We start from the raw sequence: 56,404 nt of genomic DNA on the forward strand, positions 1-56,404 counted from the left end.
GAGGAGACCACGTTCAGGGCGGTGAAGCCGTCGACGGGGCTGTAGTCGGCGTACCTTCGCGGCATGCCCGAGATGCCCAGCCAGTGCTGCACCAGGAACGTGGTGTGGAAGCCGATGAACAGCGGCCAGAAGTGCCAGCGGCCCAGCCGGAAGTCGAGCATGCGGCCGGTCCACTTGGGCCACCAGAAGTAGAAGCCGCCGAACATGGCGAACACGACCGTGCCGAACAGCACGTAGTGGAAGTGGGCCACCACGAAGTAGGAGTCGTGGGCCTGGAAGTCGAGCGGCGGGCTGGCCAGGATGACGCCCGTGATCCCGCCGAACAGGAACGTCACCAGGAAGCCGACCGCGAACAACATCGGCGGCTCGAACGACAGGTGGCCGCGCCACATCGTGCCGATCCAGTTGAAGAACTTCACCCCGGTCGGCACCGCGATCAGGAACGACATGAACGAGAAGAACGGCAGCAGCACCCGCCCGGTGGCGAACATGTGGTGCGCCCAGACGGTGACCGACAGACCGGTGATCGAGATGGTCGCGCCGACCAGGCCGACGTAGCCGAACAGCGGTTTGCGGCTGAAGACCGGGATGATCTCGGTGACGATGCCGAAGAACGGCAGCGCCACGATGTAGACCTCGGGGTGGCCGAAGAACCAGAACAGGTGCTGCCACAACATCGGGCCGCCGACCTCGGGGTCGTAGACGTGCGCGCCCAGCCGCCGGTCGGCCTCCAGCACCAGCAGCGCCGCCGCCAGCACCGGGAACGCGATCAGCACGAGCACGCTGGTCAGCAGGATGTTCCAGGTGAAGATCGGCATCCGGAACATGGTCATGCCGGGCGCCCGCATGGTGATGATCGTGGTGATGAAGTTGACCGCGCCCAGGATCGTGCCGAGCCCCGAGAGCACCAGGCCCATGATCCACAGGTCGCCGCCCATCTCCGGGCTGAACGGCCCGGTCGACAGCGGCGTGTAGCCCGTCCAGCCGAACGACGGGGCGCCCTCGGCGTTGAAGAGGCTCGCGGTCACCCCCAGGCCGCCGAACAGGAACAACCAGAAGCTGACCGCGTTCAGCCGGGGGAAGGCCACGTCGGGGGCGCCGATCTGCAGCGGCATGACGACGTTGGCGAACCCGGCGAACAGCGGGGTGGCGAACAGCAGCAGCATCAGCGTGCCGTGCAGCGTGAACAACCGGTTGTACTGCTCGTTGGAGACGATCTGGAGGCCCGGATGGGCCAGCTCCGCGCGGATGAGCAGCGCCATGATCCCGGCGACCAGGAAGAAGAAGAACGCGGAGATCAGGTACATGTAACCGATCACCTTGTGGTCGGTCGTGGTCAGCCACGACACGATGACCGTGCCCTTGCCCCGTTTGACGGGAGCGAGCGGAGAAGTGATCGGCTCTTGGACGGCCATGGGCAGCGCACCTGTCTGTCATGCGGGACGGCCCGCTCCGGACGATGAACGGCACTCTGATTCGGCCGACGAGAAAATACCCGGCGGCCCGTCGCGCATAACTTGTCCACGTTTTTGCCGCCTCCCAGATTTAGCGTTGACGGAAGAATTCTCCGCGCGCGGGACATGACCCCCGGGAACTCGGGTAAGCCGAGATGAATCGCCGATTCGAGTAATCGAGGAGCGTGGATGCTCGCCTTTTATGATCACGAGGAGTCGGAATTCTACGGGCTCTGCGTTGAGGAGCTCCTCACCCGCCGACCTGCGATAAGACACGTTCACGAATTCGGCGCCGGCTCCGGGCAGGCCATGGTGAGCACCATTCAGCGCATCGATTTCCAGGGCCGGATGCGTGGTTTCGAACTCGACGAGACGTCCGCCGCGTCCGCCCGCGAGCTGATCCACCAGACCGGCCTGACCGGGCGTTATGAGGTTCGGCACGGCGATTTCTTCACCGGCCTCCACCCGTGGGAGAAACGGCGCTGCGTGGTCGCCAATCCGCCTTATCTCCCCCATCCGGAGGAGCGGCCGGCCTTTCCGCACCTGTCGGGCGGGCACTCGGGCGCGGCCATCAGCAAACGCCTCCTGTCGGCCGGCTTCGACACGGTGCTCATGATGATCTCGTCGTACGCCGACCCCTTTTCCGTGCTGGAGCACGCCCGCGACTGCGGGTACACGCTGACGAGCTGGATGGTGCTGCCGCTGCGCATGGGCGAGTTCTCCCGCCGGCCCCACGTCCGGAGCCGGATCGACGCCATGTCGCGGGCCGGTACCGCCTTCGTGGACGGGGAGAGGTACCTGCTGGCCGGCGGGGTCTGGGACCGGACCGGCGGCGTCTCCGGCGACCAGTCGGCCGTGTTGTCGCGGGTGATGTCCCGGTTCGGGGTGGCCGACCGGCAGCCCGTCAGCTGACGGCCGGGAAGCGGGCGAGGAGCTCCAGCCCGCCGCCGGGGTTGGGGCGGGCCTCCATCCGGGCGCCGTGGGCGCGGGCGATGGCGGCGGCGATCGACAGGCCCAGGCCGGCGCCCTGCGTACGGGTCGTGCCGATGCGCCGGAACGGGGCGAACAGGTCGCCGAACCGCTCGGGCGGCACGTGGGGGCCGGTGTTGGCGACCCGCAGCACGCCGTCGCCGGTCAGGGTGACCCGCGCGGTCCCCCGGGGCACGTTGTGGCGCACGGCGTTGCCCGCGAGGTTGGTCACCAGGCGGTGCAGCAGCGTCCGGTCGCCGAGGACGGTGCACGGCTCGGCCGTCACGGTCACGGTGACGTCGCCGTGGTCGAGCTCGGCCACCGCGAGCCGGACCACCTCCGAGAGCTCCACCTCCTCCGGCGCCTCGATCCCGTGCTCGGCCTGGGCGAGCGTCAGCAGGGCGTCGATGAGGCGCTCGCTGCGCCGGTTGGCGGCCAGCAGCTTGTCCTTGACGGGGCCGACGTCGTCGGGCAGGCCGATCTCGATCGCGGCGCGCTGGACGGCCAGCGGCGTGCGCAGCTCATGGGAGGCGGTGGCGATGAAGCGGCGCTGCCCCTCGACCGAGCGCTCCAGCCGGGCCAGCATCTCGTCGAAGGTGTCGGCCAGCTCGCGCAGTTCGTCCCGCGGGCCGGTCAGCGAGATGCGCTCGTGCAGGTTCGACAACGACAGGCGGCGGGCCGTCGCGGTGATGCGGTGGACCGGCCGCAGCATGCGCCCGGCGAAGAACCAGCCGACGGCGAGCGAGACCAGGGTCATCGCGACGATGGCCACGCCGGTCACCTCCCACTGGTAGGTGACGACCTCCTCCAGGAGGCGCGGTCCCGGCGGCGGCGGTTCGGCGAGCGGCCGGCCCGGGACGGGGGCATCGGGCGCCGGGGGGCGCGTGCCGACGTGGAGCCGGTGGTGCAGCGACAGGTTGACGCTCGCCAGCAGCACGACGGCCGTCAGCAGGACGAGTCCCGTGTAGGTGAGCGCGAGCCGGGTCCGGATCGTCCTCACAACGTGTACCCCGCTCCGGGCACGGTCCGGATGCACGGCGGGTCGCCGAGTTTGCCCCGCAACCGGCTGACCACGACCCGCACGACCGTGGTGAACGGGTCGGCGTGCTCGTCCCAGGCCAGCTCCAGCAGGCGTTCGGCGCTGACGACGGCGCCCTCGGCGCGGAGCAGCGCCTCCAGGACGGCGAACTCCTTCAGCGACAGGTGCAGGTGCCGCCCGTCCCTGGCGGCCTGCACGCGCCGGGTGTCGAGCACGATCCCGTGGCGGGTCAGCACCGGCGGCACCGGTTCGCGGCTGCGCCGCCCGAGAGCGCGCACCCGGGCCACCAGTTCGGCGTAGTCGAAGGGTTTGCACAGGTAGTCGTCGGCGCCCAGGCCGAGGCCCGCCACCCGCTCGGGGACCGAGGCCGCCGCCGTCAGCATCAGAATGCGGGTGCGGCCGCCGCGTGCGGCCAGGTCGCGGCAGATCTCGTCGCCGTGCACGTCGGGCAGGTCGCGGTCGAGCACGACCACGTCGTAGTCGTGCACCCCGAGGCGTTCGGCCGCGGCGGCGCCGTCGTAGACGACGTCGACGGCCATCGCGTGCCGGCGCAGGCCCTCGCCGACGAGGTCGGCCAGGTCGCGCTCGTCCTCCACCACCAAGACTCGCATGCCCCGTTCCTACCGGGCGCGGGGTTACAGCGGCGTTAGCGTCCCCGTTCACGGCCGTGCAACGCCGGGCCCGCGACATTCGGCCGTATGACCAAGCCTCTGGCCGCGGCGGCCCTCGCCGCCCTCCTGACCGTGCCCCTGGCCGCCGCCGCACCGGCGGCGGCGGCCGCCCCTCCGGCGTGCGCCCGCATGACGGGACCGCCGCCCGCCTCCCCTCCCCCGACGTCGGTCGACACGCTCGGGCAGGCGTTCTTCTGCGTGTTCGACCACTACTACGGCGGCCCCGGGCTGCGCACCCAGGACCTGCTGAAGGACGCGTTCGCGGCGTACACGCGGAACCTGCAGAAGCGCGGGGCCGACGTCGCGGGACTGCGGCTGCCCGCGCTGACCGGGGACCGGGAGGCCGACTGGGCCGCCGCGGCCCGCATGCTCGGCACGGGCGACCCGGTGGCGCTGCGCGCCGCCATCGGGGGCATGGTCGAGGGGCTGCGCGACAACCACGCCCGGCACCACGTGCCCGAACCGCCGCGCGAGGGCGGCCCGGTGGGGACCGGCATCGTGGGCGCGTCGGGGATCAGCGGGCCCGGCGTCGATCCGGCGGCCCGGCCGCCGTTCTTCATCACCGACGTCGTCGAGGACAGCCCGGCCGGCAAGGCGGGCGTCCGGCCCGGCGACATCGTGCAGGCGATCGACGGGGTGCCCGTGTGGGTGGGCGAGACGCTGAACCCGCTGCTGGTGGAGCAGGTGCAGCAGCCGTCGTTCACGATCACCCTGAAGCGGCCGACGACCGGCCGGGTGCGCACGGTGAAACTCACCGAGGGTCCGCTGACGCCTCCCGCACGCACCCTGCGGGTCAAGGACGTCTCCGGGGTCCGGTACGTGCGCCTCCCCGGCTTCTACGAAGGCGCCGCCGACGAGGTGATCGCGGCGCTGCGCGGCGGGCCGAAGAAGGTCGTCCTGGACCTGCGCGGCAACGGCGGCGGCTCCCCCAGGGAGGTCGTCAGGCTGCTCGGCGCGTTCGCCCACGGCAAGGTCACCAGCCACTTCTGCGGGTACGACGGCTCCTGCACGCCCAACCGGACCGACGACAGCGTGCCCCTGCTCGGCGCCCGGCTCGTCGTCCTCACCGATCGGCGGTGCGCGTCGGCGTGCGAGGACTTCAGCGCGGCCGTCCAGGGCAACGGGATCGCCAGCACCGTGGGCACCCGCACGGCGGGCGCCGTCTCGGGGCCGGCCTCCCCGTGGCTGCTCGGCGACGGCAGCATCGTGGCGCTGCCGTCCGTACTCCATCTCGGCCCCGGGAAGGAGATCGTCGACACGGTCGGCGTCCCGGCCGACCACCACGCCCCCATGACCGCGCTGGACCTGGCGACCGGCCGCGACCCCGCTCTGCGCAAGGCGCTGTCCCTTTTGAACGGCTGAGGTTCCTCAGACGGGGAGCGGGCCGCCGTGGCCCGGGATGCCCCGGTCGGGCGGGATCGTGTCGGGGGCGGCGTCGTCGGGGGTGACGCCCTGGGCGCGGGTCAGGTCGGCCAGGCGCCGGTAGTAGGCCGCGACCGCGCCGAGCGCCTCGCCGACCGCGTTCAGCAGCGTGGCCCCCGCCCGCTCGACGACGTCGGCCTCGTGGGTCTCGAACGCCCGCAGTCCCTCCAGGACCGCGGCCTTCAGGTCACGGAGCAGGCGGACGTCGTGGTGGGCGTAGGCCCGGCACAACGTGGCGACGCGGGTGAAGTCGAGCTCCCTGACGGCCGACACGGTGGTCCGGACCAGCGTGGTCTCCGGCCGGGCCGTCAGGGCCGCCAGATCGGCGTCGTAGGAGCGGAGGTCCAGGTGGGGGTCGCAGAAGCCGGCGGTGAGCTGCCACAGGGTGCGCAGGTCGTCGCCGAGCACCCCGTCGAGGTAGCTGACCAGGAAGCGGCGGTGGGCCTCGACGACGAACTGCGCCTTGAACGGCGTCAGCTCGGCCGGGTCCTCGCCCGCGGTGGCCGCCATGGTGGTGAAGGCGTAGTCGGCGGTCAGCGCGTTCTCCATGCCGACCAGCAGGTAGACGAACCGGACCCAGGTCCGGAACAGCTCCTCCAGCGGCAGCGCCCGCAGCCCCTCCTCGGTGAGCACCACGCCCCACTTCGCGCCGAACTCCAGCCGCCGCAGGTGCCCGATCTGGTACATCGCGAGCTGCGCGTCGATCTCGGCGTGCGCGTGGTGCAGGATCTTCCGGTACGCCGCCGTCGCGTCGAGCCCCACGTGGTTGCGGACGATGTGCGGCCCGCCGATGTGCAGGTGCAGGAACTCGCCGACGTCGAAGACCGCCCCGCCGATCGCCATCCAGTAACCGGCCTCGGCGGTGGTGTGCCGGGCCAGCTCCGACACGTCGAAGCGGGGGCCCTGCTGCGCGTGTCCCAGGTAGGTGGTGAAGACGTCCTGGCTCAGCCGCCCGTCGGCGGTCAGCCGCCGGAGGAACTCCCGGCCGTCGCCGGGCACGATCTCCGCGAGCGCGTCGAGCACGGCGACGGCGAACCGCGCGCTGCCGCACACGTAGACGTGCGCGCCGCGTTCGAGCAGCGCCCACAGGTCGTCGGCCTCGGCCCGGATCACGTCGTCGACCCGGCGGCGCCGCCCTGCCCCGACGACGTGGCGCGCGCCGTCGAAGGCGACCCCGGCGTCGGCGCGGGAGAACGCGACCGACAGACGCAGGCGTCCCTCGGCCGCCGCGGTCTCCAGGTCGGGGTGGTGGACGAACTCCTCCGGCGACCGGATCCCCAGGTAGAGCCGGTTCTCCCCCGGCCCGGTGCGGGCGGCGGCGAACCCGAGGAACGGCGCGACGCCGGAACCGGCGGCGAACATCACGACGGGCCGGCCGGGGTCGGCGGGCAGCCGGAACCTGGGTGTCGGCACGATCCGCAACGACAGGTGGCGGCGGCCCTCCTGGGCCGCGCGGCGCAGGAAGTGGGAGGCCGTGCCGCGCCGTTCGCGGGCGTAGGACCACGGGGTGCGGGCGGAGGTGTAGCCGAGCCCGGCGACCACGAGCCGCAACGTGGTGGCCGCCTCGCCGGGCGGCGGGGCGGAGGCGATCGAGTAGAGGCGGAACGGCTCGGGCGGGATCACCCGGCAGAAGGCGTCCTTCTCCCGGAGGTCGGCCTTCCACAGGCGGGTGACGTCGTAGCCGCCCGCGTAGAGCAGGTTGAGGACGTCCCAGAGCTCCCACTGGTCTTCCATGCGGGCGTCGACGACGCGCTGCCAGGCCCCCACGGCGGTCAGCCGGATCAGCCGTTTGGCCACCTCGCGGCCGATGGGCCGCAGGCGGGCGAAGCGCAGCAGGGTGCGCAGCGGGAGCACGTCGACCTCGCCGAACCCGGCCCGGCCCGCCACCGCCGTCCGCCACTCGGGGGTGAGCGGCACCAGTTCGTCGCCGGTCGCCTGAAGCGCGGCGACGGTGCGGCGCACCAGGTCGTCGTCGTTCTCGGCCAGCACGCCGACCCGGTCGCCCGGCAGGTGGTGCACGCCCTGCCCGGTGACGTCGATGTCGAGGTAGCACGTCCACGACCCCGACTCGCCGGTGACCACGCGGCCCCGGCGGGCGGTCCCGAACACCACGGGCGCGCCCACCGGCGGGCGGCGCTCCTCCCGGACGGTGGCCAGCTCGCCGTCGACCTTGTCCCAGGTCCGGTCCTTGAACAGGCCGGTGAAGCGGGCCCCGGTCGTCACCTGACGGCCGACCTTGAAGGCGACCTCCAGGAAGCCGTAGGCCTTGATTCGGTGCAGCCCCATCCAGCCGCGGTCGCCCACGTAGGCGTCCAGCACGGCGTTGTAGACGCCGCGCAGGGTGCTGTCGCGGGTGTCCTCGACGTACTGGCGCACCGACACCTCGCGGAGCGCGGCCACCAGCTCCCGCCAGTGGCGGGGGAAGAAACCGGCCAGGTAGGTGCTCTGCTGCCCGACCATGGAGCCGTACTCGCGGCGTTCGAGGAACGCGTCGATCGCGTGGACCTGCGGCTGGGCGGTGCCGCTCGGGCTGGGCGCGCCGTCGAAGATGGGCACGCCTGCCGTGCCGACCGTCTTGGCCCAGAGCACCTGGTCGAGCGGGCTGCGGCCCCGGGGGTTGGGGTCGATCTGCGGATAGACGACCTGGGTGACGTACCGGAGCCGGTCGAGGATCACCAGGAGGGAACGCTCCAAGGCGGCCGGGTCGTCGGCGACGACGGCCTCCTGCGCCTCGACCATGGCGCCCAGCACGGGCGTGAGCCCCATCGCGAACTCGGTGGTGACCAGGTAGAAGACCCGTTCGGCCGCGTTGTCCCAGGTCGGCACGAGCAGGTCCAGGTTGTCGAGCACGCGCGGCCCGGCCGGGTCGCGCAGCCGCCAGTTGTAGAAGAACAGGTCGATGTACGACACGGCGGGCGTCTTCTTGCCCAGCCGCCGCGACACCGTCGTCCACGGCAGCAGCAGCGAGTCGGGCAGCGCCCTCGGCGGGTCGACGGCCATGTACTGGTAGGCGTGCGCGAACACCCCGAGCATCGTCGAGGCGCGCAGCAGGTAACGGTCGGGCAGCGCCTCGGGCCGGGCGTCGAGCACCGGCATCGCGTCGAAGGCCCGCCGCAGCGAGAGCCGGCGGAACAGCTCGGGCAACCGGCTGGTCATCTCGTCCCAGGCCCGGTGGGACTCGGGGAAGGCGAGCAGGGGCGGCTCGGCGGGGAGGAACCCGTGGGCGAAGGACAGGAACCCGTCGAGTTCGTGCCCGGCCCGCCGGTTGAACGCCTCGGCCGCCTCCACCACGCGGCGGGCGGCGACCCGGGGCGGCCCGACCGGGCGCACCATGGTGAGCTGATTGGCGTCGAGGGTGGTCGTGCGGTCGGGGTCGACGAACGCCCAGGTCAGCTCGTAGCGGCCGATGCGGACGCGGTCGCCCGCGGCGAGCAGGCGCCGGGTGATCCTGACGTCGTTGACGAAGGTGCCGTTGGAGCTGCCGAGGTCGGTGAGGGCCAGCTGGCCGTCGTCCCATTCGAGCCGCGCGTGCCGCCGCGAGACGGCGCCGTCGTCGAGCACCACGGCCGCCGCGCCGGCGTCGCGGCCGAGGGTGACCGGCAGGGTGCACACCCGCTGGCTGGTGGCCCGGGTGTGCCGGTCGGTGAGGGTCAGGCGCAGCTCAGGAATGGTAGATCACCGCACGGCACAGGTCGGCGCGGGAGAGCGTGCCCACGAGATTCCCTCCGTCGACGACGGGCAGCCTGCGGATGCCGCGCTCGATCATCACGACGGCGGCCCTGGCCAGTTCGTCGGCCGGGCTCACGGTGGCCGTGTCACGCACGACGAGCGGGTCGATGACCCGGTCGGCGAGCGCGCGGCCCTTCTCCAGGAAGATCCGGAACGCGTCGGCGAGGGTGCCGCCGCCGGCGGTCACGTCGTCGAAGCCGGGCAGCATGGCCCGCACCAGATCCTCTTCGGACAGTGAACCGGCGAACCGGCCGTCATGGTCGATGACCATGAGCTGGCCGACCTCCGAGACGCTCACCACCTCGGCCGCCCGTCTGATGGTCGAGCCGAGCCTGATGTGCGCCGGGAACGCCGTCATGACGTCGCTGACCAGCATGCCGGGCCACCTTCCGATCAGTCTCCCGGAGTGTAAAACGGGGATTTTCGGGTGTACAGGTGGGGATTCGTCCTGACTTTTCAGGTCAGACGAAGTGCACTCAAGGTGTGGCCGGTGGCCGTTTTGAAGAGGTGCTCGGCGCGCTCGTAGGACAACCGGCGGCGGCCGGTGTGCGGGCACAGGTCGCCCTCGGCGGGGGCGCGGGCGGGCGCGGGCCGGCGGCCGGAGAGGAACAGCGGGCCGTGGGTGCGGTCGCCGATGAGGTCCGGGAGCAGCGCGGCGGTCCGGGAGCGCCAGGTGATCCCGGTACGGGACCTGCGGTCGTCCAGGTCGAGGTCCTCGACGTTCAGGGCCAGCACCCGGGTCACCGGGGCGGCCGACTCGTGCAGCAGCCACCACAGGGCCCGCTCCCGGAGCGCGGCGTCCGTGTCGCGCCAGACCGGGGCGGGCCGGGCCTCCGGTGAGGGCTCGGGCCGTCGCACCAGGTCCGCGGCCAGGTCGGGCCGCCCGGCCCACGCGCAGAAGGAGCGCAGCGCCGCCAGGTGCCGGTTCCACGTCCGGGCCGCCGTGCCGCCCCAGGCCGCGGCCGCCACCCGGGCCGTCTCGGCGGGGGTCAGCTCCGCCACCGGGGTGTGCTCGCCGAGGGCCGCGCGAAGCCGCCCGAGTGTCTGCCCGTAGGAGCGGGCCGTCGCGCCCGGCCGTCCGGCGAGGAACGCGGCCACGGCCGGGCCGAGCAGCGCTCCGGTCGGCTCGGCCGCCGGGATCGCGGCGGCGCGCCGTTCCAGGAAGGCGCGTTCGGCGGCGTTGTCGGCCAGCGCCGCCGCCCGCAGGAACTCCCGCCGGGCCGCCTCAGTGCGGCCCAGGCGCAGCAGCAGGTCGGCGCGCACGGCCGGAAGCAGGTGGTAGTCGCGCAGCGCCGGGTCGGCGGTCAGGTCCTCGGTCAGGTCGAGACCCGCCCGGGGGCCCCGGGCCATGCCGACGGCCACCGCCCGGTTGAGCCGCACGACGGGTGTCGGGGTCAGCCGGACGAGCAGTTCGTAGAGGGAGACGATCTGGTCCCAGTCGGTCTCCTCGGCCGACGGCGCCTGGGCGTGGCAGACCGCGATGGCGGCCTGGAGCAGGTAGGGGCCGGGAGGCCCGCCGAGTTCGCGGGCCCGCAACATCGCGGCGAACCCCCGGCGGACGCGCAGCCGGTCCCAGCGGCCCCGGTTCTGCTCGTGCAGCGGGATCGGCTCGCCCGAGGGGCCGGTGCGGGCGTCCGCCCGGGAGGTCTGGATCTCCATGAGGGCGAGCAGGCCCAGGACCTCCGACTGGGGAGCCGCCTCGGCCAGCATCCCGCCGAGACGCAGCGCCTCCAGGGTGAGGCCCGGGCGCATCAGGTCGTCGCCGGAGGCCGCCGCGTACCCCTCGTTGAAGATCAGGTAGACGACCTCCAGCACCGAGGCGAGCCGCTCCGCCGCCTCCGCCGGGCCGGGCAGGTCGAAGCCCACCCGGTGCTCGGCCAGCGTGCGCTTGGCGTCGGCGATCCGCCGGGCGATCACCTGCTCGCCGGTGAGGAAGGCGCGGGCGATCTCCGCGTTCGTCAGCCCGCCGAGCAGCTTCAGGGTGAGCGCGACCCGCGCCGGGGGCGGCAGCACCGGGTGGCACGACAGGAACATCAGCCGCAGCGTGTCGTCCCGGTCGTCCTCCCCGGTGGTGTCGCCCTGGCGCAGGTCGTGGGCCAGCCGGCCGTGGGTGAGGTCGTGCCGCCGCTCGGCCCGGATGTGGTCGATCGCCCGGCGCCTGGCCACGGACATCAGCCAGGCGCCGGGGGTGCCGGGCATTCCCTCGGCGGGCCACTGCTCCATCGCGGCGACCAGGGCGTCCTGGGCGAACTCCTCGGCCAGGCCGACGTCGCCGACCAGCCGGGTCAGCGCGGCGATGATCTTCGCCGACTCCAGCCTCCAGACGGCGTCGATCACTGGACTCTGCGGATCTCGCTGACCCCGTCACCGACGATCCGGCGGAAGCGGCGGGCCAGTTCGAGCACCTCGTCCCGCGACCGCACCTCCACGAGGGCGAAGCCGACGGCGACCTCCTTGGCCTCGGTGAACGGCCCGTCGGTCACGGTGAACTCCTCCCCCGAGGAGGTCATCCGCAGCCCGCCGGGCTCCAGGCCGCCGGTCGCCAGCAGCACGCCCTTGGCGCTCATCTCCTCGATGAAGGCGCCCATCTCGGCGAACAGCTTCTCGTCGGGGGCGGGGGTGTTCTCGTCGGCCAGGCTCAGCAGCAGGTAACGCATCTCGGTCTCCGTTCGTCGTCCGGTGTCTGTGCCTGTACGTCGATTCACGGATGTGACAGGGAACGGACGGCATTCCCTGTCATATCGCACCGTCGACGTCCGGGGTGACTCGACTCCCCCGAACAGAAGAGGCTCCGATGACCACGTCCACCACCCGCGCTCTGCTCCTCTGCGCCGCCGTCGCCGGACCACTCTGGTCGGCGGTGTCGCTGGCCCAGGCCGCCACGCGCGAGGGCTTCGACCTGACCCGCCACCCGCTCAGCCTGCTGAGCACCGGCTCGCTCGGCTGGCTGCAGATCGCCAACTTCGTCGTCGGCGGGATCCTGTTGCTCCTCGGGGCCGCCGGACTGCGCCGGGCGCTCGACGGCGGCTGGGCGCCCCGGCTGGTCGCGGTCGCCGGGGCCGGGATGATCGCCGCAGGGGTCCTCGTCATGGATCCCGCGGACGGTTTTCCCGCCGGGACCCCGGCCGGGCCGGGGGCCCTCGGACCCGCCGGGATCGGCCACCTGGCCGCCGGGTCGATCACCTTCTTGTCACTGATCGCCGCCTGCCACGTGCTGGGCCGCCGGTTCTCCCGCGAAGGCGCGCGCGGCCGGGCCGTCGCTTCGCGGGTCGCCGGGACGGCCCTGCTCCTGGGGAACCTGTGGGCGATGGGCGGGGGGACGGGGGGATCGCTGACGCTGGCGGTCGGCGCGATCACGGCGATGCTCTGGATCGCGTGGGTCGCCGCCGAGACGGCCCTCAAAGGTCGGAGGTAGCGGTTCTCAGTACCTCCACAGATGGGCGGCGATCACCTCGTCCACCGGCCTGCCCTGGGCCCAGGCGTGGTCGGCGGCGCGCACGACGGTGAAGGCGCCGAAGAGCTCCTCGCCCAGGACCGCGCGGGCCAGGCCGCCGTTCAGCGCCGCGTGCTGCTCCTCGAACGTCGCGGGCAGGCGGTGGATGCCCGCCGCCGCGCGCCGCTCGTCGGTCCACGGGCCCGGGTCCTCCTGGACGGGCGGCGGGGGCACGAGGCCGTCGGCGATGCCGGCCAGGCCCGCGGCGATGACGACGGCCAGCGACAGGTAGGGGTTGGCGGAGGCGTCGGAGGGTTTGAGCTCCACGTTGGCGTGGGCCGCCCCCAGCAGGTCGGTCGACGGCACGAACCGCAGCGCGGCCTCGCGGTTCTCCACGCCCCAGAAGGCGTAGGCGCTGGAGAAGAAACCGGGCCGCAGGCGGAGCAGGGAGGCGACGCTGGGGGCGGTGATCGCCGCGATGGACGGCAGGTCGCGCAGCAGCCCGGCCAGGTAGGCGGCCCCGTCGGCGGTCAGGCCGTGTGGGCCGTCGCCGCCCGACAGGAGGTTGACGCCGTCGCGGGTGACGGAGGTGTGCAGGTGCCAGCCGTTGCCGACGCGCGCGCCGTCGGTCAGCGGCGCGAAGCAGGCCCGCAGGCCGTGCGCGCGGGCGGCGGCGTGCACGGTCTGGCGGGTGAGCAGCTGGAGGTCGGCGGCGGTGACCGGGTCGGCGGGGGCGATGTTCAGCTCGAACTGCGCGGGGCCGTATTCGGCGTGCAACTGGCCGATCTCGACGCCGTTGGCGCGCAGGTCGCCCATCACCTGGGCGGCGAACCCGTCGACCTCCAGCATCAGGCGCGGGCTGTAGGAGGGGCCGGCGACCGCCAGGGGGCCGTCCTCCCGGCTGAGGCGGAACTCCAGCTCGTAGCCCGCCCGGAACTCCAGCCCGGCCCGCGCGGCCGCCTCGACCTGCCGTTCCAGCACCCCGCGCTGGTCGTAGGGCCAGCAGGACCCGTCGGCGTTCATCTGGCGGCCGGGCGCCCAGGCGAAGCCGGGCTGCCCGGCCAGCCGGACGATCCGCTCGGCGACCGGGACGAGCCGCACGTCTCCCGACGGCGTGCTCAGCCCCGGAGGCCCGTAGGTGATCCCGTCGTGCGTGTCGAAGACCGCGAACAGCGGGCTGACGCCGACGCCGCGCTCGGCCGCGAGCGGGACCTGCTCGATCGGGATGGTCCGGGAACGCGGGATGCCGTTGTTGTCGGCCCAGGCCACGATGAGGCCCACGACCCCGTCCTCCGCCAGCCGCTCCGCCGTTTGCCGCACCCTGGGTTCCTCTCCGGGAACCGGAGTGCGAAGTCCCCGGGCGCGGCGAAGAAACGGTGAAGAGACCGCACGTGTCAGACGGCCTCGGCCCTGAGGGTCTCGGCCACCGACCGGCGGGCCGAGGCCCGCGCGGGCAGCGCCGCGAGGGCGGCGGTGGCCAGCAGCAGCGCGGGCGGGATCAGCCACAATGCCGGGGCAGGCGGTTGCGGCGGGTTCTGGTGGCCGAAGAACCACTGCGTGAACAGGCCCAACGGGATGCCGGCGAGCGCACCGGGCAGGGTCGGCAGCAGCTGGGCGGTGGCCAGGCCCGCGGTGACCTGTCCCGGCGTCGCGCCGAGGGTGCGGGCGACGGCCATGGTGACCCGTGACTCCGTCGCGGTCGTCCAGGTCAGGGTGAGGGTGTTCACCACCGCCAGGGTGACCATCGCCGTGATGACGCCCAGCAGGAGCAGGCGGGACCGGTCGTCCATCAGGTCGGCCATGGTGACGCCGCCCAGGTCCCAGCCCCGGTCGGGCTGGGCGTCCACCATCAGCAGGACGGTCAGGCCGACCGCCGTGGTCGCCGTGCCGCCCGCGTGCAGCAGGACGCGGCCGGGACGGCGGGCGACGAGACGCAGCCCGAGCAGCAGCGGCACCGGCAGCAGCCCGGCGAGCCGGCTGAGCAGGACCAGGTGGTCGGGGCGGCGGACGGCCGGTGAGAGCGTGGCGACGGCCTCGGTGCGCAGAGCCCTGACGGCCGGGGCGAGGGCGGTCAGGACCGCCACACCCACGGCGACGACGGTCGTCATCGCGACGACCGGGCCGCTCGGCCCGGCGTCGGTGGTGAGCAGGCTGCCGCTGGGGTTGACGACGAGCGGGGCGACCAGCCGCGTGACCGTCAGGCCCGCCGCGTCGGCCACCAGCGCCAGGGCGAGGTGTTCGGTCAGCAGGACGACGGCGACGAGGCCCGGGGTCGCGCCGACGACCTTGAGCAGCCCGGCCCGGCGGATCTGGCCGGCGGCGCGCCCGGCGGCCAGGGTGGTCAGCCCGGCGACGGCCATGAAGCTGAGCAGCCAGCCGCCGACGATCAAAATCGGCTGGCCGTCGCGGAGGTAGACCGCGTCCTGGAAGGCGATGACCGGCCAGGTGAAGGCGTTCAGCCGGACCGCGGGGTCGTGGGCCTCGTGGTAGACGGCCCGGAAGGCCGCGGTCGCGGCCGGGTCGCGCAGCCGCAGGTAGACGAGGGAGGCCGCCGGGACGTCGGCCCCGGCCAGCGCCCGCGTGTCGCGCTCGTGCAGCCAGACCAGGCCCGACCGGTCGCTGGGCCCGCCGTCGGGGCCGCCCATCGTCGCCCACGGATAGACCATGCGCGCGGCCGTCACGGCGATGCCGACCACCGGGAACGACCGGCCGCCGACTCTGACGCGGTCGCCGACGCGCAGGCGCAGCGCCCCGGCGAAGCCCCGCTCGACCACCACGCCGCCGGGGCGGACCCACTCCCCCGACGTCACCAGCGGCCGGTCGATCGGGCCGGGCTTCGCGTCGGCCCCGAGGACCGCCGCGCGCACCTCGCCGCCGGACGTGGTGATCGGTGTGAAGAAGGTCCGGTACGTCCGGCTGCGGGCCGCCACCCCCGGCACGTTCTCCAGCGACCTCAGCGCGGCGTCGGCCGCCCGGCTCGTGCCGGGGGCCACCACGACCACGTCGGGCCCGGCCGTCGCGGCGCGGGTCTGGAGGTAGAGCCGCTCGGTCGCCCCGGGCAGCGACATGCCCAGGCTCAGCACGGCGGTCGCGACGAGCGTCGACACCACCAGCAGCACGGCCGGGCCGGGATGCCGGCGCAGGTCGCCCAGCACGAGGCGGAACACGAGAAGGACACGGCCCACGGCGGTCAGTCCCCCATCGCGAACAGGCCGTCGAACCGCCCGGTGTGCCCGGTGTGCCCGGCCAGCCAGGTGTCCTCGACGAAGGCCCCGTCGCGCATCGAGATCAGCCGGTCGGCGGTGGCCGCGACCCGGCCGTCGTGGGTGACCAGGACGAGGGTCTGGCCCATGGCCCGCAGCTCGGCGAACAACCGCAGCACCTCGTTGGTGGCGGCGGTGTCGAGGTTGCCGGTGGGCTCGTCGGCCAGCACCACCAGGGGCTCGTTGGCCAGGGCGCGGGCCACGGCCACCCGCTGCCGCTCTCCCCCCGACAACTTCCACGGCAGGTGGCGGGCCCGATGGTCCAGCCCGACCTGGTCGAGCAGGTACTGGGCCCGCCGCCTGGCGGCTCTCGGCGAGCCGCCGGCCAGCAGCACCGGCAGTTCGACGTTCTCGGCCGCCGTCAGCTCCTCCACCAGGTGGAAGGACTGGAAGACGAACCCCACCGACCGGCGGCGCAGCCGGGCCAGGGCCCGCTCGCCCACGGTGTCGATGCGCTCCCCGGCCAGCCACACCTGCCCGCCGGTGGGCCGTTCGAGGCCGCCCATCAGATGCAGCAGCGTCGATTTTCCACAACCACTGGGTCCCATCACCGCGAGCATCTGCCCGGCCGGCACGTCGAGGTCGACCCCGTCGACGGCACGGACCAGGCTCTCTTTCCGGCCGTGCCGTTTGACCAGATCACGGACCTGCAGCACGTTCATGCGTCCCCGGATTCCTGCCCGGCCCTCGACCAGACCCGTTCGCAGGCCTCCAGCCAGCGCAGGTCGGCCTGCAGCCGCAACGCGATGCCTTCGAGCAGCAGGCCGCCGGTGGAGCCCTCGGGCTCGGCCAGCACCGCCCGCTGCGCCTCGGCCAGGCGGCGCAGCAGTTCGCGGCGCTGCGTGTCGACGAGCTCGACCGGGTCGGCCAGCCGGGACGCGCTCGCCGCGGCCAGCTTGAGGTGGAACTCGACCAGGTCGGGCTTGGGCCGGTTCACCTCGCCCAGCCACGCGGTCACCCGCTCGTGCCCGGCCTCGGTGAGGGCGTAGACCTTGCGGTCGGGGCGGGCGGGCGACTCCTCGGACCGTTCGTGGACGACCAGGCCCGCCTTCTCCAGGCGGGCCAGCGTCACGTAGACCTGGCCCGCGTTCATCGACCCGCCCAGCGGGCCGAGGGCACGCCGCAGCCGCAGGCCGAGGTCGTAGCCGTGCGACGGCTCCTTGGCGAGCATCGCCAGTATCGCGTCCTGCATACACCACCCCTAACGGCTAGGTAATGAATAGCGGTTAGGTAATGGGCGCGTCAAACTCAGGTGTCGGTGCCGGTCTCCTCGTGGGGGGCGCCGACGGGCTTGGACTCGGGCGACTCGCGCTGGCGCAGGTAGATCGACAGGGCGACCATCGAGAGCACCGCCAGGAACTCCGACTGCCAGTTCTGCAGCGTGCGGTCCCAGAAGTCGGGCGAGGCCACGTATTCGGGCCAGGTCACCGGATCCTGGAGCTGGGAGAGTTGTTCGCGGTTGTAGGCGGCGGTGCCGGCGACCGACTGGGCGTACCAGGACAACACGAAGGTCACGCCCATCACGAGGCCGAGCGAGTTGGCGAACAACATGTTCCGCAGGCCCCCGACGCGGGCCCATCGCGGGCTGCCCGGCCGCACCTCGTCACCCTTCCCACCGGACCTCGACTCCGGGGAGCCGCGCTGGACCAGCCAGACGGTGATCACGATGAACAGCAGGAACTGGAGGTACTCCGACTGCCAGTTCTCCGCGACGTCCACCACGAAGTCGGCCGAGGTGACGTAGGCGCCCCAGGAGACGGGGTAGCCGCCGGAGCCGAGCTGGTCGTCGTTGTAGGCGCCGAGGCCCGCGAACGACTGCCCGGCCAGCGCGAGCACGAAGACGACCAGGAAGAACAGGCTCAGCCCGTTGCGGCGGATCATCGGCGCAGGAACCCGATGAGCAGGAAGTAGGCCAGGCCGACCACGATGATCGCGACGGTCACGGTGAACATGGTGCGCATCAGCCGGACACCTCGCAGTCATAAGGCCGGTCGCCCTGGGGGCGGCAGCCCGCTCCGCGCACCCGCCAGCCGTCCGGTCCGCGGTGCAGGAAGACGGTGTCCTCAGGGAGCCGCAGCTGGGCCTCCGACCCCCACACGGCGACCTCCTCGGCCGGGCCGCCGCGCAGTCCGGCGTCCAGGATGCTGGTGGCACACGGCTCGGGCAGGCTCCTGGCCGCGGCGTCGGTGAGCAGCGCGCACGCCGCCGCCCCCTGCCCGGCGGCCACGGCGGCGAAGAAGCGCCCCGCGGCCTCCTCGACGGCCGGCCCGCCCCCGGCGGCGCAGGCGCTGACCGGCAGCGCGAGTCCCATCACGTATTTCAGCACGTAGACGAGGATTCCCCTGCTGGGAAGCGCCTAGTCCGTTAGGCGGGCACGATGGCGGGCACGGTGGCAGGGTGCCAGAACTCCGCCCCAGCGACCCCAACGAACCCGGCATCACCCGCCGCCGCCGCGGGCGTTCCTTCTCCTACGCCTACGCCGACGGCCGCCCCGTGAAGGACCTGCGCACCCTGCGCCGGATCCGGGCGCTGGTGCTGCCCCCCGCCTGGCGGGACGTGTGGATCTGCCGCGACCCCGACGGCCACATCCAGGCCGTGGGCACCGACGCGGCCGGCCGCCGCCAGTACCGCTACCACGACGCCTGGCGGGAGGAGCAGGACCGGGCCAAGTTCGAGCGGGTCGGCAAGCTCGCCGAACGCCTGCCCGCCTTCCGCAAGAAGGTCCAGGCCGACCTCGACGGGAAGGGCCTGACCCGCGAGCGGGTGCTGGCCGCCGCCGCCCGGATGCTGGACATCGGCCTGTTCCGGGTCGGCGGGGAGGCCTACGAGTCCTTCGGCCTGGCCACCCTGCGCCTGGAGCACGTGACGTGCTCGCGCGGCCGGGTCTCCTGCGCCTACCCGGCCAAGGGCGGCCTGCTCCGCGAGGTCGAGATCACCGACCCCGACGTCTGCAAGGTGGTCACCGCCCTGCGCAAGGGGCGCGAGGAGGGCGAACTGCTCGGCTACGAGAGCGACGGCCGGTGGGTCGACGTCAAGAGCGACGACATCAACGACTACCTGCGCGACCGCTTCGAGACCGATGTCAGCGCCAAGGACTTCCGCACCTGGCACGCCACCGTGTACGCCGCCGTCGGCCTGGCCGTCTCCAAACGGGTGCGCAGCCGCACCGGCCGCCGCCGGGCCGTCACCCGGGTCATGAAGGAGGTGGCCGGATACCTGGGCAACACCCCGGCCGTGGCCCGCGCCTCCTACGTCGACCCCCGGGTGATCACGGCGTACGAACACGGCAAGACCATCGACCGCGCGCTCACCGACCTGGGCGAGGGCGACGGCCCGGCCACCCACGGCGCGGCCGAGCGTGCGGTGATCGCGCTGCTCAAGCGCACGAGGGGGTGAGTGCGGTGAACGACGAAGGGCTGGTGTTGCTGGCCGCGTGGGGACAGTTCACGGTGTTACTCGGCCTGCTGGCCTACTTCCTGCTGCGGACGCGGCCATGAGACGGGTTGTGCTGGTCCTGCTGCTGGTGGTGGCCGGGTGCGCCTCCCCGGCCTGGGACGACGCCGACTACGGCAGGAAGGCCGGCGCGACGGCCGAGGCCGCCGCCTCCTCCGTGGCGCTGGTCCGGCTCGCGGTCGAGAACGAGGCGAAACTGACCCGCCCCTACCTCCAGACCCTGCTCACCGAGACCGTCACCGCGCTCGACAGCGTCGACTCCCAGTTCGGCGCGGTCCAGCCGCCGTCGCGGCAGGCGGTGGAGGTCCGGGCCGAGATCACCGAGCTGACCTCGGAGGCGGCCGAGCAGGTGCAGGTGCTGCTGAACGAGGTGCGGCTGCGGGAGATCCGGGACCCGGAGAAGGCCGTGGCCGACCTGGCCGAACTGGGTGACCGGTTGCGGGCCTTCGCCGAGGAGCAGCCGTCGTGAAGCGGTTCTTCGCCGTCACGCTCGGCATCCTGACCGCGATCGGCGGGTTCGTCGACATCGGCGACCTGGTCGCCAACGCGCTGGTCGGCTCCCGGTTCGGCCTGTCGCTGGCCTGGGTGGTCGTGGTCGGCGTCGTCGGCATCTGCCTGTTCGCCGAGATGGCCGGGCGGGTGGCGGCGGTGTCCGGCCGGCCGGTCTTCGACCTCGTCCGCGAACGCCTCGGCCCCCGCGCGGGGCTGCTCAACCTGGCCGCGTCGTTCGGGATCAACCTGCTCACCCTGGCCGCCGAGATCGGCGGCGCGGCCCTCGCCCTGGAGCTGGCCACCGGGATCGACTACCTGCTGTGGGTGCCCGCCGTGGGCCTGGTGGCCTGGCTGGTGATGTGGCGGGTCAAGTTCGAGACGATGGAGCGCGTCTTCGGCCTGGCCGGGCTCGCCCTGGTGGTCTTCCTGGTGGCCTTCTTCGCCCTGGGCCCCGATTACGGAGAACTGGGGCGCCAGCTCGTCCACAACCCGTCCGACGACGGCGCGGCCACCTACTGGTTCTACGCCGTCGCCCTGCTGGGGGCGGCCATGACGCCGTACGAGGTGTTCTTCTTCTCCTCCGGCGGCGTGGAGGAGCGCTGGACCCGGCGGGACCTGGGGGTCATGCGCGCCAACGTGTTCGTCGGCTTCCCCCTGGGCGGCCTGTTGTCGATCGCCATCGCGGCGTGCGCGGCCACCGTCTTCCTGCCTCAGATGATCGAGGTCGACACGCTCGGCCAGATGGTGCTGCCCGCCGGGCTCGCCTTCGGCCAGATCGGCCTGGCCCTGGTCATCTTCGGCGTCTTCGCCGCGACCTTCGGCGCGACCCTGGAGACCGCGTTGTCGTCGGGTTACTCGATCAGCCAGTACTTCGGCTGGCAGTGGGGCAAGTACGTGCGGCCCCGGGAGGCGGCCCGGTTCCACGCGACGCTGCTGGTGTCGACGATCGTCGCGGTGGCGCTGATCCTCACGACGATCGACCCGATCAAGGTCACGGAGTATTCGCTGGTCCTCTCGGCGGCGGCGCTGCCGCTGACCTACCTGCCGGTCCTGATGATCGCCAACGACCCCGACTACATGGGCGACCGGGTCAACGGCCGCCTGTCCAACACCCTGGGGACCTTTTACATGATCCTGCTCCTGGTGGTCGCCGTGGCGGCCATACCGCTGATGCTCGCCACCAAGGCGGGACAGTGACCGGCCGCGTCCTGCACGCCCACCTCCACCTGCTCGACCGCCAGGTGGTCAGGGCCGACGGACGGCTGCTCTGCAAGGTCGACGACCTGGAGATCGAGTGGGGGGAGGTCCCGTACGTCACCGCGATCCTGGCCGGGCCCCTCGCGCTCGGCCCGCGTGTCGGCGGCGTGATCGGCCGCCTGATGACCGGCGTCACCCGCCTGTTCCGGCCGGAGGAGGATCCGGCCCCGCCGCGGGTCCCGATGAGCCTGGTCGGCGAGATCGGCAGCGCGGTCACGGTGGGCGGCGACGTGCCGGAGGCCTCCCTGGAACGCTGGGTGCGCGAGCATCTCGTCGACCCTCTTCCCGGCAGCGGCGGCAGGGACCCGGGGCTGCGCGGCCCCCGCCCGGTCAGGCGGTCCGAGGTCCCCGCCCGCGACCGGCTGAGCTCGCTGGTCGGGCGCAGGGTCGTCGACCGCGACGGCGCGGACGTCGGGCAGGTGGCCGACGTCCGGCTCACCCAGGACGGCCCCCTCCTCGGCGAGACGACCCAGGCGCTGCGCCTGAGCGGCCTCGTCGTGGTGCCCCGGCACACCGGCCAGCTCTTCGGCTACGAACGCGGGCCGGGGGGCAACAGCCCGGCCCTGGTCAGGGCGGTGATCCGCCGCCTCCACCGGGGCAGCCGGTTCGTCGGGTGGGAGCAGATCGGCGACCCGGGCGACCCGATCAGGCTCATCGAGCCGCGCGCGGCCCTGCTGCCGCTGCACGAGCTCTTCACGCGGGATGACGCGAGCGCATCCGCATGAGGACGGCCGCCGCGCCGGCGGCGGCGCCCAGGGCCGCGACCAGGGCGTGGTGCCGGCTGGCCCACGCCTGCGGGCTGGCCGCGAGCGACCGCTCGTCGAAGGCGCCGTGCGCGCCGTAGTCGTGGCCGTGCGGCCCGTCGGCCGGGGCCCAGAGGTTGGCCGGCTGGCGGCGGGACCTCGGCTGGTCGGTCTGCTGCGCGTCGTATCCCGTCCTGACCAGATAGCGGTCGAGCAGCCCGGGGGCGACCGCGTTGGCCATCAGGGTCGCCACGGTGCTGGCCCCGACCCAGTACTCGCGGCGTTCCGGGTGGTCGGCGGCGTGCAGCACGGCCCGCGCGGCGACCTCGGGCTGGTAGATCGGCGGCACCGGCTGGGCCTGGCGGGGCAGCCGCGACAACACCCACGAGAACTGGGGCGTGTTGACCGCGGGGAGCTGGACCATGGTCACGTGGACGCCGCTGCGCTCGTGCAGCAGCTCGCAGCGCAGCGCCTCGTTGAAGCCCTGGATGGCGTGCTTGGCGCCGCAGTAGGCGCTCTGCAGCGGGATGCCCCGGTAGGCCAGCGCAGAGCCGACCTGGACGACGGTCCCCCGGTCGCGGGGCCGCATCCGGTTCAGCGCGGCCATGGTGCCGTGCACGTAGCCGAGGTAGGTGACCTCGGTGACGCGGCGGAACTCCTCCGGCCGGATCTCGGCGAACGGAGCGAAGACGGAGGTGAACGCGACGTTGACCCACACGTCGATGGGCCCCAGCTCCGCCTTGGCCCGGCTCGCGGCGGCGTCCACCTGCGCGAAGTCCGACACGTCGACCGGGATCTCCAGCGGGGTGCCGCCGTTGCGCCGCACCTCGCCGGCGGCGGCCCCGAGGCCCTTGACGCCCCGGGCGAGCAGGGCCACCTTCGCGTGACGCGCGCCGAACGCCTGGGCGACCGCGCGGCCGACGCCGCCGCTCGCGCCGGTGACGACCACGACCTGTTCCGCTTTCATCGTCCCTCCTCGTGCAGCCCGACGGCGAGCAGCTGGGCGAGGTGCACGCCTTCCCTGCCGCCGCTGTCGAGCTGGTGGATCTGGGTCCGGCAGCTGAACCCGTCGGCGAGCACGGCCGTCTCCCGCCCGGCCGCCCGCAGCCGGGGCAGCAGCACCCGTTCGGCGCAGGCCTCGCTGACCTCCAGGTGACCGCGCTCGAAGCCGAAGTTCCCGGCCAGCCCGCAGCAGCCGGAGTCGAGGTGCTCCGCCCGCACCCCGGCGGCCCGCAGCAGCTCCTCGTCGGCGTCGAAGCCCATGACGGCGTGCTGGTGGCAGTGGACCTGGGCCAGCGCCTCGACGTCGAGGCGCGGCGGCCGGTAGCCGGGGCTGTGCCGGGTGAGCAGTTCGGCGAGCGTGACCGTCTGGTTCCGCAGCCGCCGCACGTCCAGGTCGGCCGGGAACAGCTCCTCGGCGTCGCCGCGGAACACGGCCGTGCAGCTCGGTTCCAGCCCCACGACCAGGCCGCCCTCGCGCAGGTGGCCGGCCAGCAGCCGCACGGTCCGGCCGAGCACCCGCCGGGCGGTGTCGACCTGGCCGGTGGAGATCCAGGTCAGCCCGCAGCACACCGGTCCGGGCGGCAGGACGACCCGCCAGCCGGCGTCCTCGATCACCTCCACGGCGGCCCGCCCCACCTGGGGGTGGAACCCGTTGGTGAAGGTGTCCGGCCACAGCAGGACCTTCCCCCGGGCGCCGTCGCCGCGCGGGCCCCGCCGCCGGAACCAGTGCTGGAGGGTCTCCGGGGCGAAGGCGGGGAGCTCCCGGTCGGCGATGCCCGCGACCGTCCTGGCAAGTCCCGGCAGGCGGTTCACCAGGGGCCCGAGCCGGAGCGCGGCGACGACGGCGGCGGCGACGGGCAACCAGCCCAGCGCCAGGTCCGACCGGGGCCGCCGCCACTGGCGGCCCTCGTAGTGGTGGGACAGGAACTCCGCCTTGTACGTCGCCATGTCCACGTTCGCCGGGCAGTCGGTCCTGCACCCCTTGCAGGCCAGGCAGAGGTCGAGGGCGTCCTTGACCTCCTCCGAGCGCCAGCCCCGGCGGAGGGTCTCGTCGCCGTGCCCGCCGAGCATCTCGAACAGCAACCGGGCGCGGCCCCGGGTGGAGTGTTCCTCCTCCCCCGTGACCTGGTAGGACGGGCACATCACCTGACCGCCCTCGGTGGCGTGCTGACGGCAGCGGCCGACGCCGACGCAGCGGTTGACCGCCTGCGCGAACGAGCCGCCGTCGTGCGGAAAGCCGAACCGCAGGTCCCGCGGCTCGGCCGGGGCCCAGTCCGGGCCGAGCCGCAGATGGTCGTCGAGCGGGGCGGGCGCGACCACCTTGCCGGGGTTCATGTGGTCGCCGGGGTCGAAGATCGCCTTGAGCCGCCCGAACGCGGCGACGATCTCGGGGCCGAACATCCGGGGCAGCAGCTCGCCCCGGCTCTGGCCGTCGCCGTGCTCGCCGGAGAACGACCCGCCCAGGGCCGCCACGAGGTCGGCGGCCCGTTCCATGAACCGGCGGTAGGCGGCCACGCCGTCGGCGGTGTAGAGGTCGAAGGGGATGCGGGTGTGCACGCAGCCCTGCCCGAAGTGGCCGTAGAGGGCCGGGCCAGTGTCGCTCTCGTAGCCGAACTCCCGGTAGAGGTCGCGCAGGCGGCGCAGGTACTCGCCGAGCCGTTCGGGGGCCACGGCGGAGTCCTCCCAGCCCTCGAAGGTGTCGGGCCGGCCGGCGACGTGCGCGGTCGCGCCCAGGCCGGCCTCCCTGACGTGCCACAGCTCGTCCTCGTGGACGGGGTCGCCGAGGAACCGGACGTCGGCGCGGTGCCCGTCGTGGAGCAGCCCCTCGGCCCGGGACCGCGCCTCCTCGGCCGTCTCGCCGCCGAACTGGACCATGAGGAAGGCCTTGCCCTGCGGGAGTTCGCCCAGCGCGTCGGGGTTGAGGTGCTTGAGCTGCTCGTCGCGGATCAGCTTGGCGTCGACGCCCTCCAGCGCGATCGGCTCGTGCGGCAGGATCGCGGGCACCGCGTCGGCGGCCGCCGCGATGTCGGGGTAGCCGAGCACGACCAGGGCGCGTTCGGGCAGCACGGGCACCAGTTCGAGTTCCGCGCGCAACACGGTGACCAGGGTCGACTCGCTGCCGACGAGCAGCCCGGCGACGTCGAAGCCGTGTTCGGGCAGCAGCGAGTCGAGGTTGTAGCCGGAGACCCGGCGCGGGATGTCGGGGTAGCGCCGCCGGATCTCGTCGGCGTACGCGTCGCGCAGGGCCCGCAGCTGCCGGTAGATCGCGGCTCGGGGGTCGCCCCGGCGTTCGATGGCGGCGTACTCCTCGTCGGTGGTCTCGCCGCACCAGAAGCGGGTGCCGTCGTAGAGGAGCACCTCAAGGCGGGCGACGTTGTCGACGACCTTGCCGGTGCGCTGCGCGGTCGCGCCGCAGGAGTTGTTGCCGATCATGCCGCCGAGGGTGCAGTTCATGTGGGTGGCGGGTTCCGGGCCGTACCGGAGGCCGTGGCGTTCGAGCCGCCGGTTCAGCACGTCGAGGACGATGCCGGGCTGGACGACGCAGGTCCGGCCGTCGACGTCGACCGACTCCAGCGTGGTGCAGTACTTCGACCAGTCGACGACCACAGCGGTGTTGGCGCACTGCCCGGCCAGGCTCGTGCCGCCGCCCCGCGACAGGACCGGGGCCCCGAAGTCGCGGGCCACGGCGACCGCCTCGGCCCCGGCGTCGGGGGTGCGGGGCACCACCACACCGAGGGGCACCTGGCGGAAGTTGGAGGCGTCGGTGGAGTAGGCGGCGCGGCTGCCGGGGTCGAACCTGATCTCGCCGTCGACCCGGTCGCGCAGGGCCGCCGCCAGGGCGGCCGGGGCCTCGGTGACCGTCATGTGTGTCCTCCCGTCAGAGTGCGACCGCGTAGCGCCGGGCGGCGTCCTCCTTGAGCGAGAGGCCGTGGCCGAAGACCGACGCCGACGGGGTCACGACGCCGTCCGCGGGCCGCAGGCCCCCGTCGAAGAGCAGGCCCTCGACGCGGTCGTGGTCGGCGAACCATTCGAGGTGCCGGACCGGCCGAGCAGGCGGCACAGCGGCAGCCCCACCGACCGCGCCGCCGCGTCCCACAGGGCGATGTCGACCGCCGAGATCGCGCACGACACCAGTCCGGGCCGGCCCGTCACCGCTCTGGCCAGCACGCCCTCGACCAGCGGCACGCAGGCCGCGTCGGCGTACGTCCACCCGAGCCCCGTCACGTCGGCGGCCCGCACGTGCACCACGACGACGGTGGTGGCGTCCCAGCCGAGGGTGCCGTCGGTCTCCGGTTCCGGCGTGGGCACCCGGTAGGCGCGGGCCGCCACGTGGTCGACCGGCGCCATCAGTCGTTCTTCCGGCCGTGCAGGAACTCCTGCGCCTTGGTCTTCACCCCTTGGGCGATCAGGTGGAACGCGCTCGGGTCACCCTGCAGCACGGCCTCGGTCACCGACTTGACCTCGTCGAAGGTCGCGTGCGGCGGGATGGGCGGCACCTCCGGGTCGCAGTGCACGTCGAGCACCGCCGGCACACCCGCCGCGAACGCCCGGTCCCAGGCCGTGCCCAGGACGTCGGGCTCGGTCACGGTGATGCCCTCCAGGCCGAGGGAGCGGGCGAACCCGGCGTAGTCGACGTCGGGGAGGCTCTGCGAGGCCTCGAACTTCGGCGCGCCGCCCATGGCCCGCAGCTCCCAGGTCACCTGGTTGAGGTCGTTGTTGTGGAAGACGCAGACGACCAGGCGCGGGTCGCGCCACAGGTGGTGGTAGCGGGCGATGGTGATCAGCTCGGCCAGGCCGTTCATCTGCATGGCCCCGTCGCCCACCAGGGCGACCACGGGCCGGCCGGGATGGGCGAACTTGGCGCCGATGGCGTAGGGGACGCCGGGGCCCATCGTGGCCAGGGTGCCCGAGAGCGAGCCCCGCATGCCCTCGCGCATGCGCAGGTTGCGGGCGTACCAGTTGGTGGACGAGCCGGAGTCGGCCGTCACGATCGTGTCGCCCGGAATGCGCCGGGACAACTCCGAGACGATCAGCATCGGGTTGACCGGCTTGGCCGTCACCTCGGCCTCGCGCTCCATGACGTCCCACCAGTGGGCCACGTTCCGCTCGATGGTCTCCCGCCACTCGCTGCCGACCTTGGGCCGGATCATCGGGAGCAGCGCGGTGAGCGTGGCGGCGGCGTCGCCGACCAGGTTGACCTCGGTGGGGTAGCGCATCCCGATGAAGCGGCCGTCGATGTCGATCTGCACCGCTCTGGCCTGCCCGAACTCCGGCAAGAACTGGGTGTAGGGGAAGTTGGAGCCCACGATCAGCAGGGTGTCGCAGTCGCGCATCATCTCGTAGCTGGGCCGGGTGCCGAGCAGCCCGATCGACCCCGTCACGTAGGGCAGGTCGTCGGGCAGCACGTCCTTGCCCAGCAGCGCCTTGGCGACTCCCGCGCCGGTGAGGTCGGCGAACCGCCGCACCTCCTCGGCCGCGCCCCGGGCGCCCTGCCCGACCAGGACGGCCGGCCGCTCCCCCGCGTTGATCACCTCGGCGGCCCTTGCGATGTCGGACTCGGTGGCGACCGACCGCGCCCACAACGTGCCGGGCGGGCTGGAGGGCACCATCTTGAAGGCGTGCTCCGGCGGGGCGTACTCCTCCTCCTGGAGGTCCGACGGGATGATCACCGCCGTCGGCGCGCGGGACGCCTGGGCGGTCCTGATCGCGCGGTCGAGCGCGTTCGGGAGCTGCTCGGCCACGTTGACCTCGACCAGGTACTCCGAGGCGACGTCCTTGAACAGCGCCTGGAGGTCGACCTCCTGCTGGTAGCTGCCGCCCATCGCGCTGCGGGCGGTCTGGCCCACGATCGCCACGACCGGCACGTGGTCGAGCTTGGCGTCGTAGAGGCCGTTCAGCAGGTGGATCGCCCCGGGTCCGGAGGTGGCCATGCACACCCCGAACCGCCCGCTGAACTTGGCGTATCCCACGGCCGCGAAGGCGGCCATCTCCTCGTGCCGGCTCTGCACGAACCGGGGCATGTCATCCGCCCTCCCCAGGGCCGCGAGGATCCCGTTGATCCCGTCCCCCGGATAGGCGAAGACCTGCTGCACGCCCCATTCCTGCAGGCGTCGTACCACGTAGTCACCGACGGTCTGCGTCATGAGCCCGGCCGTACCCATCCGCTTTATCGGCACACGCACCTTTTGTCGGATTTGGGTTAGACGAGCACGTGGCCCCCGTCCACGGTCAGCACGGTCCCCGAGGCGAACGGCTCGGTCATCAGAAACACGTACGCCCGCGCGATGTCCTCGACCTCGCCGACCCGGCCGACCGGGATCACGGCCCCGGCCTCGGCGTACATGCGCTCGCGGGCCTCCTCGCCCATCCCCGCCCACAGGGGCGAGCGCACGAACCCGGGGGCCACGGCGTTGACCCTGATCGGGGCCAGTTCGACGGCCAGCGCCCTGGTCAGCGACTCGATCGCCCCGCAGATGCTGGCCGCGACCGACCATCCGGGCCCCGGCCGGTCCTTTGCGGTGCCGGTCGTGAGCGTGATCGACCCGTCCTTGCGCAGGTGCGGCAGGGCGGCCCGGACCGCGCCCAGCGCCCCGAAGTAGCGGACGGTGAAGAAGCGGCGGGCCGCGTCGAGGTCCAGGCCGTCGACCGGCATCAGCGCCAGCGGCTCTCCGGCGGTGTAGACGAGGTGGTCGACCGGGCCCGCCTCGGCGAGGACCGCGCCCACCGCCGCCGGGTCGGTGAGGTCGGCGACCCGTCCCTCTGCGCCTTCGGGCAACTGCGCGAGCGCCCGGTCGACGCTGGCCCGGCGGCTGGAGGCGACCGTCACCGCGGCCCCCTGCCGCGCCGCCGCCTCGGCCGTGGCCAGCCCGATTCCCGAGGTGCCACCCAGCACGACGACCCGCTGTCCCTGAAGATCCATGGTTCCTTCTCCCGTACGAGGACGATGCCGACCCCTCCACGATGCCCCCGCCGGGAGGCCGCCGTCCAAGACCTCGTTCGCCGCCTGTAATACCCTGAGGGCATCACGACCTGGAGGAGGCGCTGGTGGACGTCGACCTGCGGAAGCTGCGCTACTTCGTCGCGGTGGCCGGGCGGCTCCACTTCGGCCGCGCCGCCGAGGACCTGCACATCGCCCAGCCGGTGTTGTCGCGCCAGATCCGGGCGCTGGAAGACGAGCTGGGGGCCCAGCTCTTCGTCCGGACGAAACGGGCGACCGAGCTGACCCCGGCGGGCGAACAGCTCCTCGCCGACGCCCGCCCGCTGCTGGCCTCGGCCGAGGGCCTGCGCCGCCGCGTCGCCCGCGCGGCCCGGGGCGGCGACGTGTTCACGGTCGGCTTCATGCCCGGCCTGATCGTCACCCCGGCGGTCCGGGCGTTCGGCGAGCGCCACCCCGGGCTGACCGTGGAGGTGGTCCGCACCACCTGGGACGACCAGACCGCCACCATCCACGACGGCCGGGTCGACGTCGGCTACGTGCGCCTGCCGATCGACCGGCGCGGCCTGCGCGTCACCCCGCTGTGGAGCGAGCCGCGCGTCGCCGTGCTGCCCGCCGACCACCCCTTCGCGGGCAAGGACGCCGTCGGCATCGCCGACCTGGCCGGCGAGCGCCTCCTGCAGAACCCCGACGCCGTCCCCGAGTGGCGCGACGTCGCCACCCGGCGCGACCCCGAGGTCAGGTTCCGCGCGGTGGAGGAGAAGCTGGAGCACGTCGCCGGCGGTCACGGCGTGGTCATCCTGCCGCTGTCGGTGGCGGTCTTCTACACGCGCCCCGACGTCGTGTACGCCCACGTGACCGACATCCCGCCGAACCAGGTGTGCCTGGCCTGGAGCGCCGCCCGCCGCAATCCCCTGATCGCCGGCTTCGCGGCCGTGGCCCGGGAAATGTCGGTGGCCGCCGATAGTTTCTGATCAACCCCCCGAACACGGAAGGTTGGTCATGTACCGACAGGGTGACATCCTGATCATGCCGGTCCCCGAGGCGTCGGTGCCTCCCGGTCTCGTCGCCGAACCGCGTGACCACAAGGGCCGCATCGTGCTGGCCCTGGGCGAGGCCACCGGCCACGCCCACGCGCTCCACGGCCCCGGAACGCTCTACCCGGGCTTCCTCCACCTGCCCGAGGGCGGCCGGCTGGTCCACGAGGAGCACGCCACGATCCCGTTGCCGAAGGGCTGGTTCCGGATCGTCCGCCAGCGTGAATACGTGCCGGGTTCGTTCCGGGTGGTGGCCGACTGATGCGCGTCGAGACCACGATGACCTGGGCCGACGTCGCCTTCTCCACCGGCGGGGGCGACCGCGCCGAGGCCGAGGCGGGTGTCCGCGAGGCCTACGCCGCCGCCGGGCTGGCCGCCCCCCGCGCGATCCTCTGGGCCGGGTCGCCGGTCGTCGCCTCGGCGGCGGCCGCCATCCACCACGGCGGCGAGGCCGCCGTCGACGCGCTGAACAAGGCCGGCCTGGGGTCGCTCATCCTGTCGGCGGCGCCGTTGCTGGCCCGCCCCCTCGGCCGTTCCGTCCGCGAGGAGGTGCGCACCCAGCCCTGGGAGCGGGCCCGCGCCGACGTGCTGCGCGAGACCGGCGGGGCCGGCTGGGCGCGGGTGTGGGAGTCGACCGGCGGGCTGCTCTGGCCGAGGGTGAACACCGTCGTCCAGGAGATTCGCCGGGGCCTGTCGGTGCTCGGCGGCGAGGAGGCCGGCGACCTGCTGCGCCAGGCCGCGCTCGACGCGGTGCTCGGCCAGCACGACGCCGCCTGGTTGTCGGCCTTCGCCGACGCCCCCGGCCTGGCCGGGCTGACCAGGGTCGCCCGCAACGCGGGCTGGTGGTTCCCCTACGCCGACGTGGCGATCGTCTGCGAGCGCCCCGCCGAGCTCCACCTCGACGAGGCGGGCCGCCTCCACCGCTCCGACGGCCCCGCCCTGGTCTTCCCCGACGGCTTCGCGCTGGAGGCCTGGCACGGCATGCCGGTGCCCGAGGGCTTCGTGGCGTCGATGGCCGACCTGAACCCCGAGCGCATCCGCAACGAGGAGAACGCCGAGCTGCGCCGGGTCATGCTCGAACACTTCGGCTTCGACCGCTACCTGTCGGAGTCGGGCGCGACCCCCCTCCACCGCGACGAGACGGGCATCCTGTGGCGCATCAGCCTGCCCGACGACGAAGACGTGGTGACGGTCGAGGTGGTCAACTCCACCGCCGAACCCGACGGAACCTTCCGCACCTACTTCCTGCGGGTGCCGCCGTGGGTGCAGCGCGCCCGCCAGGGCGTGGCATGGACGTTCGGGGTGAAGGAGGAGGACTACCGTCCCGAGAGGGAGACCTGACCCCCGAACTCTCCGGGCAGCGCCAGGGTGAAGGCGGCCCCCTGGCCGGGCGCCGTGCGGAGGTCGAGACGGCCTCCATGGGCCTCCGCCAGCGAGCGGGCGATGGCCAGGCCGAGCCCCGCGCCGCCGGGCCCCGACCGGCTGCGTGAGGCGTCGGCGCGGGAGAAGCGGTCGAACACGCGGGCGGCCTCCTCCGGGCCGAGCCCCGGCCCGTGGTCCTCGATCACCAGCACCGCCTCGCCGTCTCGGGTGCCGACCCCGATGCGCACGGGCGTGCCGTCGGGGGTGTGCTCGACCACGTTCCCGACCAGGTTCGTCACGACCTGGCGCAGCCGGGCCTCGTCGCCGACCACGGGCGCCGAGGCGGGCGGCCCGCCGTCGGGGCCGGTCAGCTCGACCGGCCGCCCGGGGGCCAGGGCGCGCAGGTCGAGGCGGGCGTCGGCGGCCAGGGTGCGCAGGTCCATCGGGGCCAGGTCGAGCGGCAGGGCGTCGCCGCCCTCGTCGAGGCGGGCCAGCAGCAGCAGGTCCTCGATCAGCCGGGCCAGCCGTCCGGCCTCGCTCTCGATCCGGGCCATCGCGGGGGCGACCTCGGGCAGCCCGCCCATGCGGTAGAGCTCGGAGAACCCCTTGATGCCGACGAGCGGGGTGCGCAGCTCGTGCCCGACGTCGGCGACGAAGCGGCGCAACCGGGCCTCCGACTCGGTGCGCGCCGCGAAGGCGTGCTCGATCTGGCCGAGCATGCCGTTGAGCGCGGCCGACAACCGGCCGACCTCGGTGTCGGGGGCCGCGTCGGGCACCCTGCGGCCGAGTTCCCCCGCCGCGATGGCGGCGGCGGTCTCCTCGATGTCCCGCAGAGGCCGCAGCCCGGCCCTGACGGCGAACCATCCGGCCAGCGTGAGCAGGGCGAGCAGGGCGATCCCGGTGACGACGTAGATCACCCGCAACCGGCCGACCGTGGCCTGCACGGCGTCGAGCGAGGCCGCCACGACGACGGAGCTCCCGGCTCCTTCGCGGGGCACCACGAGCACCCGCCAGTCCGCCCCACCGGCGGAATCCCGCGCCTCGAAGGGCTGGAGTTCCGAACCTGTCCGCCGCGGACCCGCGCCAGGCTCGGGGGCGATCCGCTCGGGGGCGATCCGCTCGGGTGTGGTCGGCTCAGGTGCGATCGGCTCGGGCGCGGTCGGTGCGAGGTTGGCGGGGCCGGGGGCATCGCTCGGGTGGGCGGGCAGTTCCGGGCCGCCGGGGCCCGGTGGGAGGCGGACCTCTGAGACGGGGTCGCCGTCCAGGGGCAGCTCCGCGATGTACAGGCGGTTGATCAGGTCGAGGTTGGTGCTCAGGGTGTTTCCCGCCACGCGGTCGGCGGGGGCCTGGGAGGCGAAGCCGGGCGGGATGGCGGCGATGATGCCGCCGAACACGCGGAGCTGGGTGTCGACCCGCTCGACCAGGCCCGATCGCAGCAGGCCGACCACGATCGAGCCGCTCAGCAGCAGGCCCGCCGCCAGCAGGGCGCAGGTGATCAGGAGGAGGCGGCCGCGCAGGGAGGTCATCGGGGTTCGCGCAGGACGTAGCCGACGCCGTGGACGGTGTGGATGAGCCGGGGGCCGCTCGCCTCCAGTTTGCGGCGCAGGTAGCTGACGTAGGTGTCGACGATGCTGGTGTCGCCGGCGAAGTCGTACTGCCAGACGTCCTCGATGATCGAGGTCTTCGACACCACCCGGCCGGCGTGGTCGGCCAGGTAGCTGAGCAGCCGGAACTCGGTGGGCGACAGGCGTATCGTCACCCCGGCCCGGCGCACCTGGCAGCCCTCGACGTCGACCTCCAGGTCGCCGACGACCACGGCGTGGGCGTGCGGCACGCCGGTGCGGCGCAGGATCGCGCGGATGCGGGCGAGCAGTTCGGGCAGGTCGAACGGCTTGGTGACGTAGTCGTCGCCGCCGAGGGTGAGGCCGGTGACCTTGTCGGCCGGGGAGTCGCGGGCGGTCAGGAACAACACCGGCACCGGCGGCCGGGCCAGGTCGCGCAGCCTGCGCACGACCTGGAAGCCGTCGAGGTCGGGCAGCATCACGTCGAGCAGGATCAGGTCGGGACGGGCCAGACGCACCGCCTCGACGGCCTCGGCGCCGGTGGCGGCGGAGGTCACCTCGAACCCGGCGAAGCGCAGGGTCGCCGACAGCAGTTCCCGCACCGTCGGCTCGTCGTCGACGACCAGCAGCCGCTCCATCAGGCCCCTTCCGTCCTCCACATCATGCGTCCCGCCGCCGGAGCACCACGTAGGCGGCGGCCAGCAGGATCGCGGCCCAGGTGCAGGTCACGGCGAGGCCGGCCGCCGGTCCCGGCAGGTCGGGGTCGCCGTCGAGGCTGAGCAGCCGCAGCCCGGCCGTGATCGGCCAGTAGCTCAGGATCAGCCGGGCCAGCCATTCAGGGTAGAGCGAGGCCATCGCCGGGACGAACACCCCCATCACGATCGTGACGACCAGCGCCCCGGCGGTGCTGCGCAGCAGGCAGCCGACGGCCAGGCCGATCAGCCCGAGCAGGGCCAGCAGCAGCCCGGGCCCGGCCAGCACCCGGAGCATGCCCGGCTCGGCCAGCGGGTTGACGGGCACACCCCGCGAGGTCAGCACGGCCCGGTTGACGAAGACCACGATCAGCCCGGTCACCGCCCCGGCGGCCAGCGTCAGCCCGCCGCAGACCACGGCCTTGGCCGCCAGCACCCGGCCCCGGCGGGGCGTCGTGGTCAGGGTCAGCGCCATCGTGCGGGTGAGGTACTCGACGGTGAAGGCCCGCAGGCCGAAGTAGCCGACGGCGATCTGGACGAAGATCAGCGGCCGGAAGTCGGGCGCGGGCCGGTAGGCGGCCCGCTCGGCGGCGGTCATCCTGGCGTGCTCGGTGGCGGCGGCGTGGCCGAACAGCACCGCGAACAGGGCGCCGAGCACGACGATCGCGGCGAGGGTGAACCAGGTCGACCGGGTCGTCCACGTCTTGGCCCATTCGGAGCGGATGGCGTCGATCATCGGGTCAGCTCCATGAACGCCTCTTCCAGGGACGCGCGGCGGGGGGTGAGCTCGTACAGGACCACTCCCTCGGCGGCGGCGAGCTCACCGACCCGCCGCGTGCCCAGCCCCCGCACGACCAGTTCGTCTCCGGCCGGGTCGACGTCGGAGGCGCCGTGGGTGACCAGGACCCGGGCGAGCCGGCGGGCCTCCGGGGTGCGCACCAGCACCCCGTCGGGCCGGGCCAGCGCCTCGACGGTGGTGTCGGCGACCAGCCGCCCCCGCGCCACCACGATCAGCCGGTCGGCGGTCACCGCCGTCTCGCCCATCAGGTGGCTGGAGACCAGGACGGTCCGCCCTTCGGCCGCCAGCTTCCGGATCAGGGTGCGGATCCATACGATGCCCTCGGGGTCGAGCCCGTTGACCGGTTCGTCGAGGATCAGCACGCCGGGGTCGCCCAGCAGCGCGGCGGCCAGCCCGAGCCGCTGCTTCATGCCGAGCGAGAACCCGCCCGCGTGCCGGTGCGCCACCGCCGTCAGCCCGACCAGGTCGAGCACCTCGTCGACCCGCCGCCGCCCCAGCCGGTTGCTCAGCGCGAGACAGCGCAGGTGATCACGGGCGGAGCGGCGGGGGTGCACCGCCCCCGCGTCCAGCAGCGCCCCGACCGCCCGCATCGGCTCGGGCAGGTCGGCGAGCCGGGCCCCGAGGACGCGGGCGCGGCCCGCGTGGGGGGCGTCCAGCCCGAGGATCATCCGCATCGTGGTCGTCTTGCCGGCCCCGTTGGGGCCCAGGAACCCGGTCACCGCGCCGGGTTTCACGTCGAACGTCAGGTCGTCGACGGCGACGACGTCGCCGTAGCGTTTGCTCAGTCCGGTCACTTCGATCACGCGGCCGAGCGTGCGCTCCCGGGCTCAGGGCTTCCTGGACGGTTCTGTGAGAGTCCTGTGAGGGATACGTTCGAGGACGCCCCCGGCGAAGACGTCGTACAGGCCGGTCGGTTCGAGGTGGACGTAGCCGATGTGGCAGTCGCACTCCAGCTTCGGGCAGGCCCGCCGGCCCAGCCGGGCGCGGAACGTGCCGTCATAGAGATTTCCCAGGACTGTCGGGATGAAGTGGCAGCGCCGGACGGTCCCGTCTCCGTCCACGGAGATCACCGTGTCGCCGGTCCGGCACGCCTGGCCCGCGCTGAGGTGCGGGAAGCGGCTGTAGTGGAACAGCGGGTCGATCTCCTGCCAGCGGGCCGCCTCCTCGTCGGTGTAGGTCCGGCCCTCCTCGGCGTTGATCCACAGGTACGTCTCAGCCGGGAGGTCGCGGCGCAGGCGGCGGGCGTCCTCCAGATGGGCGGGGTCGCCGACCACGCCGACGCTGTGGCGGACCGGCAGGCCCGTGACCTTGGCCAGGAAGCGGTCATAGGTCACCTGGGTGGGGTGGTAGGTGACCCACAGGGCGAGCTTGTCCGGGTTCGCCCGGTCGAGCCAGGCGGTGCGGGAGCTGAGGTTGGTCTGGATGGCGACGCGGCGGACGTTGGCCCGGTGGCTGAGCTCGACCATCGCCTCCCGATACCACGACCGGACCAGCCCCTCCCCCCACGGCGTGAACAGGACGCTCACCTCGTGGTCCTGCGCGGCGGTCCACTCGGTGAAGCGGCGCAGCGCGGCCCGGTCGGCGCGGAGCTGCTCGGGGGTGTCGCGGCGTTTGGCGAACGGGCAGTAGGCGCAGTCGTAGTCGCAACTCGCCAGCGGGCCCCGGTAGAGGATCGTCAGATGGGTCATCGGGCGTCGTTGCCCGCCATGAGGGCGCGGACGTCGGCGGAGAAGAGGGCGGGCCCGACGGCGTCGGAGTGGGCCAGGCCCTCGCCGGTCAGCCGCAGCACGTCGCCGTCGTGCACCAGCCACTTCTCGGGCACCGCCGTGACGTCGGGGTCGCCGCCGAACCGGTCGCGGTAGAGCCGCAGGTCCAGGCCGTCCTTCTGGAGCAGGCTCTGGATCGTGTGCCGCCGCCGCCGTTCGTCGTCGGTCAGGGTGAAGCCGATCAGGGCCTCGGTGAAGTCGTCGCGGCGCACGTAGTCGTCGATGATCGACCGGACGTGGCGGGCGCCGACCGCGTACTCGTGGGAGTAGTGCAGGGTGCTCGTGTACGACCGCGCCCCGCACCCCACACTCGCCATGCCGTCGGTCTGGCAGCAGTAGTCGGTCGAGGTCCGCGTGCCGGGCAGCCGGAACATGCGCATCGACACCTGCTCGTAGCCGCGGGCGAGCAGCAGGTCGCGGCCCTCGCGGTAGAGCTCCATGCGCTGGTCGTCCCAGTCGCGGCCGATCTTCCCGAGGCCGGTGAGGGGGCGTACGTACAGCGGGTAGAGGTAGAGCTCCTCGGGGGCCCAGCGCAGCGCGGTCTCCAGGGAGTGCCGCCACGTCGCGGCGGTCTGGCCGTCGATGCCGTAGATGAGGTCGACGTTGAGGATCGGGAAGCCCGTCGCCCGGATCGTGTCGAGGGCGCGGTCGACCTCGGCGCGCTTCTGCGGGCGCACCGCCGCGCGCGCCTCCTCGTCGACGAAGCTCTGCACCCCGATGGAGATCCGCGTCGTGCCGCGCTCCTTCAGCACCGCCAGCCGGTCGGCGGTCGCGGTCGCCGGGGAGGTCTCGACCGACAGCGGGATCTCGCCGTAGGGGGTGATCTTGCCGGTGACGTCGAACAACCGGGTCAGCTCGGCGGGGCTCAGGTAGGTCGGGGTGCCGCCGCCGATCGCCGCCGTGGTGAAGGCCGGGTCGACCGCGTCGGCCAGCGCCAGCGTCTCGCGCTCCAGCGCGTCGAGGTAGGCGGCCACCAGGTCTTCGGGGGCGCCCGTCCGGGTGAACAGGTTGCAGAAGCCGCAGCGCATCTCGCAGAACGGGATGTGGGCGTAGAACGACCCGGCCCGCTCGCCCCGCCACACGTCGGCCAGCGCCGGGCGCGGGTCGAGCGGGCGGTAGGCGGTCTTGTGGGGGTACGCGTAGACGTAACTCTCATACGGACTGATCATCGGAGCTCCGGTCGAGGACGAATTCGGCGTAGGGGACGGTCCAGACGACCTCGTGCGCGAGCCGGTGGCCCACGTGGCCGTCTTCGCCGTAGGCGGTGCCGTGGTCGGAGCAGACGATCACGAAACAGGGCCGGCGGCGGGTCATCAGGGCGAACAGCCGGGCGACGTGCCGGTCGACGTACTCCAGCGCCGCCGCGTGCGACTCGATCGAGTCGTCGGCCGCGCCGGGCAGGTAGAACCGGTTGGGCTGGTGCAGCGCCGAGACGTTCAGGAACAGGAAGACCGGTTCCGGCACGCCGTCGAGCACCTCCTCGGCCCGGTCGAGTTGCCGTTCGAAGGAGTCGGGGGCGGTCACCCCGAATTCGGGCGCCCAGTGGCTCTCCTGGAACAGGTCCGGCAGCACGGAGCCCAGGGGGCTCAGCCGGTTGAAGAACCCCACCCCGCCGACGCAGACGGTCCGGTAACCGGCCTTGGCCAGCCCGGCGGGCAGGTCGGGCGCGTCGAAGACCCACGTCTGCGGCGAGGTGGTGGCGCTGCCGGGGAAGGTCGCCGCGAACGGCCGGGTGTGCGGCCCCGGGGTGACGGGGGTCGGCAGGAACCCGGCGAACATCGCGGCGTGCGAGGCGAACGTGAAGCTGCCGGGGCTGTGCCGTCTCTCCCAGGTCAGGAAGCGGGCGAAGCCCGGCGTGCGCCCCTCGGCCATGAGGCGTGCGGCGACGTCGTACCGGAGCGTGTCGAGGGTGAGGAGCAGGATGTCGTGGCTGCCCACGATCGTGTTCATGTCGCGCACGATCGCCACCCCGCCGCGATCGCCCGCGCCTGGCACTCGTAGGTCGTCAGGCCGCTCCCGTCGAGCGCGCCCAGGCCGGGCAGCAGGTCGCCGAAGGCGTTCACCTCGGCGACCGCCATCGACCGCCAGTCGGCGCCGATCATCAGGTCGACGCCGGTCGTCAGGCTGCCGGGGAAGCAGGCGGCGGTGCGGGCGCAGACGTCCATCGCCTCGTCCCACCGGTCGCCGCCCAGCCGGGCCCGGATCTCCCCCAGGTCGCCGCGCCGCCCGCCGAGGTGCAGGTTGGTCATCGGCACCCGGCTCACCCGCGCCACCGCGTGGGTCGGCCGCCCGGCGACCGTCACCACCCGCAGGTCGAACCGGCCCTCCGCGACCGACGCCTTCGGGAACCAGCGTTCGACGTGGAGCCCGTCGGGGGCCAGGGTGTCGACGATGCGGGCGACGGTCGATTCGTCGGTGTACGTCCGGACCGCCAGCGAGTTCCGCAGGTCCTCGGTGGCCGAGGTGACCGCGCGCAGGCGGGCGCCGGAGGTCTCGAAGGCGATCACCCCCGACGCCGAACTGCCGTGGGCGGGCTTGACGAACACCCTCGGCCACGCCCGCGCGCGCATCTGTTCCCGCAGCTCACCGTAGGAGTTCACGGTGACCCCGCCGGGCACCGGGAGACCGGCCGAGTCGAGCAGGGCGTGGCAGCGGCGTTTGTCGAACATGGTGGCGATCTCGTCCACGTCCGCCAGCAACTCGCCGCCCGCCCCGGCCACCCGCCTCACCCCTTCCATGAACCGGGTGTACCAGGTAGCCCCTCCCCCGACGCGGGTCGGGTCGCCCGCTCCCCGCAGCAGGGCGTCGGCCTCGGCCGACTCGCCGGGCGAGTCGACCCGGACGAGACCGGAGAACCGGAGCGGGGCGCCGGTCAGCACCTCCGTCCAGGGGACCACGGTGATCTCGCCCAGGCCGTGGGCGAGGGCCGCCGCGCCGAACAGGTCGGTGCGGCGGTCGCCGGGCGTGCCGATGACGATCATTCGTTCACCGAGGTGAAGAGCCAGCCGTCGAACTCGTCCGGATCTCCCTGGGCTTCCAGATCGAGGTCGACGGAACCGAGGGCGGCGCGCAGGCGGGCCATCATGGCGTCGCTCAGGTAGTGGTGGTGCAGGTCGAGCCGCCGCAGGTGGGTGAGCGGCTGGCCGCTGAGCAGCGCTTCGGCGCCGTCGTCGGTGAGCGTGCCCATCGACAGGGCGAGGCCGTCGAGCCGGGCCACGATCGGGGCGGTCGCGACGGCGGCGGCGACGTCGTCCTGGCGGTCGCTGTCCTGCAGGCCCAGGTGCTTCAGGGCGGGCAGGTGGTCGCCGCTCAGGATGGGGGCCAGGTCGTCGACGGTGTAGTCGCCGCCGTACTCCTCGACGCCGAGCCAGAGCTCCAGGTGTTCCAGCGCGGGGAACCGGCACGCCGCGACGCCGCGCACGAAGTCGCCGTCGAGCCCGCCGCTCTCGGCCCGGAGCATGCGCAGCCGCTCATGGCGGACCGGGGAGAGGCGCAGGCCCATGCCGCCCCGGGTCTCCAGGCGCTCCAGGTCGGGGAAGGCGGTCAGCAGCGGGGTGACGTCGGTCTGGTTGATCCAGGAGATCTCCAGCGCCTCCTGCGGGATCGCCCCGAAGAAGAGCGCGCGCAGGGCCGGAAGCCGGTGGGCCTCGGCGACGAGCCGCTCGACGACCGCGTCGGCGTCGGCGTCCCAGCCGCCGACGACGAGGGCGCGCACCTGGGCGGGGTCGACGGCGTCGAAGAAGTCGTCCAGATCGTCGCAGCCCAGCTCCCAGGCCACCTCGCCGGGCGGGTGGACGGCCTGGCGGAAGAAGTCCACCGTCGGCAGGCCGGCGTACCGGCGGTAGTAGACGTCGGTGTCGTCGGTGTGCCGTGGCAGGTCGAGGGAGATCGTCACTCGTCCACCGCCACGTAGAACCAGCCGTCGTCGTCGTGCTGGCGCTCGTCGAGGTCGACTCCCACCGTGAACAGCGCCTTCTCGACGCGCGCCATCATGGGTTCGCTGAGGAAGTGGTGGTGCAGGTCGAGCTGGTCGAGGTGGGTCAGCGGCTGGCCGCTGAGCAACGCTTCGGCGCCCTCGTCGGTCAGCACGCCCATCGACAGGGCGAGGTTCTCGAGACGGGCCACGACGGGCGCGGACGCCACGGCGGCGGCGATCTCGTCCTGGCGGTCGCTGTCCTGCAGGCCCAGGTGCTTCAGCGCGGGCAGCCGGTCGCCGTTCAGGATCGGCGCGAGATCCTCGACGGTGTAGTCGCCGCCGTAGTTCTCGACGCCGAGCCAGAGCTCCAGGTGCTCCAGCGCCGGCAGGTCGCACCCGGCGACCCCCCGGACGAACGCGCCGCTCAGGCCGCCGCTCTCGATCCGGAGCATACGCAGCTTCTCGTGCCGGACCGGGCTGAGGGCGAGGCCGTCGCCGCCCCGGATCTCCAGGCGCTCCAGGTTGGGGAACGCGGTCAGCAGCGCGGTGATGTCGCTCTGCTTGATCCAGGAGATCTCGCACCAGTCGGACCCGACCGAGCCCACGAACAGCGCCCGGAGGGCGGGCAGCCGGTGCGCGTTGGCGGTCAGCTTGGCCACGATGGGCGCCGAGCTCGTCGAGAACATGTCGTCCCAGTGGCCGATGACGAGGGCGGGCACCGTCTCGGTGTCGACGTGTTCGAAGAAGGCGTCCATCTCCTCGAGGATGTCCTCGTCGAGGACACCCAGGTACCAGGCGCCGCTGCCGCCCGGCTTCGGCTTCTTGCCGCCTTCCCTGTCCCAGCCGATCACCGGCAGGTTCGCGTAGCGCTCCCGGTAGTCGTCGTGCTCCTCGGGGCGCAGCGGCACGTGGAGGGAGATCTGCGAGGTCACTCGGACACCGCCACGTAGAGCCGGTCGTCCTCGGGCGAGAAGCGGTCGTGCAGCTTGACGTCGACCCCGGGCAGCGCCTTCGCGACACGGTCGGTCATCGTGTCGCTGAGGAAGTTGTGGTGCAGGTCGAGGACCTTCAGGTGACTGAGCGGCTGGCCGCCCAGCAGCGCCTCGGCCCCGGCGTCGGTCAGCGTGCCCATCGACAGGTCGAGCTCGTCGAGCTGGGCCACGACGGGCGCGGACGCCACGGCGGCGGCGATCTCGTCCTGGATCTCGCTGTCCTGCAGACCCAGGCGCTTCAGGACGGGCAGCCGGTCACCGGCCAGGATCGGGGCCAGGTCGGCGGCCGTCGTGTTCCCGCCGTAGCGTTCGACGCCGAGCCAGAGCTCCAGGTGCTCCAGCGCCGGGAAGTCACCGGCCGCGACCGACCGGACGAACGAGCTCTGCAGGCCGCCGCACTCCACCCGGAGCACCTTCAGGTTCTCGTGCCGGAGCGGGGTCAGGGCCAGCCCGTCGCTTCCCCGGAGGTCCAGGCGCTCCAGGTCCGGGAACGCGGTCAGCAGCGGCGTGATGTCGCTGAGCTGGATCCAGGAGATCTCGCACCAGTCCGGATCGACGTCGCCGATGGACAGCCTGCGCAGGCCCGGGAGCAGGTGGGCGTTGGCGACCAGCTTCTCGACGATGGCCTCCGAGCTCTCCTCGTACATCTCGGGCCACTCGCCGATCCTGATGGACGACACCTCCTCGGTGCCGTCGCCGGCGAAGAAGGAGTCCAGGTCGTTGAGGATGTCGACGCCCTCATCGATCCCCCTGCCCAGGTCCACGTGGCTCACTCGGCCACCGACACGTAGATCCAGTCGTCGCGCTCCTTGCGCTCCTCCAGGTCGAGCTCGGCGTCGCCGACGAAGGCGCGCAGGCGCTCGGCCAGCGGGTCGGTCACGTAGTTGTGGCGCAGGTCGAGCACCTTGAGGTGGCCGAGCGGCTGGCCGCTGAGCAGCGCCTCGGCGCCCTCGTCGCCGAGCGTCCCCATGGCCAGCGACAACACGTCGAGGCGGGCCACGATCGGGGCGGCGGCCACGGCGGCGGCGATCTCGTCCTGGTGGTCGCTGTCCTGCAGGCCCAGGTGCCTCAGCGCGGGCAGCCGGTCGCCGGCCAGGATCGGGGCCAGGTCGGCGACCGTGGAGTCGCCGCCGTAGTCGTCGACGCCGAGCCACAGGTCGAGGTGCTCCAGGGCGGGCAGGTCGGACGCGGCGACCGCCCGGACCACCTCGGCGGGCAGCCCCCCGGTCTCGAACCGCAGCACCCGCAGGTTCTCGTGGCGGACCGGGGAGAGCGCCAGGCCGCTGCCGCCGCGCACCTCCAGCCGCTCCAGCTGCGGGAAGGCGGTGAGCAGCGGGGTGACGTCGGACTGCTGGATCCAGGAGATCTCCGCCTCCTCCGACTGGATCGCGCCCAGGAAGATCGCCCGCAGCGCCGGGAACCGCTTGGCGTTGTCGGCCAGCATGGAGACGATCACGGAGGAGTCGGTGTCGTACGCCTGCTCCCAGCACCCGATGACCAGCGCCCGCACCTCTTCGGTCGCGACCTGGTCGAGGAACACCTGGAGGGTCCCGGCGAACGCGCCCTCCTCGGCGTCGTAGGCGTCGGGTTCGGCGATCCGCCACGCCACCGTGCCGGCGGCCGGGAGCTTCTCGTCGTCGTCCGGCGGGAAGACGCAGACGTCGAGACCGGCGTAGCGCTCGTCGTAGAGATCCCACGGGTCAGGGTGGATGTTCTCCGGGAGGATTGTCAGCATGGGCCCAGTTCCTATCAGAACGCGGCGACAAATCACGGAGCTGGCCCATATTTCGTGATCGAAGCTGCTTCCGCAACTCGGCCCCGGTCGGCGATCAGCGGATCGGTCAGCGCCAGACCGCGTTCGTGAGCACCTTGGACAGGCCGGCAGTGCTGAACTTGTCGACGATGAGGATCTTGGACTTCGGCAGCAGCCACTCACGCTGGACGAAGGTCGCCCTCACCTTGGACGAGTCGTTCGCGACGCACGTGATCCGCCAGGCGCGGTACTGCGCCTTGTGCCCCTTGCCGATCGCGCGATAGCCGGACGTGAGCAGCTTGACGCCGCCGCCGTAGCTCCACTTCGCGTTCAGCGGGCACGGCTGCACGTCGGTGGCGGGGTAGTAGGGCGACTCGCCCGTGTAGGGCTCGAACAGTTCGTCCCCGACAGCGATGCCCTTCGGCCCGTAGATCGAGAATTGGTGGCAGCCGGGCTCATGGAGCTTCTTGCACTTACCGGCGACCACGTAGACGAAGTCGCCCTTGCCGCGCACCTTCCACGCGTACGGCAGGGTGATCGTCAGTCCCTTACGCAGCTTGAGCACCTGCCCGGCTGACGCCTGTGCCGTGGCGGGCACCAAAGCGCCTAAGGCCGTGACGACGACGGCGAGGGAAATGATCCGCTTAATCATGACTGGTGAGACGAACCGCCGCCGGGAAAGGTTCGGGGGGCGACGAGAATCGAACAAGGACTCGTCCCACGGCGACGGCACCGCCGGCCGAAGGGCCGTGACCCGCACGCCTAGCCCCAGGCGTGCGGGTCACGGGGCCGGGGGGATCAGCCGCCGGGCTGGGTCACGCCGTTCACCGTCAGGGTGTAGGGCGCGTACTGCTGGCCGAGCTCGGTCGGCTCGTCGTACGCCACGATCGCCACGATCTTCGTGAACGGCCGGGCGAGCAGGAGTTCGAGGCGGTTCAGGTTGATCGTGCCCTTGCCGTTGAACTCGACCTGGGCGGCGACCTTGTGCTTCTCGTCGAGGCCGACCAGGCGGACGTTCCAGTTGTGCACGGCCGTCGGCTTGATCTCGGTGAACGAGTCGAACGGCTCCAGGCTGGAGCCGTCGCTGACGACGGTGCCGCCGACCGTGACGTCGTCGAGGTACAGGCCGCCCTCGTTGACGCCGCCGTCGGAGACGTACTGGAAGCCGAGCAGGATGTCCTGGCCCGCGTAGGCGGACAGGTCGAACGTGTGCGGCTCGAAGCCGCTGGTGGTGCCGTTCAGCGACGGGCCGAGCGGGCCCTCGACGGTCTGGTCACCCGAGATGGGGGTGTAGGTCGCGCCGCCGTCGGTGGAGACGACGACGTAGCCGTAGTCGTAGCCCTCCTCGGCGCCGTACTTGGCGAGCAGGCGCAGGGTCGGGTCGGCGGCCGGGACGCTCACCTCGGCCACGGCGCTGACGTTGAGGTTGTTCTCGTTGCCGGAGAAGAGCACCGGGTTGCCGGGGCGGTCGGGCTCGTCGTTCACGATCGTCCAGGCCAGCGGCAGGGCGGGCAGGCCGGTGGCGCCGGTGAACGTGAGCGTGCGCAGTTCGCTGCCCTTGAAGGGCTTGCCGTCGGCCTTCTGGAGCGTCACGTAGTCGGCGCCGTTGGGGGCGGCGCCGGGGGTGTCGTAGGTGTCGGGGTTGGCCAGGTTGACGGTGGAGCTGAGCGAGGCCGAGGTCACCCGGGACTTGGGCACGCCCAGCACGATGCCGGTGCGGCTCTCCACGATGCGGTCGAGCAGGACCATCGACTGGTAGTCGTGGATGACCCGGTAGAGGTCGGCGCCCTCCGCCTTCAGCGCGGCCTCCAGGCTGGCCAGGCCCTGGCGTTCGCCGTCGCGGTGCAGCGTGGACATGAAGTCGGCGCCGTAGCGGTCGTACAGGAAGAGCATGATCTCGTAGGCGTTGCCGTAGTCGGCGAGCACCTCGCTCGGCTCTCCCTCACCCCACAGGGTCAGTGAGTTCTGCGGGCCGCCGCACTGCCGGGGGTTGGGGTTGTACCGCGCCTGGACGTTGCCGAAGCCCTGGAAGCAGTAGATGTGGCTGTCGGCGCCGTAGTCGTCGATGGTGGCCCTGGCGTCGACGTAGCCGGTCAGGGTCTGGGCGAAGTCCGAGAGGCCCTCGTTGATCCAGTTCCCCTCGAACGGGTCGGTGTAGTACATGAGCAGGTGCTGCCACTCGTGCGCGAACGTGCCCTCGTAGGCGTTCGGGCGGGCCGGCCGGCTCGTGCACAGGTCGCCGGTGGGCTCGTCGGCCGGCTGGTCGCCGGTCCGGTGGGCCCAGTCGAAGGCGTCGACGGTCATGACGTTGCGGTCGACGCGCTCGTTGATGCCGGCCGAGAAGAAGCCGGCGATGTAGGTCGGGTTGGCCGGGAAGTCGTAGAAGTTGTCGTCGCGGATGTTGTCGATCAGCGCGACCGTCTTGTCGCCGTCGCCGGTGTAGTCGCCGGGGATGCGGGCGTTGGTGCCGTCGCGGTCGGGCGGCGTGGAGAAGGCCGCGGTCTCCTTCGGGTACATGTTCGTGTCGAACTCGTTGACGAAGTAGGCGACCTGCGCGTCGGTGATCGTCGTGGAGTTCGGGATCTGCGCCCGGCAGTCCCCGGCCGGGAACGACAGATCGTTCGCGACCCACACCTCGATCTTGTCGCCGACGCCGCGCAGGGTGAACGCCTTCGGGAACGGCGCACCCCCGGCCTGCGTGTCGTCGATGGCCAGCCAGTTCCGGACGGTGCCCACCGGCGGTGTGGCCGCCGCCGCGGCGGTCGTCTTCCGCGCCTTGGACGGCTCGTAGCGCGTGGGCAGGTCGATCTTCTTGCCCTGGAAGGTGTCGGCGAGCTTGCCGTCCCAGTGCCGGAAGTCGTTCAGCGGGGCCGAGGACGGCGCCGGGGCGGCGGCCGACGTCGTGGCCGGGAGGAGCGTCGCGAACGGGAGGGCAAGGGCGGTGACTGCTAACGCGATGACACGTCTGCGTGTCATTGAACCCCCTTCGGGTGCTGCTGCGGCACTGTGACAGGCCGCACTGACACACCGTGACTATCTGGCGGGAGGCGGGGGCTACAAGCATGACATCTGCCAATAAATGTCAGTCAGTTTGGCGGTAAGCGCTTCTTCCTCACATCAATCCAGGAAAGGCGTGAGAAAGACCGAAAACCATTAATTCGCTGACCGGAGCAGGCCCGCACGGTGACTATGTTGGTCGGGTGACGACGGAAGCGGTGCAGCTCAGCACGGCCAAGGGCCGCTGGATTCTGGTGACGACGGTGCTCGGCTCGGGCATGGCGCTCCTCGACGGCACCGTCGTCAACGTGGCGCTGCCCGACCTCGGCCGGGCCCTTGAGGCCGACATCGAGGGCCTGCAGTGGACGATCAACGCCTACACGCTGACCCTCGCCGGGTTGATCCTGCTGGGCGGCTCCCTGGGCGACCGCTACGGCCGCCGCAAGGTGTTCATGATCGGCGTGGTCTGGTTCGCGATCGCCTCGGCCCTGTGCGGGCTGGCGCCGAACATGGAGGCCCTGATCGCGGCCCGCGCGCTCCAGGGCGTCGGCGGCGCCCTGCTGACCCCGGGCTCGCTGGCGATCATCCAGGCCACGTTCGCGGCCGACGACCGGCCGAAGGCGATCGGCGCCTGGTCGGGCCTGGGCGGCACCGCCGCCGCCGTCGGGCCGCTGCTGGGCGGCTGGATCGTCCAGACGATCGGCTGGCGGTGGGTCTTCCTCATCAACCTGCCGCTGGCCGTGGTCGTGCTGCTGATCGCGATGCGCCACGTGCCGGAGACCCGCGACGAGGAGGCGGCCGGCCGGTTCGACGCGCTGGGCGCGGGTCTGGCGGCGATCGGGCTGGCGGCGCTGACCTTCGGCCTGATCGAGACCGAGGTCGTGCCGATGGTCCTGGGCGTGGTGATCCTGGCCGCCTTCGTGCTCGTCGAGCACCACCGGGGCGAGCAGGCGCTGGTGCCCGTGGGGTTGTTCCGGAATTCCGCGTTCTCCGCCGTGAACGCGGTGACGCTGTTCATGTACGCCGCGATGGGCGTGGTGTTCTTCCTGCTCGTGCTCCAGCTGCGGACCGTCTCGGGCTTCTCGGCGTTCGCGGCGGGCTCGGCCATGGTGCCGGTGACGCTGCTGATGCTGGTGATCTCCCCCTACGCCGGTGAGCTGGCGCGCCGCATCGGCCCGCGCTGGCCCATGACGGTCGGGATCCTGCTGTCCGGGCTGGCGTTCATGTGGATGAGCCGGATCGGCGCCGGCGCCCACTACCTGACCGAGGTGCTGCCGCCGGTGACGCTGTTCGGCCTGGGCCTGTCGCTGACGGTCGCCCCGTTGACGGCCACCGTGCTGGCCGCCGCCTCGCAGCGCCGCGCGGGCATCGCCAGCGGGGTCAACAACGCCCTGGCCCGGACCGGCAGCCTGCTGGCCGTGGCGGCCGTGCCGCCGCTGGTCGGGCTGACCGGCGAGGCCTACCTGAACCCGGTCCTGTTCGACGCGGGGTTCCGGCTGTCCATGTACGCCTGCGCGGGCATGATGGCGATCTCGGCGCTGATCTCCGTGCTGGGGATCAGAATCCGCTTCTAACCGAGGCCGAATCCGAGGAAGCCGTCCCCCTCGGCGATCTTCTCGCCCTTCTTCCCCACCCCCGGGTAGGAGCCCTTCCTCACGCTGCCTCGGTAGCGGTACACCGCGCCCTTGGTCGGGGCGCCGACGATCAGGTTCCCGTCGTGCACCATGACGGCCGCGCCGAACTCGGCGCCCTTCGGGCCGGGGATCAGCACGTTGTGGTTCCGGGTCAGGCCGCCGCTCCGGGTCCCCGCCAGCACCTGGACGGCGTTCTCTCCGGGCACGCCGACCACGAGTTCGTCGTCGCCGTCGCCGTTGAGGTCGCCCGCGGCCAGGGAGGTGCCGAAACGGTCGTACATGACCGCCTTCCCGGCCAGGCTGTTCTGGGTCCAGGCCTCGGCGGCGGCCGGGCGCAGGCCGCCCGGGGAGCCGTAGACGACGTCCACGGCCCCTTCGCCGTAGTCTCCGGCCCGCTGGAGCTTGTTCAGGCCCTCTCCGGGCACGCCGATCGCCAGGTCGTCGTGGCCGTCGGCGTTGAAATCGCCGGTCGCGAGGGCCGCGCCGAAGGCGTCCCAGCTTTCGGAGAGGCCGTCGATGCCGTAGGTCTCCTGGGAGTAGAGCAGGCGGCGGCCGCCCTTGGCGACCACGGAGACGGTGCCCTCGCCCTGGCGGATCAGGTTGGCGCCGGGCGCGCCGATCGCCAGTTCGTCGGTGCCGTCGCCGTCGAAGTCGCCGGTGGCCAGCGCCTCGCCGAACTGGTCGGTGACGGCGCCTCCCGTGTTCTTGATCCGGCGCAGCTTCGAGCCCTGGCCGTGGACGTAGACGGAACCGCCGCCGGGGGCGCCGATGGCCAGTTCGTCGTCGCCGTCGCCGTCGAGGTCGCCCGCCGCGAGGGCCGCGCCGAAGCGGTCGGCCCCCTTCCCGGGCAGCTCGACGGTCGTCCGGGAGGTCAGGCCGTACAGGATCTCGACGACGCCGTGCCCGTCGCGGCCGCCGGGGCCGGCGTCCTCCTCGGAGGCGCCGATCGCCAGGTCGGCGCAGCCGTCGCCGTCGAAGTCGCCCGTGGCCAGGGCCGAGCCGAACATGTCGCCCGGCTCCGGGTCGTCCTGGATGATCAGCGGGCCGTCGAGGATGCGGACCGCGCCCGCCCTGACCTGGCCGTCGACGGTCGCGTAGGGCTGGGCCACCGCCACGAAGGGGCCGCACTGCGGGGTCAGGCCGGTGAGCAGGGGGATCGTCAGGGTCATGACGCCGAGGATCACGCGAACCTCCGTTCGCCCGCCGGGACGGTGAACCGGGCGGAGGTCTTCGCGGGCGCGCCCCGGCGGCTGATGTAGTCGAGGGTGCGGAAGTCGGCGACCAGCTCCTGCTCCGACAGGCGGGCCAGGATGTAGCCGCGGCGCTGGTCGAGGTACTTGATGTGCGGGTTCTCGGCGCGCAGCGCGGACATGCGCTCGGTGTCGCGGTAGCCGTCGCCGTCGCTGGCGATCGAGGTGGCGACCAGCTCGACACCGACGTTGGTCTCGGGGTCGTCGAAGTCGGTACGCAGCTCCGCCGCGTGGTGGATGTGCGCGTCGCCGGTGAGCACGACCGGGTTGCTCACCCCGGCCATCCCGCGCAGGAGCTGGTCGCGCTCGGCGGCGTACCCGTCCCAGGAGTCGAGGTTGGACTCGCGGCCGGGGCCGACCTTCAGGTCCTTCTGGGTCATCACGATCTGCTGGCCGACCAGGTTCCATCGGGCCGGGGAGTCGCGCAGGCCGTCGGCGAGCCATTTGTGCTGCGCCTCGCCCAGCAGGCTGCGCCCGCTGTCGAGGCGGTCGTCGCAGCCGGCCCGCACGCCGTCCTCGCACGCCTGGTCGTCGCGGAACTGACGGGTGTCGAGCAGGTGGAACCGGGCCAGCGGGCCCCACGAGACCCGCCGGTTGATCGTGATCGAGGCGCCCTTGGGCACGCTGGCCCGCCGGAGCGGCATGTTCTCGTAGTAGGCCTGGAAGGCGAACGCCCGGCGCTGCTCGAAGGCGGGCGCGTCGCTGGCGGAGACGCCGGCGGCCCAGTTGTTCTCGATCTCGTGGTCGTCGAAGGCCACCAGCCACGGCGCGACCGCGTGGGCGGCCTGGAGGTCGGGGTCGCTCTTGTACTGGGCGTGCCGCATCCGGTAGTCGGCCAGCGTCGTGCACTTCACCCCGCCCGAGTGGGTGCGGATGTTGCCGAAGGGCGCGGTGTAGCCGTTGGGCTGGTACTCGTACATGTAGTCGCCCAGGTGGACGACCAGGTCGGGTTCCTGCTCGGCCAGCCGCCGGTAGGCCGTGTAGTAGCCGTGCTCCCAGTGGGCGCAGGCCGCGATGGCGAAGGTGAGCGGCGACACGACGGCCGGACTGGTGCGGGTGCGGCCGACGGGCGAGAGGTTGTTCTCGGCGCGGAACCGGTAGAAGTACTCCCGGCCCGGTTCGAGACCCCGCAACTCGACGTGCACGCTGTGCGCCGACCGGGCCGACGCGGTGGCCGTGCCGTCGCGCACGACGGTCGCGAACCTCTCGTCCGTGGACACCTGCCACTTCACGTCGACGTCCCGCGAGGGCATCGATCCCCGGCCGTCCGCGCCGTAGGGGTCGATCACCAGACGGGTCCACAACACGAAGCCGTCAGGGGACGGGTCCCCCGAGGCGACGCCGACGGCGAAGGGGTCGGTCTTCAGGGCCCGGGAGGGCAGGGCCGGGAGGGCGGGCGCGGCGGCGGCCAGGAGCACGCCGGAGATGAACGATCTGCGCTGCACGTCTGACAGTGCAGACCGCCCGTCTGTCGGATTCGTTTTACGGCTCTGACCAGCGTGATAACCAAAAATGAACAGATGAGCCGGTACCCGCTGTCAATGAACGCCGGGCGACCGTCAGCCGTCTTCTCGCAGGTCGGCGATGAATTCCTCGATGCGGGCGCACACCTCGTCGTCACCTGCGGCGCGGAACCCGGCCAGCGCCTCCTCGGCGGCGATCTCCGCCTCGGCCGTGCGGCCCAGCCGGGCGTAGGCCTCGGCGAGCGACAACCGGGCGTACCGGACCGGCTCGTCGGCGCCGTCGGCGACGTACTGGGCGACGGCCTCGACGAGGTCGTCGAGCGCCTCGGGCACCCTGCCGAGCTGGAGGTGCAGGCCGCCCCGGTCGTGGTGGAGGCCGGCCCGCTCCGGCGCGGGGGCGTTGGCGACGGCCTCGTCGTAGGCGGCCAGCGCCTCGCGGGCGCCCGCCTCGTCGACGCCTGCGGTGAGCAGCAGGTGGGCGTACAGGGCGCAGGCGCGGGCCAGGCCGTCGCGGTCGTCCTCCGCGCGCAGGGCGTCGCGGGCGCGCAGCGCGGTCGCGGCGTCGCCGCGCACGTTCGCGAGCAGCAGCAGGCCGGTCCCCGTGGGCGGCGCGGCGGCCAGCACCCGCTCGGCCTCGGCCTCCCGGCCGACGGTCAGGTAGGCGTGCGCGAGCCGGACGGTCGCGTTCGGCGTGTCCAGGACGGCGGCCGACGACTCGACCATCGGCAGCCCTTCGTCGGCCCGACCGAGCTGGCACAGCAGCAGGCCGATGCGCCCGAGGGAGCCCTGGCGGCGTTCCTCGTCGGTGTGGAGGTCGGCGGCCCGCCGCCATTCGGCCAGGGCCGTCTCGGCGTCGCCGTCGACCATGGCGACCAGGCCCCGGCCGTCGGCCCGCCGCGCTTCCAGCAGGTCGCCGGGCCCGAGGGCGTCGTACCGCGCCCAGGCCGCCTTCGCCTCGTCGAGGCGGCCGCGCTGCCAGGCCTCCTCGGCCAGGTCGAGCAGTTCCTCCGGGGTGTGCGCGGGCGGCAGCGGGGCGGGCGGGAGCGGCGGCGGGGAGTGCCGGGCGCGGGGGTCGAGCGGCACGTGCTCGCCGAGCGGCGCGGCCGTCAGCCACTCCTCGACGCGGCGGCCCTGCTCGCCGGTGCCGTTGCGGGCGTCGAAGCGCGCCGCGATGTCGCGCGCCCTCGTGGTGAGCGCGGCCTCCTCGGCCTCGTCGTCGGGCCGGGCGTGGCCCTGCTCGCGGAGCAGCCGCAGCAGCAGCGCGGCGCCCGCCGCGAACCACATGGCCGCGCCGGGGCTGGGCGCCCGGTCGAGCAGCGGGCGTTCGCGGGTGAGGATCTCCAGGCCGCGGGCCAGGTTGCCGGTGACGGCGCAGAACCACAGGTGGGAGGCGATCTCCTCGACCTCGTTGGCGTCGCCGCGCATCGCCCGGTAGGCGACGCGGTGGGCGTGCGCGGCCTCGGCGTACCTGCCGGTCCGCACGTAGGCGGGCAGCAGGGTGGTCAGGATGCTCTGCGGCTGGACGTGGCAGGTCAGCTCGCCGCGCAGCACCGGCTCGGCCAGCTCGACGGCCTCCTCGTCGCGGCCGCGCAGGATCAGGTAGAAGGCCTTGGACGTCGGGTCGCACCCCTCGCAGTCGCTCAGGATGTCGCGCGGGGTGGTCGTCCAGCGGTGGTAGAGCTCGTCGGCGGTCGCATAGTCGCCCAGATGGGCGGCGTGCGCGCAGCGGGCGGCCCACACGGCGTGCAGGCCGTCGCCGTTCTCGCGGTAGCGGCGCTCCATGTCGTCGAGCATCTGGTGGGTGCGGGCCAGCGGCACCTCGGGGAACCGGCGCAGGTCGCCGACGATCCACTTGAACTGCCAGAGCAGGTTGTGGGTCGACCACTCGTCGAAGCCGCCGGGTTCGGCGTCGTGGTCGGCCAGGCAGCGGGCGAAGGCGGCGAAGGCCTTGGCGTGCTCGGCGCCGTACTGGTAGGCCTCGGTGAGCTCCATCCGGACCGCCCAGGTGAGGTCCTTGTCGCCGGTCGCCTCGGCCCGGCGCAGGGCCGTCTCCAGCACGTTCGTGCGCGTCTCCCCGTAGGGCAGCGCCCGCGCCCGCTCGATCAGCTCGGCGATCTCATCCATTGACGGCCCAGTCGAGCAGCCCGAGGAACGACCGGTTGAGGGTGGCGGTGTCGACCGCGCGCATCGGGTGGTGGCCGTGCAGCAGCGCCATGCCGTAGAGCGCCTCCACGGCGGTCGCGGCCAGCGCGGGGTCGGCCAGGCGGGTGACGCGGCGGACCAGCGGGTTGCGGTGGTTCAGCACCAGTTGCGGCTGCTCGCCGCCGCCCGCGTCGAGGGCGCCCAGCACGTCGGCCCACATCTCCCCCGCCATCTCGCCGGCCTCGCGGGCCTGGGCCTCGTGGCGGGCGGCGCGGCTGGTCAGGTAGAGGGCGGGCAGCGCGGCCGGGTCGAAGTCGCGCAGCACGACCTCGCAGCCCAGCGGGGCCAGCGCGGTCGCGGCGGTGGCGAGGAATCCGCGGACCGCGAGCTCGGCGGCCGGGTCAACGGGGGCCATGCGGGTGGTCAGCTCGGCCGGTTCCAGGCGCGACAACCCGTGGCCGGGCTCGATGCGGGTCAGGCGGGCGAGGATGTCGGCGTCGTACACGTAACCGGCGTTCAGCAGCCCCACGCCCTGGGCCGCGCAGACCCCGGCGAGCTGGCGGAACTCGTCGACGCTCGTCGTGTAGCGGCCGTGCGGATGCCGGGCCCGGAACCTGCTGAGGGTCATCGGCCCGTCGGCGGTCTCGTATTCGAGCCACCGGTCGACCAGCCGCAGCATGTCGTCGTCGTGCAGCGCCAGCGCCTTCACCCCGAGGTGGTGCAGCCGCAGGAAGCTCCGCAGCCGGGCCGGGTCGGTGGCGGCCAGCGTGACCAGCCACTCGCGTAACCGGGCGCCGAGCGCGTCGCGGGTGTGTTCCAGCAGGTCGTCGTCGTAGAGGGCCTCGCGCGAGGCGGTCGGGCGCAACTCGGCGGCGTCGACGACGCACCGCACGAAAAAGGCCCACTCGGGCAGCAGCCCGGTCAGCTTCTCCGACAGCAGCATGCCCTTGAGGTAGACGCGGTGCGCGTCGCGGGCCCCCGGGTTGGCCGGATGGGGCACCACGAACGCCACCCCGGTCAGCCCCGCCTCGGGCACCTCCAGGTCGATCACGTCGAAGGCCGAGAAGCCGAAGAGCTCTCTCCCGTACGCCACCAGCGCCTCCCGCCGGAGCGCGGGACTGGCGTGGCGGACCTGCCAGGGCGCGCCCGCGCCGGAGATCGGCACGCCGTCGACGGTGACCTCGACGGGCAGCAGCGAGCCGAAGAGCTGGGCCAATTCGGTTACGGTCCGGCCGGAAGTCCAGACGGCCGCGTCACGGCGGGGACGTAAGGTGACGGTGGTGCCCGGCTCCCCCGGCCGGTCAGGCGTGGTGGCGACGTCGTAGCTGCCGTCCGACCGCCCGGTCCACGACACGGCGGGGCCGCCGGAGGCCGACCGCGACTCGACGTGGATCTCGTCGGCGACCAGGAAGCCCGACAGCAGGCCGATGCCGAACTGGCCCAGGAACTCGTGCCGCGCGAACCCGAGCTCGTCGCGCTTGGACGACCGCCCGATGGTCGCAAGCAGCGTGTGCACCTCGTCCTCGGTGAGCCCGATCCCGGTGTCGTGCACCCGGATCGCGTCGGGCGTCACCTCGACCCGGACGCGCCCGGGCGCCGCCGGATCGGCCGCCCGCCGCGCGACGATCGCGTCGCAGGCGTTCTGCAGCAGCTCACGGACGTAGACACGCGGGCTGGAGTAGAGATGCCGGCTGAGCAGATCGACCACCCCGCGCAGGTCGACCTGAAAGGCCCGGGTCCCTTCGGTGTACGGCACGCGACGACCCTATCGAGCTTTTTACTGGAGAAAGTCCCGCAAATGGGAGTTCAAGACACCACAACCCAGGTAATTGCGGACGGTATGAAAATCGAGCCAGTCGATGTTGCACTGGAAGTCACGTTCCACCCCCTTGAAAACCGGGCGCAACTCGGCGGGAATGGCGGCGATGTCGTCCTTGTCGGCGACGTTGATCCACCGCTTCACCCCCGGCGGCCGCGCCCCCATCCCGGCCACGGGCAGCGGCGCGAGCCGCTCGAACACCACGTTCCGCATCCCCAGCGGCGACCCGAGCGTGACCAGCAGGTCGGCCCGCAGCTCGGGATGCGCCCAGAACGCCTCGTACGTCACCACGCTCCCGAGGGAGTGGGCGATCACCACCCGGGGTTCGCGCCGCCGGATCACCTCGGCCACCGCGTCGCGTGAGAGGGTCCGAGGCGTCCCACCGCCCAGATAGGTGGCGACCTCCGGGCAGAAGTCCTCGGCGAACTTCAGCGCGCCCGCGCCGAGCCGGTCGAGCAGCCAGCCCGCCAGCCGGTGGGCCAGCGCGGTGAGGGTCTCCCCGGCCGCCGCGGCGACGCGATGGTCCTCGACCTGCCGCATCCAGTCGGCGAAGACCATCTTCTCCGGCGGCGCCATCTTCTTCGGCGGCTGCGGGACGCCCTTGCGCAGATGGTGGGCGTAGTAGGCGACCTCGACGACCGGAGCGCCCCCGAGCCCGCCGTCGGCGAGATAGCGGTTCCATTTGGCGAGCATCAGGTCGGCCGCCTCGACCGGGGAACCGCCGCCCTGTTCGAAGTACTTGTACTTGCCGATGCCGTGCACGCCGACGATGGTCACCCGCCCACAGTGCCGGAAAAATGCGTTGATGGCACGGCTAATCTGAGAGGCATGACCGAGATTCCGGAGGCCGAGCTCCACTGGCGGTTCTCGCGTTCCTCCGGGCCCGGCGGCCAGGGTGTGAACACGACCGACAGCCGGGTGGAGCTCAGCTTCGACATCGTGAACACCCAGGCGCTGACCGACGTCCAGAGGGAACGGGCGCTGGAACGGCTGGCCCACCGGCTGGTCGACGGCGTGCTGACGATCGCCGCCCAGGAGTTCCGCTCCCAGCTGCGCAACCGGGAGGCGGCCCGCACCCGCCTGGAGGCGGCGCTGCGCGACGCGATCGCGCCGCCCGCGAAGAAGCGGCGCCCGACCAAGCCCTCGAAGGGCCAGGTGGAGCGCCGCCTGGAGAACAAGAAGCGCCGGTCCGACGTGAAGCGGCTGCGCCGCGACGTCTTCTAGCGTTCGGTGCGGTCCTCCATCTCCCACACGTGGTCGAGCACATGCCAGATGATGCGCCGGGAGGCGTAGCGGACCGGCCAGCGGTAGTCGTCGCCGTCGAGCGGCCGTGACACGACCTCCAGCAGCCGGGGCCGCATCTCGGCGACCTCCGCCGGCCTGATCCGCACGTCGAGCTTGGCGGCGTAGGCGCGTTCGGCGTTCACGACGTGGTCGACCATCTTGTCGCGGTCGCGCCCGCCACCCCGCGGCCCCTTGCGCAGCTCCTCGGGGGTGACGCCGACGACGTCGTCGAAGACCTCCCAGGCGGCCCGCATCAGCGCGGCGTTCTTGGCCGCCTCGGCCGCGCCCCAGGGCTCGGAGTCGAGGACGGCCGGCAGGGCCGGGGCGCCGAAGTCGGTCGTCGCGTTGCCGGTGATCTTCTCGGCCACCCGGATCTCGCCGGGCTCGAACACCAGCCCGGCCCGGTCGGCCACCACGCGGTAGCGCTCCTCGTAGGAGAGGAGCGCCTCGATCGCGTCGTCCTCGGTCCGGGCCGACCGGCTCCAGCCCGGCCAGTCGACCGAGTTGGCGAACACCCGTTTCTTGCCGAGCTCCAGGTAGATGGTGTGCATGCCTCCACCCTGGCACCCATACCTGCCAGAACGTGTCAGCTACACCAGGTCGATCAGGTCGGCGACCGAGTTGACGACCTGCGAGGGGCGGTAGGGCCAGCGGTCGATCTGGTCGGGCTTGGAGACGCCGGTCAGCACCAGGATGGTGTGCAGACCCGCCTCCATGCCGCAGACCACGTCGGTGTCCATGCGGTCGCCGATCATCGCGGTCGACTCGCTGTGGGCGTCGATGCGGTTGAGGGCGCTGCGCATCATCATCGGGTTGGGCTTGCCGACGAAGTAGGGGTCGACGCCGGTCGCCTTGGTGATCATCGCGGCGACCGCGCCGCAGGCCGGCAGGTTGCCCTCGTGGGAGGGGCCGACGGCGTCGGGGTTGGTGGCGATGAAGCGGGCGCCGTTCTCGATCAGCCGGATCGCGCGGGTGATGTGGGAGAAGCTGTAGGTGCGGGTCTCGCCGAGCACGACGTAGTCGGGGTTGAGGTCGGTCAGCACGTATCCGGCCTCGTGGAGGGCGGTGGTCAGG

The 56,404-nt window shown here is 72.8% G+C and carries 51 protein-coding genes (2 of these 51 cut by a window edge); 12 read left to right on the top strand and 39 right to left on the bottom strand.

Annotation, left to right across the window (positions count from 1 at the left end):
- Positions 1-1,415: the 5' portion of an aa3-type cytochrome oxidase subunit I gene (gene ctaD, locus GT755_RS03655; RefSeq protein WP_161478245.1), read on the bottom strand. The gene continues 244 nt to the left of window position 1, outside the view; the window shows 1,415 of its 1,659 coding nt (coding positions 1-1,415); the start codon lies at positions 1,413-1,415; its stop codon lies off the left edge, out of view.
- A gap of 351 nt (positions 1,416-1,766) precedes the next feature.
- Between ctaD and GT755_RS03660 the strand changes: the two genes are divergently transcribed.
- On the top strand, positions 1,767-2,366 hold the full coding sequence (locus GT755_RS03660; RefSeq protein WP_161478246.1) for a class I SAM-dependent methyltransferase: 600 nt from the start codon (positions 1,767-1,769) through the stop codon (positions 2,364-2,366).
- Here GT755_RS03660 and GT755_RS03665 read toward each other — a convergent pair.
- Both GT755_RS03665 and GT755_RS03670 read right to left on the bottom strand, forming a co-directional pair.
- A complete protein-coding gene (locus tag GT755_RS03665; protein WP_161478247.1) occupies positions 2,359-3,423 on the bottom strand; it encodes a sensor histidine kinase in 1,065 nt (354 codons plus the stop codon). The genes GT755_RS03660 and GT755_RS03665 overlap by 8 nt on opposite strands.
- Positions 3,420-4,073 carry a response regulator transcription factor gene (locus GT755_RS03670; protein ID WP_161478248.1) on the bottom strand — a complete coding sequence of 218 codons (654 nt, stop codon included), beginning with the start codon at positions 4,071-4,073 and terminating at the stop codon, positions 3,420-3,422. Before GT755_RS03670 ends, GT755_RS03665 begins: the two co-directional genes overlap by 4 nt.
- An 87-nt stretch (positions 4,074-4,160) precedes the next feature.
- On the opposite strand from GT755_RS03670, the gene GT755_RS03675 reads away from it, so the two are divergent.
- On the top strand, positions 4,161-5,495 hold the full coding sequence (locus GT755_RS03675; RefSeq protein WP_161478249.1) for a S41 family peptidase: 1,335 nt from the start codon (positions 4,161-4,163) through the stop codon (positions 5,493-5,495).
- A gap of 6 nt (positions 5,496-5,501) precedes the next feature.
- Here GT755_RS03675 and GT755_RS03680 read toward each other — a convergent pair whose 3' ends face one another.
- The 4 genes from GT755_RS03680 to GT755_RS03695 all read right to left on the bottom strand — a co-directional run bounded on the left by GT755_RS03680 (position 5,502) and on the right by GT755_RS03695 (position 11,941).
- Positions 5,502-9,167 carry an FHA domain-containing protein gene (locus GT755_RS03680; protein ID WP_161478250.1) on the bottom strand — a complete coding sequence of 1,222 codons (3,666 nt, stop codon included), beginning with the start codon at positions 9,165-9,167 and terminating at the stop codon, positions 5,502-5,504.
- Between the two features lie 49 nt (positions 9,168-9,216).
- Positions 9,217-9,660: a CBS domain-containing protein gene (locus GT755_RS03685; protein ID WP_161478251.1), complete on the bottom strand. Its 444-nt coding sequence runs from the start codon at positions 9,658-9,660 to the stop codon at positions 9,217-9,219.
- 80 nt (positions 9,661-9,740) lie between these two features.
- Complete coding sequence (locus GT755_RS03690; protein ID WP_161478252.1) at positions 9,741-11,621, bottom strand: DUF6596 domain-containing protein; 1,881 nt, start codon at positions 11,619-11,621, stop codon at positions 9,741-9,743.
- On the bottom strand, positions 11,618-11,941 hold the full coding sequence (locus GT755_RS03695; RefSeq protein ID WP_161478253.1) for a YciI family protein: 324 nt from the start codon (positions 11,939-11,941) through the stop codon (positions 11,618-11,620). Before GT755_RS03695 ends, GT755_RS03690 begins: the two co-directional genes overlap by 4 nt.
- Positions 11,942-12,078: 137 nt before the next feature.
- Between GT755_RS03695 and GT755_RS03700 the strand changes: the two genes are divergently transcribed.
- Complete coding sequence (locus GT755_RS03700; protein ID WP_161478254.1) at positions 12,079-12,699, top strand: DUF998 domain-containing protein; 621 nt, start codon at positions 12,079-12,081, stop codon at positions 12,697-12,699.
- Positions 12,700-12,705: 6 nt separating this feature from the next.
- Here the strand turns inward: GT755_RS03700 and GT755_RS03705 are convergent, their stop codons facing one another.
- From GT755_RS03705 to GT755_RS03730, 6 genes are all read right to left on the bottom strand, one after another.
- Complete coding sequence (locus GT755_RS03705) at positions 12,706-14,037, bottom strand: type I glutamate--ammonia ligase (RefSeq protein WP_161478255.1); 1,332 nt, start codon at positions 14,035-14,037, stop codon at positions 12,706-12,708.
- A gap of 74 nt (positions 14,038-14,111) precedes the next feature.
- Positions 14,112-15,902 (bottom strand): FtsX-like permease family protein, encoded by a 1,791-nt coding sequence (locus GT755_RS03710; RefSeq protein ID WP_161478256.1) that lies wholly within the window; start codon positions 15,900-15,902, stop codon positions 14,112-14,114.
- Between the two features lie 5 nt (positions 15,903-15,907).
- Positions 15,908-16,642, bottom strand: a complete 735-nt coding sequence (locus GT755_RS03715) for an ABC transporter ATP-binding protein (RefSeq protein ID WP_161478257.1) — start codon at positions 16,640-16,642, stop codon at positions 15,908-15,910.
- Positions 16,639-17,172, bottom strand: coding sequence for a PadR family transcriptional regulator (locus tag GT755_RS03720; RefSeq protein WP_161478258.1), 534 nt, complete (start codon positions 17,170-17,172; stop codon positions 16,639-16,641). Before GT755_RS03720 ends, GT755_RS03715 begins: the two co-directional genes overlap by 4 nt.
- Before the next feature lie 56 nt (positions 17,173-17,228).
- Positions 17,229-17,861, bottom strand: a complete 633-nt coding sequence (locus GT755_RS03725) for a DUF6766 family protein (protein ID WP_161478259.1) — start codon at positions 17,859-17,861, stop codon at positions 17,229-17,231.
- A 79-nt stretch (positions 17,862-17,940) separates the two neighbouring features.
- Complete coding sequence (locus GT755_RS03730; protein ID WP_161478260.1) at positions 17,941-18,306, bottom strand: hypothetical protein; 366 nt, start codon at positions 18,304-18,306, stop codon at positions 17,941-17,943.
- Between the two features lie 71 nt (positions 18,307-18,377).
- Here GT755_RS03730 and GT755_RS03735 point away from each other — a divergent pair, with 71 nt between their 5' ends.
- The 4 genes from GT755_RS03735 (at position 18,378) to GT755_RS03750 (ending at position 21,907) form a co-directional block, all read left to right on the top strand.
- A complete protein-coding gene (locus GT755_RS03735; protein WP_161478261.1) occupies positions 18,378-19,376 on the top strand; it encodes a DNA topoisomerase IB in 999 nt (332 codons plus the stop codon).
- 97 nt (positions 19,377-19,473) lie between these two features.
- Positions 19,474-19,902 carry a hypothetical protein gene (locus tag GT755_RS03740; RefSeq protein ID WP_161478262.1) on the top strand — a complete coding sequence of 143 codons (429 nt, stop codon included), beginning with the start codon at positions 19,474-19,476 and terminating at the stop codon, positions 19,900-19,902.
- The gene (locus GT755_RS03745) at positions 19,899-21,122 is read left to right on the top strand and encodes an NRAMP family divalent metal transporter (protein ID WP_161478263.1); all 1,224 of its coding nucleotides are present in this window, start codon (positions 19,899-19,901) and stop codon (positions 21,120-21,122) included. The genes GT755_RS03740 and GT755_RS03745 overlap by 4 nt, the downstream gene beginning before the upstream one ends.
- Positions 21,119-21,907 carry a hypothetical protein gene (locus GT755_RS03750; RefSeq protein WP_161478264.1) on the top strand — a complete coding sequence of 263 codons (789 nt, stop codon included), beginning with the start codon at positions 21,119-21,121 and terminating at the stop codon, positions 21,905-21,907. Before GT755_RS03745 ends, GT755_RS03750 begins: the two co-directional genes overlap by 4 nt.
- Here the strand turns inward: GT755_RS03750 and GT755_RS03755 are convergent.
- The 5 genes from GT755_RS03755 to GT755_RS03775 all read right to left on the bottom strand — a co-directional run bounded on the left by GT755_RS03755 (position 21,876) and on the right by GT755_RS03775 (position 28,847).
- A complete protein-coding gene (locus tag GT755_RS03755) occupies positions 21,876-22,892 on the bottom strand; it encodes an SDR family oxidoreductase (RefSeq protein ID WP_161478265.1) in 1,017 nt (338 codons plus the stop codon). The two genes, GT755_RS03750 and GT755_RS03755, sit on opposite strands and share 32 nt — an antisense overlap.
- Positions 22,889-25,792 (bottom strand): FAD-binding and (Fe-S)-binding domain-containing protein, encoded by a 2,904-nt coding sequence (locus tag GT755_RS03760; protein WP_161478266.1) that lies wholly within the window; start codon positions 25,790-25,792, stop codon positions 22,889-22,891. Before GT755_RS03760 ends, GT755_RS03755 begins: the two co-directional genes overlap by 4 nt.
- A gap of 90 nt (positions 25,793-25,882) precedes the next feature.
- Positions 25,883-26,275 (bottom strand): enolase-like domain-containing protein, encoded by a 393-nt coding sequence (locus tag GT755_RS03765; RefSeq protein ID WP_161478267.1) that lies wholly within the window; start codon positions 26,273-26,275, stop codon positions 25,883-25,885.
- Positions 26,275-28,071: a thiamine pyrophosphate-requiring protein gene (locus tag GT755_RS03770; RefSeq protein ID WP_161478268.1), complete on the bottom strand. Its 1,797-nt coding sequence runs from the start codon at positions 28,069-28,071 to the stop codon at positions 26,275-26,277. The genes GT755_RS03765 and GT755_RS03770 overlap by 1 nt, the downstream gene beginning before the upstream one ends.
- A 56-nt stretch (positions 28,072-28,127) precedes the next feature.
- A complete protein-coding gene (locus GT755_RS03775) occupies positions 28,128-28,847 on the bottom strand; it encodes an SDR family oxidoreductase (protein WP_161478269.1) in 720 nt (239 codons plus the stop codon).
- A gap of 125 nt (positions 28,848-28,972) precedes the next feature.
- On the opposite strand from GT755_RS03775, the gene GT755_RS03780 reads away from it, so the two are divergent.
- From GT755_RS03780 to GT755_RS03790, 3 genes are read left to right on the top strand one after another with little or no spacing between them, the layout of a single operon-like run.
- The gene (locus GT755_RS03780) at positions 28,973-29,836 is read left to right on the top strand and encodes a LysR family transcriptional regulator (protein WP_161478270.1); all 864 of its coding nucleotides are present in this window, start codon (positions 28,973-28,975) and stop codon (positions 29,834-29,836) included.
- Between the two features lie 28 nt (positions 29,837-29,864).
- Positions 29,865-30,161 (top strand): hypothetical protein, encoded by a 297-nt coding sequence (locus tag GT755_RS03785; RefSeq protein ID WP_030453098.1) that lies wholly within the window; start codon positions 29,865-29,867, stop codon positions 30,159-30,161.
- Positions 30,161-31,240: a DUF6745 domain-containing protein gene (locus GT755_RS03790; RefSeq protein ID WP_161478271.1), complete on the top strand. Its 1,080-nt coding sequence runs from the start codon at positions 30,161-30,163 to the stop codon at positions 31,238-31,240. The genes GT755_RS03785 and GT755_RS03790 overlap by 1 nt, the downstream gene beginning before the upstream one ends.
- On the opposite strand, the gene GT755_RS03795 is transcribed toward GT755_RS03790, so the two are convergent.
- From GT755_RS03795 to GT755_RS03860, 14 genes are all read right to left on the bottom strand, one after another.
- On the bottom strand, positions 31,216-32,787 hold the full coding sequence (locus GT755_RS03795; protein WP_161478272.1) for a sensor histidine kinase: 1,572 nt from the start codon (positions 32,785-32,787) through the stop codon (positions 31,216-31,218). The genes GT755_RS03790 and GT755_RS03795 overlap by 25 nt on opposite strands.
- Positions 32,784-33,461 (bottom strand): response regulator transcription factor, encoded by a 678-nt coding sequence (locus GT755_RS03800; RefSeq protein WP_202609560.1) that lies wholly within the window; start codon positions 33,459-33,461, stop codon positions 32,784-32,786. Before GT755_RS03800 ends, GT755_RS03795 begins: the two co-directional genes overlap by 4 nt.
- Before the next feature lie 22 nt (positions 33,462-33,483).
- The gene (locus GT755_RS03805) at positions 33,484-34,251 is read right to left on the bottom strand and encodes an ABC transporter permease (protein WP_161478273.1); all 768 of its coding nucleotides are present in this window, start codon (positions 34,249-34,251) and stop codon (positions 33,484-33,486) included.
- Positions 34,248-35,117: an ABC transporter ATP-binding protein gene (locus GT755_RS03810; protein ID WP_161478274.1), complete on the bottom strand. Its 870-nt coding sequence runs from the start codon at positions 35,115-35,117 to the stop codon at positions 34,248-34,250. Before GT755_RS03810 ends, GT755_RS03805 begins: the two co-directional genes overlap by 4 nt.
- A gap of 24 nt (positions 35,118-35,141) precedes the next feature.
- Positions 35,142-36,002: an STM4011 family radical SAM protein gene (locus GT755_RS03815; RefSeq protein WP_161478275.1), complete on the bottom strand. Its 861-nt coding sequence runs from the start codon at positions 36,000-36,002 to the stop codon at positions 35,142-35,144.
- Positions 35,999-37,249, bottom strand: coding sequence for an STM4012 family radical SAM protein (locus GT755_RS03820; RefSeq protein ID WP_161478276.1), 1,251 nt, complete (start codon positions 37,247-37,249; stop codon positions 35,999-36,001). Before GT755_RS03820 ends, GT755_RS03815 begins: the two co-directional genes overlap by 4 nt.
- Positions 37,233-38,030 carry an STM4013/SEN3800 family hydrolase gene (locus GT755_RS03825; RefSeq protein ID WP_161478277.1) on the bottom strand — a complete coding sequence of 266 codons (798 nt, stop codon included), beginning with the start codon at positions 38,028-38,030 and terminating at the stop codon, positions 37,233-37,235. The genes GT755_RS03820 and GT755_RS03825 overlap by 17 nt, the downstream gene beginning before the upstream one ends.
- Positions 38,027-39,061, bottom strand: coding sequence for an STM4014 family protein (locus GT755_RS03830; RefSeq protein ID WP_161478278.1), 1,035 nt, complete (start codon positions 39,059-39,061; stop codon positions 38,027-38,029). Before GT755_RS03830 ends, GT755_RS03825 begins: the two co-directional genes overlap by 4 nt.
- On the bottom strand, positions 39,058-39,975 hold the full coding sequence (locus tag GT755_RS03835; RefSeq protein WP_161478279.1) for an STM4015 family protein: 918 nt from the start codon (positions 39,973-39,975) through the stop codon (positions 39,058-39,060). The genes GT755_RS03830 and GT755_RS03835 overlap by 4 nt, the downstream gene beginning before the upstream one ends.
- On the bottom strand, positions 39,972-40,928 hold the full coding sequence (locus tag GT755_RS03840) for an STM4015 family protein (protein ID WP_161478280.1): 957 nt from the start codon (positions 40,926-40,928) through the stop codon (positions 39,972-39,974). The genes GT755_RS03835 and GT755_RS03840 overlap by 4 nt, the downstream gene beginning before the upstream one ends.
- Positions 40,925-41,761: an STM4015 family protein gene (locus GT755_RS03845; protein ID WP_328794157.1), complete on the bottom strand. Its 837-nt coding sequence runs from the start codon at positions 41,759-41,761 to the stop codon at positions 40,925-40,927. Before GT755_RS03845 ends, GT755_RS03840 begins: the two co-directional genes overlap by 4 nt.
- Positions 41,758-42,723, bottom strand: a complete 966-nt coding sequence (locus GT755_RS03850; protein ID WP_202609561.1) for an STM4015 family protein — start codon at positions 42,721-42,723, stop codon at positions 41,758-41,760. Before GT755_RS03850 ends, GT755_RS03845 begins: the two co-directional genes overlap by 4 nt.
- A 106-nt stretch (positions 42,724-42,829) precedes the next feature.
- Positions 42,830-43,393, bottom strand: a complete 564-nt coding sequence (locus GT755_RS03855) for a hypothetical protein (RefSeq protein WP_161478281.1) — start codon at positions 43,391-43,393, stop codon at positions 42,830-42,832.
- Between the two features lie 146 nt (positions 43,394-43,539).
- The gene (locus GT755_RS03860) at positions 43,540-45,717 is read right to left on the bottom strand and encodes a M6 family metallopeptidase (protein WP_161478282.1); all 2,178 of its coding nucleotides are present in this window, start codon (positions 45,715-45,717) and stop codon (positions 43,540-43,542) included.
- A 224-nt stretch (positions 45,718-45,941) separates the two neighbouring features.
- Between GT755_RS03860 and GT755_RS03865 the strand changes: the two genes are divergently transcribed.
- Positions 45,942-47,312, top strand: a complete 1,371-nt coding sequence (locus GT755_RS03865; protein ID WP_161478283.1) for an MFS transporter — start codon at positions 45,942-45,944, stop codon at positions 47,310-47,312.
- Here GT755_RS03865 and GT755_RS03870 read toward each other — a convergent pair.
- The 5 genes from GT755_RS03870 to GT755_RS03890 all read right to left on the bottom strand — a co-directional run bounded on the left by GT755_RS03870 (position 47,309) and on the right by GT755_RS03890 (position 54,823).
- Positions 47,309-48,541 (bottom strand): FG-GAP-like repeat-containing protein, encoded by a 1,233-nt coding sequence (locus GT755_RS03870; RefSeq protein WP_161478284.1) that lies wholly within the window; start codon positions 48,539-48,541, stop codon positions 47,309-47,311. The two genes, GT755_RS03865 and GT755_RS03870, sit on opposite strands and share 4 nt — an antisense overlap.
- An 11-nt stretch (positions 48,542-48,552) precedes the next feature.
- A complete protein-coding gene (locus tag GT755_RS03875) occupies positions 48,553-50,067 on the bottom strand; it encodes an alkaline phosphatase D family protein (protein WP_328794158.1) in 1,515 nt (504 codons plus the stop codon).
- 114 nt (positions 50,068-50,181) lie between these two features.
- Positions 50,182-52,209, bottom strand: a complete 2,028-nt coding sequence (locus GT755_RS03880) for a tetratricopeptide repeat protein (RefSeq protein ID WP_161478285.1) — start codon at positions 52,207-52,209, stop codon at positions 50,182-50,184.
- Positions 52,202-53,983, bottom strand: coding sequence for an HSP90 family protein (locus tag GT755_RS03885; RefSeq protein ID WP_161478286.1), 1,782 nt, complete (start codon positions 53,981-53,983; stop codon positions 52,202-52,204). Before GT755_RS03885 ends, GT755_RS03880 begins: the two co-directional genes overlap by 8 nt.
- A 21-nt stretch (positions 53,984-54,004) precedes the next feature.
- Positions 54,005-54,823 (bottom strand): hypothetical protein, encoded by an 819-nt coding sequence (locus GT755_RS03890; RefSeq protein WP_161478287.1) that lies wholly within the window; start codon positions 54,821-54,823, stop codon positions 54,005-54,007.
- Between the two features lie 51 nt (positions 54,824-54,874).
- Between GT755_RS03890 and arfB the strand changes: the two genes are divergently transcribed.
- A complete protein-coding gene (arfB, locus tag GT755_RS03895) occupies positions 54,875-55,270 on the top strand; it encodes an alternative ribosome rescue aminoacyl-tRNA hydrolase ArfB (RefSeq protein ID WP_161478288.1) in 396 nt (131 codons plus the stop codon).
- Here arfB and GT755_RS03900 read toward each other — a convergent pair.
- Together GT755_RS03900 and GT755_RS03905 are read right to left on the bottom strand one after the other, a co-directional pair.
- Positions 55,267-55,881: a hypothetical protein gene (locus tag GT755_RS03900; protein ID WP_161478289.1), complete on the bottom strand. Its 615-nt coding sequence runs from the start codon at positions 55,879-55,881 to the stop codon at positions 55,267-55,269. The two genes, arfB and GT755_RS03900, sit on opposite strands and share 4 nt — an antisense overlap.
- Before the next feature lie 39 nt (positions 55,882-55,920).
- A protein-coding gene (locus GT755_RS03905; RefSeq protein WP_030453074.1) for an HAD-IIA family hydrolase crosses the window boundary here: on the bottom strand, positions 55,921-56,404 show its 3' portion. Its footprint extends 296 nt past the window's final position; 484 of the gene's 780 nt are visible here — the last part of the coding sequence; its start codon lies beyond the right edge, outside the window; it ends in the stop codon at positions 55,921-55,923.

The sequence above is a fragment of the Herbidospora solisilvae genome (assembly GCF_009901565.1).
Taxonomy (GTDB): Bacteria; Actinomycetota; Actinomycetes; order Streptosporangiales; family Streptosporangiaceae; genus Herbidospora; species Herbidospora solisilvae.

Bases quoted from the DNA above. Each gene is read 5' to 3' on its own strand.
- GT755_RS03695 (WP_161478253.1), bottom strand. From the start codon at position 11,941: ATGCGTTACCTGCTGCTGAGCCTGGCCGACGAGAACACCCCCGCCCCC.
- GT755_RS03855 (WP_161478281.1), bottom strand. From the start codon at position 43,393: ATGATTAAGCGGATCATTTCCCTCGCCGTCGTCGTCACGGCCTTAGGC.
- GT755_RS03830 (WP_161478278.1), bottom strand. From the start codon at position 39,061: ATGATCGTCATCGGCACGCCCGGCGACCGCCGCACCGACCTGTTCGGC.
- GT755_RS03880 (WP_161478285.1), bottom strand. From the start codon at position 52,209: ATGGATGAGATCGCCGAGCTGATCGAGCGGGCGCGGGCGCTGCCCTAC.
- GT755_RS03755 (WP_161478265.1), bottom strand. From the start codon at position 22,892: ATGAAAGCGGAACAGGTCGTGGTCGTCACCGGCGCGAGCGGCGGCGTC.
- arfB (WP_161478288.1), top strand. From the start codon at position 54,875: ATGACCGAGATTCCGGAGGCCGAGCTCCACTGGCGGTTCTCGCGTTCC.
- GT755_RS03715 (WP_161478257.1), bottom strand. From the start codon at position 16,642: ATGAACGTGCTGCAGGTCCGTGATCTGGTCAAACGGCACGGCCGGAAA.
- GT755_RS03720 (WP_161478258.1), bottom strand. From the start codon at position 17,172: ATGCAGGACGCGATACTGGCGATGCTCGCCAAGGAGCCGTCGCACGGC.
- GT755_RS03700 (WP_161478254.1), top strand. From the start codon at position 12,079: ATGACCACGTCCACCACCCGCGCTCTGCTCCTCTGCGCCGCCGTCGCC.
- GT755_RS03675 (WP_161478249.1), top strand. From the start codon at position 4,161: ATGACCAAGCCTCTGGCCGCGGCGGCCCTCGCCGCCCTCCTGACCGTG.
- GT755_RS03900 (WP_161478289.1), bottom strand. From the start codon at position 55,881: ATGCACACCATCTACCTGGAGCTCGGCAAGAAACGGGTGTTCGCCAAC.
- GT755_RS03760 (WP_161478266.1), bottom strand. From the start codon at position 25,792: ATGACGGTCACCGAGGCCCCGGCCGCCCTGGCGGCGGCCCTGCGCGAC.
- GT755_RS03685 (WP_161478251.1), bottom strand. From the start codon at position 9,660: ATGCTGGTCAGCGACGTCATGACGGCGTTCCCGGCGCACATCAGGCTC.
- GT755_RS03850 (WP_202609561.1), bottom strand. From the start codon at position 42,723: ATGCTGACAATCCTCCCGGAGAACATCCACCCTGACCCGTGGGATCTC.
- GT755_RS03770 (WP_161478268.1), bottom strand. From the start codon at position 28,071: ATGACGCAGACCGTCGGTGACTACGTGGTACGACGCCTGCAGGAATGG.
- GT755_RS03870 (WP_161478284.1), bottom strand. From the start codon at position 48,541: ATGACCCTGACGATCCCCCTGCTCACCGGCCTGACCCCGCAGTGCGGC.
- GT755_RS03815 (WP_161478275.1), bottom strand. From the start codon at position 36,002: ATGACCCATCTGACGATCCTCTACCGGGGCCCGCTGGCGAGTTGCGAC.
- GT755_RS03775 (WP_161478269.1), bottom strand. From the start codon at position 28,847: ATGGATCTTCAGGGACAGCGGGTCGTCGTGCTGGGTGGCACCTCGGGA.
- GT755_RS03785 (WP_030453098.1), top strand. From the start codon at position 29,865: ATGTACCGACAGGGTGACATCCTGATCATGCCGGTCCCCGAGGCGTCG.
- GT755_RS03805 (WP_161478273.1), bottom strand. From the start codon at position 34,251: ATGATCGACGCCATCCGCTCCGAATGGGCCAAGACGTGGACGACCCGG.
- GT755_RS03765 (WP_161478267.1), bottom strand. From the start codon at position 26,275: ATGGCGCCGGTCGACCACGTGGCGGCCCGCGCCTACCGGGTGCCCACG.
- GT755_RS03860 (WP_161478282.1), bottom strand. From the start codon at position 45,717: ATGACACGCAGACGTGTCATCGCGTTAGCAGTCACCGCCCTTGCCCTC.
- GT755_RS03825 (WP_161478277.1), bottom strand. From the start codon at position 38,030: ATGAACACGATCGTGGGCAGCCACGACATCCTGCTCCTCACCCTCGAC.
- GT755_RS03790 (WP_161478271.1), top strand. From the start codon at position 30,161: ATGCGCGTCGAGACCACGATGACCTGGGCCGACGTCGCCTTCTCCACC.
- GT755_RS03725 (WP_161478259.1), bottom strand. From the start codon at position 17,861: ATGATCCGCCGCAACGGGCTGAGCCTGTTCTTCCTGGTCGTCTTCGTG.
- GT755_RS03795 (WP_161478272.1), bottom strand. From the start codon at position 32,787: ATGACCTCCCTGCGCGGCCGCCTCCTCCTGATCACCTGCGCCCTGCTG.
- GT755_RS03820 (WP_161478276.1), bottom strand. From the start codon at position 37,249: ATGATCAGTCCGTATGAGAGTTACGTCTACGCGTACCCCCACAAGACC.
- GT755_RS03740 (WP_161478262.1), top strand. From the start codon at position 19,474: ATGAGACGGGTTGTGCTGGTCCTGCTGCTGGTGGTGGCCGGGTGCGCC.
- GT755_RS03800 (WP_202609560.1), bottom strand. From the start codon at position 33,461: ATGGAGCGGCTGCTGGTCGTCGACGACGAGCCGACGGTGCGGGAACTG.
- GT755_RS03670 (WP_161478248.1), bottom strand. From the start codon at position 4,073: ATGCGAGTCTTGGTGGTGGAGGACGAGCGCGACCTGGCCGACCTCGTC.